47 protein-coding genes and 3 pseudogenes are annotated in these 42,655 nt (G+C 70.8%); 35 read left to right on the top strand and 15 right to left on the bottom strand.

Annotation, left to right across the window (positions count from 1 at the left end):
• Positions 1-693, bottom strand: a pseudogene (locus BUE44_RS33730) (transcriptional regulator); the annotation flags it as partial.
• A 1,209-nt stretch (positions 694-1,902) separates the two neighbouring features.
• Between BUE44_RS33730 and BUE44_RS33725 the strand changes: the two are divergent.
• The gene (locus BUE44_RS33725; RefSeq protein ID WP_073502833.1) at positions 1,903-2,553 is read left to right on the top strand and encodes an HAD family hydrolase; all 651 of its coding nucleotides are present in this window, start codon (positions 1,903-1,905) and stop codon (positions 2,551-2,553) included.
• A gap of 4 nt (positions 2,554-2,557) precedes the next feature.
• Positions 2,558-3,394, top strand: coding sequence for a DUF1932 domain-containing protein (locus tag BUE44_RS33720; protein WP_079190319.1), 837 nt, complete (start codon positions 2,558-2,560; stop codon positions 3,392-3,394).
• Between the two features lie 4 nt (positions 3,395-3,398).
• On the opposite strand, the gene BUE44_RS33715 is transcribed toward BUE44_RS33720, so the two are convergent.
• The 3 genes from BUE44_RS33715 to BUE44_RS33705 form a co-directional block, all read right to left on the bottom strand.
• Positions 3,399-3,968 (bottom strand): phosphotransferase-like protein, encoded by a 570-nt coding sequence (locus BUE44_RS33715; protein ID WP_073502831.1) that lies wholly within the window; start codon positions 3,966-3,968, stop codon positions 3,399-3,401.
• On the bottom strand, positions 3,965-5,002 hold the full coding sequence (locus BUE44_RS33710; protein ID WP_073502830.1) for an AAA family ATPase: 1,038 nt from the start codon (positions 5,000-5,002) through the stop codon (positions 3,965-3,967). Before BUE44_RS33710 ends, BUE44_RS33715 begins: the two co-directional genes overlap by 4 nt.
• A gap of 179 nt (positions 5,003-5,181) precedes the next feature.
• Positions 5,182-5,934, bottom strand: a complete 753-nt coding sequence (locus tag BUE44_RS33705; protein WP_073502829.1) for a GntR family transcriptional regulator — start codon at positions 5,932-5,934, stop codon at positions 5,182-5,184.
• 803 nt (positions 5,935-6,737) lie between these two features.
• On the opposite strand from BUE44_RS33705, the gene BUE44_RS33700 reads away from it, so the two are divergent.
• The 11 genes from BUE44_RS33700 (at position 6,738) to BUE44_RS33650 (ending at position 16,973) form a co-directional block, all read left to right on the top strand.
• Positions 6,738-7,229, top strand: coding sequence for an ATP-binding protein (locus tag BUE44_RS33700; protein WP_235002729.1), 492 nt, complete (start codon positions 6,738-6,740; stop codon positions 7,227-7,229).
• 127 nt (positions 7,230-7,356) lie between these two features.
• Positions 7,357-7,632 carry a WhiB family transcriptional regulator gene (locus BUE44_RS33695; protein WP_073502828.1) on the top strand — a complete coding sequence of 92 codons (276 nt, stop codon included), beginning with the start codon at positions 7,357-7,359 and terminating at the stop codon, positions 7,630-7,632.
• Complete coding sequence (locus BUE44_RS33690; RefSeq protein ID WP_073502827.1) at positions 7,629-7,856, top strand: hypothetical protein; 228 nt, start codon at positions 7,629-7,631, stop codon at positions 7,854-7,856. The genes BUE44_RS33695 and BUE44_RS33690 overlap by 4 nt, the downstream gene beginning before the upstream one ends.
• A 109-nt stretch (positions 7,857-7,965) precedes the next feature.
• Positions 7,966-8,352 carry a hypothetical protein gene (locus tag BUE44_RS33685; RefSeq protein ID WP_073502826.1) on the top strand — a complete coding sequence of 129 codons (387 nt, stop codon included), beginning with the start codon at positions 7,966-7,968 and terminating at the stop codon, positions 8,350-8,352.
• 134 nt (positions 8,353-8,486) lie between these two features.
• The gene (locus BUE44_RS33680) at positions 8,487-10,595 is read left to right on the top strand and encodes a DUF2637 domain-containing protein (RefSeq protein ID WP_073502825.1); all 2,109 of its coding nucleotides are present in this window, start codon (positions 8,487-8,489) and stop codon (positions 10,593-10,595) included.
• Between the two features lie 64 nt (positions 10,596-10,659).
• Positions 10,660-11,328: a hypothetical protein gene (locus BUE44_RS33675; RefSeq protein ID WP_143172647.1), complete on the top strand. Its 669-nt coding sequence runs from the start codon at positions 10,660-10,662 to the stop codon at positions 11,326-11,328.
• Entirely contained in the window at positions 11,328-11,537 is a 210-nt protein-coding gene (locus tag BUE44_RS33670) for a hypothetical protein (RefSeq protein ID WP_073502823.1), read from the top strand. Before BUE44_RS33675 ends, BUE44_RS33670 begins: the two co-directional genes overlap by 1 nt.
• A gap of 126 nt (positions 11,538-11,663) precedes the next feature.
• The gene (locus tag BUE44_RS33665) at positions 11,664-13,832 is read left to right on the top strand and encodes a hypothetical protein (RefSeq protein ID WP_073502822.1); all 2,169 of its coding nucleotides are present in this window, start codon (positions 11,664-11,666) and stop codon (positions 13,830-13,832) included.
• 10 nt (positions 13,833-13,842) lie between these two features.
• On the top strand, positions 13,843-14,253 hold the full coding sequence (locus BUE44_RS33660) for a conjugal transfer protein TraB (protein ID WP_073502821.1): 411 nt from the start codon (positions 13,843-13,845) through the stop codon (positions 14,251-14,253).
• Between the two features lie 90 nt (positions 14,254-14,343).
• Positions 14,344-16,686 (top strand): hypothetical protein, encoded by a 2,343-nt coding sequence (locus BUE44_RS33655; protein WP_073502820.1) that lies wholly within the window; start codon positions 14,344-14,346, stop codon positions 16,684-16,686.
• A 92-nt stretch (positions 16,687-16,778) separates the two neighbouring features.
• Complete coding sequence (locus BUE44_RS33650) at positions 16,779-16,973, top strand: hypothetical protein (protein WP_073502819.1); 195 nt, start codon at positions 16,779-16,781, stop codon at positions 16,971-16,973.
• Positions 16,974-16,987: 14 nt separating this feature from the next.
• Here BUE44_RS33650 and BUE44_RS33645 read toward each other — a convergent pair whose 3' ends face one another.
• Positions 16,988-17,239, bottom strand: a complete 252-nt coding sequence (locus tag BUE44_RS33645; RefSeq protein WP_073502818.1) for a hypothetical protein — start codon at positions 17,237-17,239, stop codon at positions 16,988-16,990.
• A gap of 230 nt (positions 17,240-17,469) precedes the next feature.
• Between BUE44_RS33645 and BUE44_RS33640 the strand changes: the two genes are divergently transcribed.
• The 15 genes from BUE44_RS33640 (at position 17,470) to BUE44_RS33575 (ending at position 25,994) form a co-directional block, all read left to right on the top strand.
• Positions 17,470-18,042 carry a hypothetical protein gene (locus BUE44_RS33640; RefSeq protein ID WP_073502817.1) on the top strand — a complete coding sequence of 191 codons (573 nt, stop codon included), beginning with the start codon at positions 17,470-17,472 and terminating at the stop codon, positions 18,040-18,042.
• Positions 18,043-18,132: 90 nt separating this feature from the next.
• Positions 18,133-18,519 (top strand): RapZ C-terminal domain-containing protein, encoded by a 387-nt coding sequence (locus BUE44_RS33635; protein WP_073502816.1) that lies wholly within the window; start codon positions 18,133-18,135, stop codon positions 18,517-18,519.
• 23 nt (positions 18,520-18,542) lie between these two features.
• Positions 18,543-18,686 (top strand): hypothetical protein, encoded by a 144-nt coding sequence (locus BUE44_RS37670; RefSeq protein ID WP_159450329.1) that lies wholly within the window; start codon positions 18,543-18,545, stop codon positions 18,684-18,686.
• A complete protein-coding gene (locus BUE44_RS33630) occupies positions 18,683-19,168 on the top strand; it encodes an RRQRL motif-containing zinc-binding protein (protein WP_235002727.1) in 486 nt (161 codons plus the stop codon). Before BUE44_RS37670 ends, BUE44_RS33630 begins: the two co-directional genes overlap by 4 nt.
• Before the next feature lie 23 nt (positions 19,169-19,191).
• Positions 19,192-19,392 (top strand): hypothetical protein, encoded by a 201-nt coding sequence (locus BUE44_RS33625; RefSeq protein WP_079190317.1) that lies wholly within the window; start codon positions 19,192-19,194, stop codon positions 19,390-19,392.
• Between the two features lie 63 nt (positions 19,393-19,455).
• A complete protein-coding gene (locus BUE44_RS33620; protein ID WP_079190316.1) occupies positions 19,456-20,265 on the top strand; it encodes an ATP-binding protein in 810 nt (269 codons plus the stop codon).
• 40 nt (positions 20,266-20,305) lie between these two features.
• Entirely contained in the window at positions 20,306-20,896 is a 591-nt protein-coding gene (locus BUE44_RS33615; RefSeq protein WP_073502813.1) for a hypothetical protein, read from the top strand.
• Entirely contained in the window at positions 20,893-21,276 is a 384-nt protein-coding gene (locus tag BUE44_RS33610; protein ID WP_235002725.1) for a hypothetical protein, read from the top strand. Before BUE44_RS33615 ends, BUE44_RS33610 begins: the two co-directional genes overlap by 4 nt.
• An 85-nt stretch (positions 21,277-21,361) precedes the next feature.
• The gene (locus BUE44_RS33605) at positions 21,362-21,622 is read left to right on the top strand and encodes a hypothetical protein (RefSeq protein WP_235002723.1); all 261 of its coding nucleotides are present in this window, start codon (positions 21,362-21,364) and stop codon (positions 21,620-21,622) included.
• 9 nt (positions 21,623-21,631) lie between these two features.
• Positions 21,632-22,597, top strand: a complete 966-nt coding sequence (locus BUE44_RS33600) for an Lsr2 family DNA-binding protein (RefSeq protein WP_079190315.1) — start codon at positions 21,632-21,634, stop codon at positions 22,595-22,597.
• 3 nt (positions 22,598-22,600) lie between these two features.
• On the top strand, positions 22,601-23,158 hold the full coding sequence (locus BUE44_RS33595) for a hypothetical protein (protein ID WP_073502812.1): 558 nt from the start codon (positions 22,601-22,603) through the stop codon (positions 23,156-23,158).
• A 15-nt stretch (positions 23,159-23,173) separates the two neighbouring features.
• The gene (locus BUE44_RS33590) at positions 23,174-23,419 is read left to right on the top strand and encodes a hypothetical protein (RefSeq protein ID WP_073502811.1); all 246 of its coding nucleotides are present in this window, start codon (positions 23,174-23,176) and stop codon (positions 23,417-23,419) included.
• 69 nt (positions 23,420-23,488) lie between these two features.
• Entirely contained in the window at positions 23,489-23,671 is a 183-nt protein-coding gene (locus tag BUE44_RS33585; protein WP_073502810.1) for a hypothetical protein, read from the top strand.
• 206 nt (positions 23,672-23,877) lie between these two features.
• The gene (locus BUE44_RS33580) at positions 23,878-25,083 is read left to right on the top strand and encodes a ParA family protein (RefSeq protein WP_073502838.1); all 1,206 of its coding nucleotides are present in this window, start codon (positions 23,878-23,880) and stop codon (positions 25,081-25,083) included.
• Entirely contained in the window at positions 25,080-25,994 is a 915-nt protein-coding gene (locus BUE44_RS33575; RefSeq protein WP_073502809.1) for a ParB/RepB/Spo0J family partition protein, read from the top strand. The genes BUE44_RS33580 and BUE44_RS33575 overlap by 4 nt, the downstream gene beginning before the upstream one ends.
• Positions 25,995-27,284: 1,290 nt before the next feature.
• Here BUE44_RS33575 and BUE44_RS33570 read toward each other — a convergent pair.
• The 5 genes from BUE44_RS33570 to BUE44_RS33550 all read right to left on the bottom strand — a co-directional run bounded on the left by BUE44_RS33570 (position 27,285) and on the right by BUE44_RS33550 (position 32,220).
• A complete protein-coding gene (locus BUE44_RS33570) occupies positions 27,285-27,974 on the bottom strand; it encodes a hypothetical protein (RefSeq protein WP_073502808.1) in 690 nt (229 codons plus the stop codon).
• Positions 27,975-28,048: 74 nt separating this feature from the next.
• On the bottom strand, positions 28,049-30,076 hold the full coding sequence (locus BUE44_RS33565; RefSeq protein ID WP_073502807.1) for a hypothetical protein: 2,028 nt from the start codon (positions 30,074-30,076) through the stop codon (positions 28,049-28,051).
• Positions 30,073-30,921 (bottom strand): hypothetical protein, encoded by an 849-nt coding sequence (locus BUE44_RS33560; RefSeq protein WP_235002721.1) that lies wholly within the window; start codon positions 30,919-30,921, stop codon positions 30,073-30,075. The genes BUE44_RS33565 and BUE44_RS33560 overlap by 4 nt, the downstream gene beginning before the upstream one ends.
• Before the next feature lie 81 nt (positions 30,922-31,002).
• Positions 31,003-31,662, bottom strand: coding sequence for a Crp/Fnr family transcriptional regulator (locus BUE44_RS33555; RefSeq protein ID WP_079190320.1), 660 nt, complete (start codon positions 31,660-31,662; stop codon positions 31,003-31,005).
• 39 nt (positions 31,663-31,701) lie between these two features.
• A complete protein-coding gene (locus BUE44_RS33550) occupies positions 31,702-32,220 on the bottom strand; it encodes a Pycsar system effector family protein (protein ID WP_073502806.1) in 519 nt (172 codons plus the stop codon).
• A gap of 487 nt (positions 32,221-32,707) precedes the next feature.
• Between BUE44_RS33550 and BUE44_RS33545 the strand changes: the two genes are divergently transcribed.
• Both BUE44_RS33545 and BUE44_RS33540 read left to right on the top strand, forming a co-directional pair.
• Positions 32,708-32,953: a hypothetical protein gene (locus tag BUE44_RS33545; protein ID WP_073502805.1), complete on the top strand. Its 246-nt coding sequence runs from the start codon at positions 32,708-32,710 to the stop codon at positions 32,951-32,953.
• A gap of 387 nt (positions 32,954-33,340) precedes the next feature.
• Positions 33,341-34,930, top strand: coding sequence for an ISL3 family transposase (locus BUE44_RS33540; protein ID WP_073502804.1), 1,590 nt, complete (start codon positions 33,341-33,343; stop codon positions 34,928-34,930).
• Between the two features lie 32 nt (positions 34,931-34,962).
• On the opposite strand, the gene BUE44_RS33535 is transcribed toward BUE44_RS33540, so the two are convergent.
• The 3 genes and pseudogenes from BUE44_RS33535 to BUE44_RS33525 form a co-directional block, all read right to left on the bottom strand.
• Positions 34,963-35,604 carry a hypothetical protein gene (locus BUE44_RS33535; protein ID WP_143172646.1) on the bottom strand — a complete coding sequence of 214 codons (642 nt, stop codon included), beginning with the start codon at positions 35,602-35,604 and terminating at the stop codon, positions 34,963-34,965.
• A gap of 220 nt (positions 35,605-35,824) precedes the next feature.
• A pseudogene (locus tag BUE44_RS33530) lies at positions 35,825-36,541 on the bottom strand (HNH endonuclease family protein).
• 205 nt (positions 36,542-36,746) lie between these two features.
• The gene (locus BUE44_RS33525; protein WP_073502802.1) at positions 36,747-37,190 is read right to left on the bottom strand and encodes a peptidase inhibitor family I36 protein; all 444 of its coding nucleotides are present in this window, start codon (positions 37,188-37,190) and stop codon (positions 36,747-36,749) included.
• 264 nt (positions 37,191-37,454) lie between these two features.
• Here BUE44_RS33525 and BUE44_RS37260 point away from each other — a divergent pair, with 264 nt between their 5' ends.
• On the top strand, positions 37,455-38,237 hold the full coding sequence (locus BUE44_RS37260; RefSeq protein ID WP_073502801.1) for a hypothetical protein: 783 nt from the start codon (positions 37,455-37,457) through the stop codon (positions 38,235-38,237).
• Positions 38,238-38,257: 20 nt separating this feature from the next.
• Here the strand turns inward: BUE44_RS37260 and BUE44_RS37665 are convergent, their stop codons facing one another.
• Together BUE44_RS37665 and BUE44_RS33515 are read right to left on the bottom strand one after the other, a co-directional pair.
• Positions 38,258-38,416, bottom strand: coding sequence for a DUF6233 domain-containing protein (locus BUE44_RS37665; protein WP_265737192.1), 159 nt, complete (start codon positions 38,414-38,416; stop codon positions 38,258-38,260).
• 136 nt (positions 38,417-38,552) lie between these two features.
• Positions 38,553-39,077 (bottom strand): hypothetical protein, encoded by a 525-nt coding sequence (locus BUE44_RS33515; RefSeq protein ID WP_235002720.1) that lies wholly within the window; start codon positions 39,075-39,077, stop codon positions 38,553-38,555.
• Between the two features lie 597 nt (positions 39,078-39,674).
• Here BUE44_RS33515 and BUE44_RS39680 point away from each other — a divergent pair.
• The 4 genes and pseudogenes from BUE44_RS39680 to BUE44_RS33495 form a co-directional block, all read left to right on the top strand.
• On the top strand, positions 39,675-40,043 hold the full coding sequence (locus BUE44_RS39680) for a hypothetical protein (RefSeq protein ID WP_322940990.1): 369 nt from the start codon (positions 39,675-39,677) through the stop codon (positions 40,041-40,043).
• Between the two features lie 175 nt (positions 40,044-40,218).
• Complete coding sequence (gene mobF / locus BUE44_RS33505) at positions 40,219-41,223, top strand: MobF family relaxase (RefSeq protein ID WP_107415929.1); 1,005 nt, start codon at positions 40,219-40,221, stop codon at positions 41,221-41,223.
• Positions 41,224-41,235: 12 nt separating this feature from the next.
• Positions 41,236-41,466, top strand: a pseudogene (tpg, locus tag BUE44_RS36880) (telomere-protecting terminal protein Tpg); the annotation flags it as partial.
• Between the two features lie 719 nt (positions 41,467-42,185).
• On the top strand, positions 42,186-42,655 hold a 470-nt coding region (locus tag BUE44_RS33495), incomplete at its 3' end, for a DUF6531 domain-containing protein (RefSeq protein WP_235002718.1).

The following is a 42,655-nucleotide window of genomic DNA, read 5'->3' as shown; positions in this document are numbered from 1 at the left end:
CGCCGCCGCCGCCGCCGCCGCCGCCGGCGAGGCCTTCGCCGACCGCCTCGAGGACGGCTTCTTCTTCGGCTTGCGGACCTTCCGGGCTGCCTTCTTCGCCAGCTTCGCCATCGTCTCCCGGCCCGCCTCGCCGATCCCGGCCACCGCCCGCGTGTAGTCCGGCGCCGCCTCGTGCCGCTGCACCGTGCGGATCCCCAGCGCAGCGTCGAACTCCGGCGGGACGACCAGCACGAACTCGCTCGCCTTCCGGTCCCCGCCCTTCTCCCGGGTCCCCTGGAACACCCACACCAGCAGGCCCGTCTCCCGCAGCATCCGTAGGTGGTTCTCCACCGACCGCTTGCACAGACCCGTGCGCGCCATCAGCAGCTCGATCCCGGGACGGCACTGGAGGAACTTCGCCAGCTCCTGGGCAACGCGCACCGTCGTGGCACCGAACGAGCGCGGCCCGGACTCGTGATGCCGGCGCGGCTTGTACAGGCCGCTGCCCGCCACCCAGTGCACCGCCTGCATCCAGCTGTAGCTGTCCATCGCCAACCGGCTCGCCGACGTCGACAGCCAGTGCGAGGCATCCGGTACGAACAACTCCGGCAGTACTGCCGGCTCCGGCAGCACATCGACCGCGCCGTCGACCGGCAGGCCGGGACGACGCGGCGACGGAACCCGCACAGCGGCCGTCGCCGCCGCGGTACTCATCGGCCCACCCGGGCCGGAGTCAGGACAGAAGTCATCCGGCGACCGTGGAACAGCTCGCCTGTGGATAGAGGACGCAGAGCGCGGGCCGCGAGGTGGCCGCCCCGCTTAATCGGCATCCGTGGGACGGCAGCGAGCAACGACTTTCGATCAGCTCCGCACGCTGGCCCGGGGACACCGCATCGTGTGATGTCCGCCACGGCATAACCGCGGCGAGGCCGCTCGGATGGCTGAATCAGGGATACGCGGGCACGCCAGAACTGGCGCACCGGCCGGTGCGCGTGCAAAATGGCAGACGCCTCCTCATGTTCGTGGGTGGCACTACGAAGCCCGGCCTCCGTGCTTCGTGATCTTGTGGAGAGATCGAACTGTTCGACCGGCTGCGAACCGGGCGAACCCTAGGAGGGCCTGCGAAACCCTCCAGTTGCAGGTGGGGCGCTCAGCACGAGATGACTGCGAATCGTCTCGGTGACCGAGCCCCCGGGGCGGCACCTGGCCGCCATCGACTTACGTCATCCCGGCCCCCTCAGCAGAGGTGCGGACCGGGATGACGTGCGTTTGGGCAGCACGAACAGCCCGGCGACGGATCAGCAACCCATGGCTGCTGACCCCACGGCGGGGTTCGGTCTTGGAACGCGAATGGGCGGGTACCCTGATCACGTCGCCATCCCTTCGTTGCAAGGGTGTGCGGCCGGCCGACCGGACCCCCATCACAAGGTCCATCGGCCCGGTGTTGGCCCCTCCCGGCTTCCCCAAGCCGGTCGACGGGGCCACACTCATTTTTCGATCAAGCTCGGTGGTCACTGTACCGCTCCGTCGCGACAGCGGGTGCACGGGGTAGTGACGTGTCGTCACCATGGGCGTGGTCATGCGTACCATCCTCGGTGCCGCATTCAGCCCGATGGGCCAAACACGCCCAACGATTTCCCCTGGTCCCGCCAGGCGCGCGCTGACCTTCCGCCAGAGCCTGCATGACAAGACGGCGTTGCCGAGCATGCCCACTACCTCCCTCTCGACCTCGGAGAATGCGACCGTACGTCGGTGGACACCGGCCAAACTACAAACCTGGAGGTGTACATCCGCTCGCAGGCCTGCGCCGTAGGCCACCCGAGCCGCCCTGCCTACAAGGCATTTACTTTGCAAACCCCTACCGATCGGCCCTCTGAGCAGGGACGATGCCCAGCGAAAAGATGCGATCGCTAGGGTCGCAGCGTGCAGAGACTTGCCCTCTTCGATCTGGACGGCACGCTGGTCGACCGCAGCGCGGCGTTCGGTGACGCCGTCACGGGCCTGTGCGCTCAGCACCGGTACGGAGCGGACATCCGGAACTGGCTGCTGACCGAACTGGCGGACCGGGCCTACGCCGACGACTTCGCGCGGCTTTGCAGCACCTTCACGCTGAGCGAGTCCGCAGGCCACCTCTGGCAGGACTACGTCGACCGGATGGCCGCCTCCGTCACCTGCCACCCGGGCGTGATCGAGGGCCTGACCTGCCTGCGCGCCGGTGGCTGGACGATCGGCATCGTCACCAACGGCGCTTCGGACATCCAACGCGCCAAGCTCGCGGCCACCGGCATCACCAAGCTGACCGATGGCATCGCAGTCTCCGGCGACCTGGACGTCCGCAAACCAGACGGCCGCCTGTTCCGCCTGGCCGCCACGCGCTGCCGAGTACGACTCGCCGACGGTGGCTGGATGATCGGCGACAACCCCAGCGCGGACATCGGCGGCGGCCATCAGGCCGGCCTGCGCACCATCTGGCTGCGCGGCCGCCCCTGGCCCCCCGAGATTCCCGCCCCACACCAGACCGTCGACGACATCACCGATGCCATCGACTTCCTGCTCACCACCAGGCCGGAGTAGCACCGTGGACCAGACCGTCGGCATCCTCCACCCCGGCAGCATGGGCGCCGCCGTCGCGGCGTGCGCCGCGACCAACGCCACCAGCGTCCTGTGGTGCGCAGCCGGGCGCAGCCCAGCCAGCGCCGCGCGCGCCGCCCGATTCGGCCTGGAACCGGTGGACACACTGCAGCAGATGCTGGAGCGGGCCGACACCGTGATCAGCCTGTGCCCGCCGGCGGCCGCCGAGGACCTTGCCCGCCAAGTTGCCGAACTCGGTTTTGCCGGCGTGTACGTGGAGGCCAACGCCATCAGCTCCGAGCGGGCGCAGCGCATCGCCGCGGTGCTCATCCGGGCCCGGGCCGTCGTCGACGGCGGCGTGGTCGGCTCGCCGCCGGTCGACGGGAAGACGCCGACGCTGTACCTGTCCGGCCCAGCCGCCGCAGCCGGACAGATCGAGGACCTCTTCGACGGCACCGCGGTGCGCACGAGGGTACTAGGTGACCAGGTGGGGCAGGCGTCCGCGCTCAAGCTCGCATACGCCAGCTTCCAGAAGGCCAGCCGGGTGCTAGTGGCGCTGTCGTACGCCCTGGCCCGTGAGTACGGCGTCGACCAGGAGTTGCGCGACATCGCGTCCCGGCGCTCCGACTCGTACCTCGCCGAACCGCAGTACGTTGCGAAGGCGGCGGCGCGGGCCTGGCGGTGGGGACCGGAGATGGAAGAGGTCGCGCACATGCTCGATTCCGCCGGCCTGCCGCCGGAGATGCTGCGCGCGGCCGCGGCCACGCTGGCTCGGTGGGACGACGCCAAGGACGACAGCGAGCTCACGCTCGACGACGCCCTGGACCAGCTCGCCCGCCCGTAGCCGTTCATGCCGCCCCCGCCCCCGCCCCCGCCCGCAGCCCCTCATCGATGAGCCGCGCGGCGGCGGCCGGCGACGTCTGCGCCGTCTCCACACGCAGGTCCCAGTGCATGTCCGGGTGCGCGTCGACGTCCTGCCGGGTCGCGTCCCACGCCGCCAGGCGCTGCGCGGTGTCGGCATCGCCGCGGCCTTGCGACCGCTGCTCGGTGACGTCCTTCGGGCACCACAGCAGTACCCGGACCCAGGCGGCCGGGTAGCCGTCGACCAGGGCACGGATACCGTCGACCTGTCCGAGGTGCACCACGGGTACCCCTGCCGCGAACGATTCGTCCAAGCCGGGCCTGTCAATGACGTAGGTGTTGCCGTACCTGCTGTTGGTGTAGACGACGTCGCCCACTGCCTCCAGTCCGTGCAGCTGCTCGGGCGTGCCCATGCGGTAGCCCGTGGTCTTGCCCGCGCCCACCTTCAGCCGGGCGAACTGGCGGTAGCGCGGCGCCAGCGCCACCAGCTCCCGCGTGACGGTGTCCTTCCCCGCCGCTGGCGGCCCGTAGAGGATCACGCCCTGCTGACCGTTCACGCGTGCACCGCCCCGATCGCATGCCGCGCCTGGTCAGCAAGCGAGATGGCCGTGCCAAGGCGGTTGTCGACCACCATGTGGGGCACCGCCGGCCGCAGCTCCAGGTCGACGGTGGCGATGTACTCCTCCCACCGCTGCAGCTTCCAGGCGTCCCGTGCCGCGGACCGGAAGTTGATGTACTCGCGCATCGAGTCGACGTCGCACTGCACCCAGATCGGCGCGACGTCCACGCCGACCGCCGCGCACTTGTTGACCAGGCGCTGCATCCACGCTTCATCGGTCATTTCCGCGATGAATGGCGCGGTGAGCACTGTGGAAATCCCGCAGTTGATGTTCGCCCACGCCGCCTGCATCAGGCAGTCGTACTCCACCGGCCGCACGCGCTCGCGGTACAGCTCGGTGTGCCGGTCGTTGGCGTCGCCCCCGAGCGCTATCAGCAGCTGCTCCACCAGTGGGCGGGTCAGCGGGTCCTTGTCCAGTAGAGGCCACCCCGTCAGCTGCGTGACGAACCGCGCGAACTCCGTCTTCCCGCTGCCGGCGTAGCCGCCGACCAGCACCACCGACGGGCGGTGCGGATCGCCGCCGGTGTGGCGGCGCCGCCATGCGTCGATGATCCGCTGCTGCAGCGCCATGTGGTGATCAGTCGCCCCATGGCCGGGCGCGATCCGGTGGACAGCCCGCTCCACCGCGAGGACGTGGGCGCCGTTGCGCTGGTCGTCCGTCGGCGTCAGCGGGTAACGGATGTCTTCGCCGGGCAGGCTGTTGCGGAACCCCAGCTCGGAGTCCGTCGCGCGATACAGCAGCGCGTACGCCCGACGGTAGTGCGGACCTGGGAACACCTCGCCCTGCTCGTGCTGCCACAGCGTCTGAGGATTGGCTGCCGGCACGCCCTTGAGGCCCGCTCGTTCGGCGACCTCCCGGAGTCGCTCGCCAGCCTGTTCCAGGGTCAGGCCGTGTGCCTCGCGGATCTCCCGCAGCCGTTCGGGCCGCCACCCAACGTGGTGCTTTCCCACCCTCTGAGCCTCCATCGACATGGTCGGGAGCCTAGGTCCAGGCGCCAAAAAGTCGTGTGTACGCGGATGTTGAAAACGTGTGAACGCGGACGTGGACGAGCTTCGACAGGCCGACGTGATGTTGATTTCGCAGACTGGCCACTGTGATTGCCCCCACAAGACCACCGGTCAGAGGGGGCGAGATGCATAAGTCCGAGTTCTTAGGCATCGAACTCATAGTCCAGGACGTACGCGGCAGAGTCCAAGGTCATGTCGTTGATCTCGACCACCCGACCCTCAGCGTCGAAGGCTGTTCGCACGAGCTTGAGCACGGTCCTGTCCGCAGGAATCGAAAGACGAGCAGCTTCCTCTCCCGTGGGCATGCGACTGCGGATCTCCTCTCGGAACCGGACGGGCTCGTGGCCAAGATCGGCGAGCCTTGCGTAGATCCCGCCTGGTCCCGTTTCGGCCTGCGTGATTGGGGAGCCAGCGACCAGCGTCTGAGGCAGATACGAGGTGGCAAGCATGACTGGCCGGCCGTCCATCGAGTAGCGGCGACCTCGGACGCAACTTGTCTCTTCGTCGGCCAGCCCCAGGACGCGAGCGATGTGTTCCGGCGGCGCGACGTCCTCGTGAACGTTGATCTGGTCGACGTCCGGCGAACGGTCATCGTCGGCCGACCAGATGGTTTGCCCAGAACCCCAGCCGTCGCGCCTCAAGCGGTGAATGCCACGACGCCTGATCGGCCGGAACGACTGGACGAACACGCCCGAGCCTTTGCGGGAGTCGACGAGCCCCTCAGCCCTCAGCAGCCCAAGAGCTTGCCTGACCGTGAGTGGGGCTACGCCGAAGTCAGCTGCCAGCGAGTTCTCGCCAGGCAGTCGATCACCGGGCTGATACTCCCCGCGGTCGATCGAGGCTCGCAGGTCGTCCGCGATGCGCTGGTACTTCGGCCGGGCCGGCTCGTGGCTCATGGATCTCCCTGTCTCTCTATAGAGCCGATCGTACGGGCGCCACGGTTCGTCGGCGGCACCACCCGAAGGTGTTGCGACTCTAGCCCATGTCTCTCTATAGAGCTATTGACCTCACTATAGAGATTTGCTTCACTGGGGTCATCGCCAGATCGCGCAGAGCGGCCAGGTGATTACCAGTCGCACCGGACGCCGTCTCACGGCGAGCGGAAGGAAGCGCCCGTTGTTTGAGAACTCCATAGCGTGATCCACCACCGTTCGAGGGCAGTGACCATGCCGGCCCGAGGTGAGTGGAAACCCGTCGTAAGGCGCCATTACTGCTGGTGATGGCAGCTCGGCACGAGTGTTGACCCGTCAGGTGCTCATTACTGGCGGAGAGCTCGGAGGGCCGGCAGCCCACGACGTTAAAGAACGACGCGGCACACCTTGATCGCCTAGCGCACGTCCGGATGGATCCCCCGGACAGTGCCCGCGGTCCGCGTCAGTAGGAGATCCGGCACCTGCACTTCTGGGTGCCGCGCAGCTTTCGCAGCCCGTTCCTGTGCTGCCCGTCTTCGCCGCCCGCACCACACGGGGCGGCGCTGGCGGGGGATGCAGGACCGACACGCAACATGCGAAGGCCCCGGGGGGCAACCCGGGGCCTTTGTCGTCGGCCACTCCACCCCAGCCCATCAGCAGAGTCGAGTAGGAGTGCGACCTTGACGTACATCATGATATCCCCCCCCGCCGATCGTGCGCGGGGACAGCGACACGGACATGGACGAAGCCCTGCGCCGTGTCCGGCAGGACAAGAAGGGCGGAGCACGGTGAACGCGCCGGCCGCCGCCACGACGTACGGCACGGGAACGATGACCGAGCAGGGGCCGGAGCTTCCGGCCTCGATCCCCGGCCTGTACCTGCGCCGCCGGCCGGGCGGATTCACCGCGCACCTCACCGCCAGCGAGCACAGCCTGGCCACGGTCCGGCACCTGACCGCAGACGTCCTCCAGTTCCACGGCGCCGACCGCGAGTCGACCGGCGCCGCGCAACTGGTGCTGTCCGAACTGGTCGGCAACGCGGTTCGCGCCTGCGGGACTGACGTTCCGCTGGTCGTCGACGTCTACCGCAACCGCGACGGCATCACGGTGGCCGTGCACGACCCGGCCCCGGACCAGCTGCCGCACCGCACCGCCGCCGGCGACCTGGCGGAGTCCGGGCGCGGCCTGGTCCTGCTGGACCTGCTCGCCCCCGGCTGGACCGTCGACCGCTCGCCGATCGGCAAGCAGATCCGCTGCCGCCTGGTCGCGGACACGAAGTAGCGCACCGGCCGGGGCGGCCGGGAGGTCAGCTCGTTGATGGCGTGCACGTCGCGCCGGAGGGCCGCGATCACCGCCGCCCCGGCTCCGCCGAACATTCCTGACGCACGATCACGACTGAGGAGACGCCATGGATTGGCGACACCAGGCACAGTGCACGGACGAAGACCCCGAGCTGTTCTTCCCGGTCGGCAACGCGGGCCCCGCGCTGCTGCAGATCGAGGAGGCCAAGAGCGTGTGCCGGCGCTGCCCGGTGATGGACCACTGCCTGCAGTGGGCGCTGGAGAGCGGCCAGGAGCACGGCGTGTGGGGCGGCCTGTCGGAGGACGAACGCCGCAGCATGCGGCGCCGCGCCGCCCGCAACCGCGCCGCCAACCGTTCGAAGAACACGGAGGTGTCGGCATGAGGATCAGCCTTCGCCGCCGCGCCCCGTACCGGGACTGGACCGCCGCCGACTACGACTCCTTCGAGGTCCTCGTCGCCGCCGGCGTCCGCCGCCCCGCGGCCCGCGTCTCCCGCGCCCGGGCCTCCCGCCCGGTTCGCCGGGCGGTGCGCGCCGCTCTGCGCAGCGCCCGCGGCCGGGTCGGCCGCCACACGCGGCCGGCCACCGAGCCGCTGCACATCAACTGACCCGCTTCGTCTGTCGGTTGCCTCCCCCGCCCGTCCCGCTACCACGCGGGGACGGACGGGGCAGAGGGGAGCCGGACAGCCCGGACAACCGCAACCCGAAGGAGGCGCCGTGGCCGACCAGTCGCGCCAGCAGCGCACCGAGGACACCGCCCCGCGCACCCGTTACAGGGCGGGCGACATCGTCCTGTACCGCGACGCGGAGAAGTTCTGGACCGGCCGGAGCGGCCACACCACGGTCTGCAAGGTGGAGCGGTCCTGGACCAACGTCAACTCCGGTGCCCGGATGTACGACCTGATCGACGTGACGACCAAGCACCACTTGACCGGCCACCCCGACTACATGCGGCTGCTGCCGCCGGTCGACGCGATGCACGACATCGACACCGCGCCGCTGAGCGAGCCCGACGTCGGCGCGATGTCCGCGGCCGCCGTCGCCTGGCTGCGTCAGGCCCTGCGGACCGACACCGGCCAGCCCAAGGTTCCCGCCGCGGACTGACGCGGGAACGCCCGCCCTCGGCAATTGGAGTGCCGAGGCCGGGCGCACCGCTCAGCCTGCCACCCGCCCGCCTTTGCCACCAGCGCCCCCGGCCATGTCGCCGGGGGCGCTGCGCGTTCCAGGAAGGACATTCGGTGACCAAGACCGCCACCACCAACCGCCGCCGGAAGGCCGCGGCCGCGCCGCCGCGCCAGCGCCGCGCGACCCCGCCGCCGGCACCGGCGGCTCCCGACACCACCGACAAGCCCGCCGTCGCCGAACTCCCGGCCCTGCCGGAGGCCGATCCGGCCCTGGCCGACGCCAACGACCGCGCCGCAGACCTCGCGGACGCCCTGCGCGAGCAGGCCGCCGCCGACGCGCAGCGCATCCTGTCCGACGGCCAGGCGCGCGCCGAGCAGCTGCTCGAGGCGGCGCGCGGCGAGGCCGACACCCTCACCGCCGCGGCGGCCGCCGACCGCGACCGCATCCTGGCCGGCGCGCAGGCCGCGGTCGACCAGGTCCGCGCGCAGGCCGCCATCAACGCCGCGGACGCTGCCGCCGACGTCGACCACGCACTCGCCGATGCGCACACCCGGGCCGGCGCCATCACCGCCGACGCCCGCGCCGTGGCCGACCAGATCGTGGCCGACGCCCGGCGCGACGCCGACCGGATCACCACGGCGGCCACCGCACAGGCGGACCAGGTGCTGGCCGACGCGCGCCGCCAGGAGCAGGAGCTCCGGGCCCGCGCCACGGCAGCGGCCGACCAGGTAGTGCAGCAGGCCCGCACCGCGGCCACCGACACCCGTACTGCCGCCGACCGCACCAGGACGGCGGCCGACGCGCACGCCGCGCAGGTCCGCAGCTCTGCTGAGCAGGCGGCCAAGGGCATCCGGCAGGACGCAGACCGCGCCCTGGCCGACGCCCGCACGGACGCCGGCAACGTGAGGACGCTGGCGGAGCGGGACGCCGCCCGGATGCAGGACCTCGCCGCCGACGACCGGCTCGCCGCCGGGCAGGCCCGCGCCGATGCCGAGTTGGCAGCGGCGGCAGCGGCGGAAGAGCGGATCGCCGCCCGGCGAGACCGGGAGGAAGCCGAGCGGATCCTCGCCGCGGCGACCGAGCGGACCGTGCAGCGCGCCCGGCGCAAGGAGATCCGCCGCAAGGCAAGGGAAGAGGCCGCCGCCGGCACCGGTGTTCCGGCGCTGTCCGGCCGGGAGCTGGTCTTGGTCCTGGTCGTCGTCGTGGCGGCCGCGACCGTGTCCACGCTCGGCCTGCTGTCCTCCTACACCGCTCTGGAGACCGCAGCGCGCGGGTGGGGCTGGGACTGGCCGTGGCTGCTGCCGGTCGGCATCGACGTCAGCATCCCGGCGTTCACCGGCGCGGGACTGCTGCTGATCCGGATGGACATGGAGCTGCGGTGGGTCCGGTGGGTGCCTCGGGTGCTGACCGCCGCGACGGTCTACCTCAACTGGTCGGCCTCGCACAGCACCGCCGGCCGGATCGGGCACGCCGCGCTGACGCTGCTGTGGGTGGTGTTCTCCGAGATCGCCTCCCACATCTACGCCACGCGGATCGGCGCGGTCACCGGCAAGGTCCGCATGGAGTCGGTCCGCCGTTCCCGCTGGGTGCTGGCGCCGGTCTCCACCGCGCGGCTGCGTCGGCGGATGATCCTGTGGGAGATCACCTCCTACGACGAAGGCCTGACCCGCCTCCAGGAGCGCACCGTGCTGCGCGCTCAGCTGCGCGAGAAGTACGGCTGGCGGTGGCGCAGCAAGGCTCCGCTCGATCTGCGGATGGCGCTCAAGTTGGGGTCCGCCCCGGCGGCCCTGGCCGACACGCTCGCCCCCGCGACCGACTCGGCCGGGCCGGATGAGGGCGCGGACACGCTCACGATCGAGCGGGCCGACACGAACACGTTGGACGCTCACGGCGACGTGAGCGCGAGCGCGCCCGCGCTCAACTCCGGCCGCGCTCACGGTGAGCGTGAGCGCAGGGCGCTCACCGCAGGCGCTCACGAGGGTGAGCGCGAGTCGGCGAGCGCGAGCGCCGGGCGAGCGGATGCCGGACGCTCACGCACCGAGGCCGCCGCGCTTACCGAGCGCCGGGTGACCGCCGTCCGCGTCCTGCGCGCTGAGCTCCAGCGGCGCCCAGAGTGGACGGAGATCGTCAGCGCGCTCGTCAAGGCCGGGCTCGCCGAGCCGGACATGTCCCGCCCGACCGCTCAGCGGCTGCGCGCTCAGGCGGAGAACGACGCCGCCTGACGCTCACCGAGCGCCCGCCGCCGGTGAGCGCGAGCGCTCACCGCACCCGATCATCCTGCCGCTCATGGTCGCCACCGGACCGCGCTCGCAGCCAGCGGGCGCGGCCGGTGACGGCCACGGCCGGCAGACCGGTCACCGCGTACCCACGCACCCCGATATCAGGAAGGACCCCATGGACATCAACGCGCTGTTCACCGATGCGGGGCTGCGGGCGTTCACCGACGCCCAGCGCGACCAGCATCTGACCGACGCCACCCAGTACGCCCAGCTCTCCGACATCGTCCGGCGCCGCCTGGAGCAGACCCCGATCGACGGAGACCGCGCCGTCGGGAACTGGAGTATTTCCGCACGTCACAGGGCCCGCAAGGTGTCCCGGAAGCTCAAGCGGATGGAGCGCGCCTCCCGCCGGGCCGCCTCCAGCAGCGAGGCCCTGTACGCGGCGTACGTCAACCACGTCCTGGAGCTCCCGGACCGGCGGGAGCGGGCCGCGCTGCGCAAGGCGGAGCGCAAGGGCCGGCAGTTGCAGTCCGGCGCCGGCGACAGAGTCGCCAAGTCCCTGCACAAGTCCGCAGGCGTGTTCGGCGGGCAGCTCCCCGGCGCTTCGCAGCAGACCCAGACGGGCCCGCAGTTCCTGCCCTCCCAGTCGTTCCCGTACCCGGTGGCGGCCGGCGGCGAGACCCAGCAGCAGAGCATCGCCGACTTCATCCCGAAGGCCCCGAAGGAGGGCCGCTGATGGCCGCTGATCCGAACCGCAGCAGGCAGAACCAGGCGAACTTCTGGAACCAGAAAGTGGCCGACGCGAGGACCCCGGAGGCGGTCGTCGCGGTCTGGTACGACGCCTGCCGAACCGTCGCCAAGAAGGCCAAGCGGCTCGGCAAGCCGGAGGTCGAAAGCGAACTGGCGAACCTGCTGCACGACTTCTTCCGCCGCCACACAGGGTGACGGCTCTTCCTCATCATCATCACCCCGGCAGGCCGGGTGGAGACACCCCAAGACGCGCGCGCGTTGCGCGCGCGTGAGGGTGCCCCATGCGGTGACTGCCTGTCAACTCAGGAAAGGAGGTGCGGTATGGCCGATGACGGCGACAACAACGTGATCGACTTCCCGCGGATCGGGTTCACCCCGCCCGGCGGGGCGGGGTCCGGACCGGCATTCCCGGGGCCGTCCGACGACGCCCTGGAGGCCCCCGCACAGTACGAAGCGGAATCCGCCGGACCCCCGGTCCGGCGGTCCCCGCTGGACACTCTCGCGGGACTTCCGGCACCGGTTCCGCCGCTGCCGACCGGCGCCCCGATGCCCCCCGCCGACACCCCGGAAGGGGCCGGAAGCGGGGGCATGCTGCAGCCCGGGTTCGTACCCGAAGCCCTGGGCGGCCCGGCCTCCGCAGACGCCTCGGAGAGGGAATCCGCAGGAATCGGGGCGCTGTCCATGGCCGCGGTCCTGGCCGTCGCGGTGGCCGCCCTGCGGGGCATCCACACCGCCGTCAGCAACCGGCGCGCCACCCGCGAGCAGCGCCAGGCCGTCTCCGACGCCACCCGCCGGGGCAGCCGCACCAACAACGGGTCTGCCGGCACCGGCGGAACCGGAACCGGTGGTGGCCGCGGCGGCGGTGGCGGTGGGCGCAGGAACATCCCGTCCAGCCAGGACTGGGCGCGGCGCACCCTGGGCCGCACCGGCCCGGGCGGCGGCCGCAGCGGAAACGGCGGCGGCACCTCGCCGAACCGCCGCAACAACACCAGCGGACCGGACCGCAAGTCCACGGGCAACCGCAACGACCCGCCCGGCCGCCGGCGGAACACCGGGCCCAACAGCCCGAAGAAGCCCGGCGGCCTGTTCTCCCGCAACACCTCCAGCAAGGACTCCCCCGGCGGCGGCCGCAGCGACCGCAAGGACCGCGATCGCGCCCGGCGCGAGCGCATCAACGGTGTGCACAAGCCCACACAGTCCGGGGACACCGGCAGCCGCGTGCGGCTTCGGCGGCGCAACAAGACCAGCCCGGACACCACCGACGCCTCCACACGCGGCGCTGGCGGGAAGGGCCGCGGCGGCCGCACGAAGTCCCCCACCGGGACGTCGAGGCCCAAGGGCACCCTGCGGCCGCCGAAGAACAGCCCCCACCGCAACAGCAGGAAGAATCCCGGCGGCCCGAAGAGCAAGGCCACCGGGACCGGCAAGCCCACCAAGTTCACCAAGGCCGGGAAGAGCGGCGGCCCGCAGCAGCGGGTCGGGCTTGGTGAGGCGATCAGCGCAGAGGCCGAACGGCGGCTGCGTAAGCGGCGCAAGCACATGACGCCTGCGGTGTCGGTGGCGAAGAAGCACAAGAGGAAGGACAAGAGCCGACCGGGCAAGACGGGCACGACGTCCTCGAGCGCGCCGACGTCGACCGGGCCCACGACACCGAAGGCCGGGAAGATGAAGTGGAAGCGAGGCAGGAAGGGACCGGCCGCACCGGGCAGGCCCACCAGCCCGTGGGCCGGCGCCCGCCGCAGGATCCGCGTCCGCTGGACCAAGCGCCGGGCGGCCTGGACCGGCGGCGGCACGTACAGCGCCGGTCCGTCCGGCGGCCGGCGACACAGCCCGTTCGAAGCCGCCGGGATGGCCGCCGAAGCCGCGTACGGCACGACGTACACGGTGGAGCGGGCCGACAACCCCGGGGACCAGGAACGCCGCTGGGAGGCCAAGCCCCCCAGGGCGCGCCCGGCCGCCGCCGCGATTCCGCCGCCCCGCCCGGCCGCTGCCGCCCCGCCCGAAGCGGGCCCGGCAGCGGCGGCCCCTACCAGCACGAAGGGAGCGGGCATGTCGCTGCCTGCCAACACCACGCCGGGCTTCAACCTGGCGCCGTCGATGTCGGCCGAGCACACCACCGAAGTCACGCTGGACGACACCCTGGACGTCCTGGAAAAGCTCACCGGGCAGTCCTTCGGTGCCCACGACGAATCGGTGCGGCTGGCCGCCAAGGCCCGGCAGCTCCGGGGCGCCCTGGAGGACCTGGCCATCGACCTTCTGTCGCGGCACAACATCCTCGGTCAGCTGACCGGCGCCGCGATGGCGCGGCTGGCGGAGTCCATGGAAGTGCTGTCCCGCAAGGCCGACGAGATGGCGGTCAGCTCGCTGGCCGCCGCTGAGCTGAGCGAGGCCGCCGAACAGGCGATGTTCGACGCCTACAAGCCCGTCCAGCAGGCAACCGCCGACGCCGGCCTGGCCGTGCCGTCCGCGCGGGTCCACAACGAGGGCTGAGGAGGCTCCAGTGAGCGATCTCGTTCACCTCCCGTCCGGTGCCGGCGACGGCTCCGACAACGGGTTCCTGTCCCTGGCCCGGCGGGTCACCACCCTCGCCGCGGCCGCCCTGATGCTGAAGGAGGGCCTGTTCGTCCTCAAGGCCCGCATGGAGCGCAACTCCGGTACGGCCCGCCGCCTGTCGGAGATGTGCGGCGTCGCCGAAGTCGAACCGAAGTACACCGCGCAGATCCTCGAGGTCTCCGGGGCCCTGCAGCGGGTCGCGCAGGCATCCGGGGACCTCGCGGCGACCGCCGACGACATGCAGATCAAGGCGCAGGGCTTCAACAGCGCCCACCAGAGCGAGTACCGCGGGATCTACGAGGCCGTGAACGCCTCCGGGGTCCGCCAGGCCAAGCCCGGCTTCTACCGCGTCCGGTAGCAGCCGCACGCACTGCCGCACGAACCGCAAGCAAGGGGCCGCACCCGCCGGGTGCGGCCCCTCCCCTTTGCCTCCAGGAGGAACACCACCGTGAGCGCCACCGAAGCGACCGTCCCGGACCTCGACATCACCAAGGCCCCGCAGCCGGCCAAGGCGGCCACCAAGACCCCGGCGCCGGGCAAGGCGAGCCCGGCCGCCCGCGTGCGGCGCCGGGCCATGACCGAGCGGATCGCGTACGGCGCGACCGCGCTGGGCATGGCCATCGGCCCCCAGCTCGACTCCGGCCCCGCCTCCCTGCTCAGCTCCATCGGCGTCACCGCACTGACCGGCGCGGTCATCTACGAAGCGTCCAAGCCCGACAATGACGGCCGGATCGACGGTCACCGGCTGCTGCGCGCCTGCCAGGCCGGCCTGCCCGTCCTGACCGGCGGCGGCATCTACGCCGCGAGCGTCATCCACACCGGCACCTCCTGGTGGGAGCTGGTCGCCCCGGCCGCGTGGGGCGCGGTGATGGCGCTGCTCGCCCCGATCACCCGCCGCCGCGGCATCACCCCCGAGGCCACCGAGCTGCCCACCGACGCCGCGAGGGACACGGCCAAGGACGGCGAGAAGGGGCCGCAGCCCACCGGCTACGGCCCCTATGCCGACTGGCTCGCCCGCCAGTGGCACGACGCCGGCGTGGCTCCCGACACCCAGCTCACCGCGTTCGAGCAGTACCGGCCCGACCGCCCCGACTTCCGGTGCATCGTGGTCGCGCAGCGCGGCAAGGCGGTGCCGGCGCTGTCCGAGCGGCAGCTCGCCGCGGCGTTCGACATGCCGGAGGGCACCGTCACCCTGGAGCCGCTGCTCGGCTCCGGACCCGGCCGGATGGTCCTGACCGCCCTGCCGACCCTCCAGGAGCAGGCCCGCCAGGCCGACACCCTGGACGCGATGTGGGCGTCGAACGTCGCCGCGCAGGGCGGCGCGGCACCCGGGGTGGCGCTGCTGCGCTACCGCACCGAGAACGACCGCCTGGTCCTCCAGGTCGCCGCCCCAGCCAGCAAGACGATCCACCTGGACCACTCCAAGCTCTGCTCCGCCCTCGGCATCGACGACCCGTCCCGGCTGGTCATCGAGACCGACGGGATCCGGCAGGCCCTGATCAGCGTCTACCGCACCAACCCGCTGATGAACGTCCGCAAGGCCGTCCCCGACGACCTGGTCATGGACGACAAGGGCCGCATCAGCATCGGCGTGCGGCACGACGGCAAGCCGTCGAAGGTGCGGCTGTGGGACCCCGACCAGGGCGCGCTGCGCGGCATCACCGCCGGCGCCACCGGTGCCGGCAAGTCCGTGCTGCAACTGCTGCTCCTGCTCGGGGAGAAGCGCTCCGGCGTCGTGTCCTGGGTCGGCGACCTCCAGGGCGGCAAGAGCCTGCCCGAAGCGGACGGGAACACCGACTGGTTCGCCAAGGACGAGGGCCAGGTGCTCGGCATGCTCCTGGCCGCGCACGCGGTCATGAAGTACCGCGAGCGGATGTCCGCTGACCGCGCGGACTTCGCCCTGAACGACCCGTGGCCGCTGCTGAACATCACCCTGGATGAGATCAACCGTCTGCTGTCCCACCCCACCGAGCCGGTCAAGCGCACCGCGGCGATCCTGATCGCCGACATCCAGAAGACCGGCCGCAAGGTCGGCATCGGCATCCGCCTGGCCGTCCAGTCCCTGCACCTCAAGGACTTGGGTGATGAGGAGGCGATCCGGCAGCAGGGCAAGGCCGGCATGGTCGTGCTGATGCGCACCCTGTCCTCCAGCACCGCCGGGATGGGCCTGGACGGCATCGCGCCGCCCGGATTCGCCATGGAGAACATCCCCGCCCGGATCTACGAGTCCGGGCAGATCGAGGCCCTGTTCAACGGTGAGGACGACGAAGACGGCGTCAGCACCGCGGGCATGGCCTACGTATTCACCGACGGCCGGGCGGAGTTCATGCGCACCTTCTACGCGCACAAGACCAACGGCCGCTACACCGACCTGGCCGAACTCTTCGGCGACGAACCCCCGGTCACCCTCACCCCCGAGGAGATCGCGGTCGCCGGCGAGGCCTACGCGCAGCGCGACAACCCCGGCTACTTCGAGGGTCTGCTGCTCCAGGTCGCCTCCACCGAGGACGGCGGATTCACCATTCCGTCGATGCTCGCCACCACCGTCTCTTCCGGCAGTGGCAGCGGCAGCGGCGGGGGTGCGAGCGCGCCGGCGCCGAAGGCGGCCACGATCCGGGACAAGATCCTGGATCTGCTCGCCGAAGGGCCCAAGAGCCTCAAGGAGGCCCGCGCCGCGCTGCCCGACTTCGCGCACAACAGCATCAGCAACACGATGACGGCGCTGCGCGAGGAAGGGCTTGTCGAGCCGGTCAGCCGCGGCGTCTACCAGCTCGCCGACACCGACGACTGACCGCACACCGCACAGCACACGAGTGGGCGCCCCGCCCGGGGCGCCCCCTCGCAACCGTTCACCGACCCGACCACCCAACCGGGAGTTTCCCCGTGGCCCTGACCGTCTCCGGCGTCATCCTGTTCGCCGTCATCTGCCTTCTGCTGCTCCGAGGCGGCTACCTGCGCGTCCTGCCCGCCATCGCTGCTGTGCTGTTCGGGTTCCTGCTGGCCTCCACCGGCATGGCGCCCACGATCCAGTCCGGCCTTGACGGCGTCTCCCACGCCATCGCCAGCATCCACACCTGACCGGCAGCCGCCAGTCAGTCGTCGTAGACCTCGTATTCCTCGAACTCGTCTTCGTCGTCGTCTTCGATCAGCCAGACCCGGCCGTCCTCATCGGCGTACGCGGGCCAGATCTCATCGCCGATGACCACCCCGTCGATGATCACCTCGATGTCCTCATCGACGTCCAGGAACGCCACGCCGTGCTTGTCGGTGAACGCCGGGTAGATCGTCCCCCCGGCGACCACGGCATCCCACACGATCGGCTTGTCCGGCCAGAACCACCCCACAGCCGATCCCCCTTCCCTGCTCGCTCCGCATCAGCCTGACGCACAGCCAGGCCCCGCAACAGGGGGCCCGCTCCGGTCCACCCGCCCGGCCGCCGGCCGCCGCCCCCATGCGGCGCCCGGCGGCGGGACAGGCCGACCGGCCACCGCACGACAACGCGCACCCCCGCCCCGCCCGGCCCGATGGCCCGGCGGGGTTTCCCATGCCCGCCCCGGCACCCAAGGAGCCTCCCGTGGACTACCGCAACGCGCGCCAGACCCCCGCGCCCTACATCCCGCCGCAGCGGCCCCAGCAGGTCTGGGACGTGCTTCCCGGCACCGTCGACCAGGAAGTCACCGTCGTCTCCGACGCGGGCATGGCCAGCGTCCACGACCTGGTCCGCTACGACGCCCCCGCCGCGAACGGCCAGGTCGTCCCCGTCGACCAGCACCAGCCGATGGTGTGGGTCCCCGCCGGCGCCAACAACTTCGTGGCCGTGCCGAAGGACTCGCTGCCGGCCGGCTACCTCCACACCACCGTCATCCCCGCGCCCCAGCCGCTGCCCGCGCCCGGCCCGCTGATCGACCCCCGCGCTCAGATCCTCGCCGCCGGCGGCATCACCGCCGCGGGCATCGGGTGGGGCGCAGCCCAGATCCTCTCCAGCCTCGCCGGCCTGTCGGGTGGCGCACTGATGGGGCTGGCCGTGCTGCTGGTCGCCCTGCGGATGCCCGCCAGCCGCAGTGGCGGCGGTGACACCTACAACGTCACCAACACGACCCACAACACGAACAAGTGGTTCGGCAAGTCCACCTCGCACAACGGCTGACGGCCCCGTGGTCCCTCCCCGTACCGCCCCCCGCGGGCCGGGGGCGGGCCACGGAGCCGGACAGCCCGGCCCCACGCTGAGGAGGACCACATGTCCCAGCCCGAACGGCGCCTGTGCGTCATCAGCTTCGGCTTCCTGCACGCCGAACCGCCCATCGAGGCCGACATGATCATCGACCTGCGCCCGCTGCGGGACCCGCACATCGACCCGGCCCTGCGCGAGATGACCGCCCGCGACCAGGCGGTGGTCGACACCGTGCTGCGCACCCCCGGCATCCCCGAGCACATCACCGGCGCGGCATTCCACGCCCACCGGGAGCTCACCGAGGGCTTCGACGTGACGACCGCGGTCGGCTGCTCCGGCGGCCGGCACCGCGCCCCCGTCGTCGCCGAACACGTCGCGGCCGCCGTGCGCGAGTACGGCTGGCCCGTCGACGTGATCCACCGCGACCTCGACAAGCCCGTCGTCAACCGCTGACCACACCCTGGGGGAACTTCGTGATGCCCTTCCGCACCCGCCGCGCCAAGGACGGCCGGCCCCGCCCGCGGATCCTGCGCGTGCAGCTGCACCGCGGCAAGGCCGCCGCAGCCCTCACCGACCGCCCGGGCCGCACCCCGGCGCCCTGGCCCCGCCGCTTACGGTGACCGCGCCCGCAGCCACCCCGGCCGGGAAGGCCGGCGACGTCGCGGACGGCCTGGTCGACGTCGACCCGTACGACGACGGCACCCCTGGCGGGATCCCGACGTACGACTGGAACACGGCACCGAAGGCGGAATTTGCCACGCGCCGCCAGTTGCGGGCGATGGGTCTGCGCCCCGGGGGCCACGGGCCGGCTGCGGAGCTGAAGTGCCGGAAGTGCTCGTTCAAGCCGCTCACCGAGTGCCGGCACAAGGCGCTGCTGTTCCGCATCGACCTCGCCAAGAAGGTCCGGCCGATGACGTGGGCGAAGGAAGTCGCGCTGGACAAGGCGATGGCCGCGCGGCAGACCTGCCCGAGCTGCGGCCGCAGGTACTACTACTGCCTACCGCTGAAAACCCTCGGAATGTGCGTGCCCTGTCACGACGACGTCCCCGCGGACCCCACCCACTACACGCTCCCGCGCACCGGCCACCACCTGGCCGCATGACCGAATCCGAAGGAGACCGTGCTGTGTTCACCGCAGGCGACGAAGTGCTGATCACCTCGTGCGCGGACGACCCCCGCGCGACGGGACGGACCGGCGTCATCGTCGACGACGTCGCGCCCGGGCCGCTCACCGGCGGCCGCTGGACCGTCAAGGGCATCGGCCCGCTGATCGCCCCGGTCCTGTGCCACCCGCAGGAGCTGCAGAAGACCGGCCGCACCCGCTGACGCACCGCCCCGCACGGCCCGCCGATTCCGGCGGGCCGTTTCTCGTTCCCGAAGGAGACCCACGTGCACATCCCCGAACCGGCGCTGATCGCCATGGTCGGCGCCGCCAGCAGCGGCAAGTCCACCGTCGCCGCGGCGTTCCCGACCGGCTGGCGGCTGGAGCTTGACACCCTGCGCGCCATGGCGGCCGACTCCCCCGGTGACCAGTCCGCGACCCCGGCCGCCGTCTCGGTGTTCCGCACCCTGCTGGACGCACGCCTCGAGCGCCACCTGCCGGTCCTGGTGGACTCCACCAACACCGACCAGGCGGTGCGGGCGCACCTGCTGCAACGCGCCCGCACCTTCGGTGTGCCCAGCATCGCGATCCTCGTGCCCGCCGACCTGACCACGTGCCTGACTCGGCAGATCAACCGGTCGCCGGACACGCGGGTGCCCGACCACGTCGTGGCCGCGCAGCACTCCGCGGTGCCCACCGGCGAGCAGCTGCTCGCCGAAGGCTGGGACGCCGTGCACGAAGCCGCCCGCGTCGACCTGCTGGACATGGCCCTGGCGCAGGCCGCAGCCGCGGACCCCGACCCGCTGGACGACGTCCGCGCCACCTTCGGCGAGGACCTGAGCCGGCTGTTCGCGTTCGACGGCAGCGACTACGAGCGCGGCCGCTTCACCGTCGCCGGCCGCGACCTCGAGCTGCGCTACGTGCGCGCCGAGCCGTACGACGACCCCTGGCAGGTCCGCATCGGCAGCACCTGTGACTGCGGCGGCAGCCTCTGGGTTCCCGCCACCAGCCCGGCCGACCTGCTCGCCGCCTACCGCGACGAACCGGCCGACGAAGCCGTCTGCGACCGCTGCGACGACCTGCTGTTCGCCGGCTGACCGACCCGCTCACCACCCCACCGGAAGGAACCCGCACCTCATGACCACCCCCAACCGCAGCGAACACCTCGCGCTGTTCGCCGCACTGAACACCACGTTCGCGGGCCTGCACGGCCTCGGAGACCACTGGGTCCAGAACTCCCGCGACGCGTCCGGCAAGGGCGCCCGCGGCACGCACCTGGTGTACGCCGCCGACGGGAAGCCCGTCGCCGACGACCCCTGGCGCCACGGCAAGGAAGGCCGCACCTGCACCGCCAGCGCCTACGGCCGTTTCTGCGTCACCCGGCACGTCGCCTCCTACAGCGCCGTGCAGCTGCTCGCCTCGGTCGCGGTCACGCGCGCGTTCGGCATGCACGTCCCGGTCCGGGCGCTGCTTGCTGGCGCCGCCGTCAACGGTTTGACCCATGCCGCCCTGGACCGCAGGGAGCCGTTGCTGTGGCTCGCCGCCCGGGCCGGGAAGGCCGGCTACATCCAGCACGCCACCGCCGTGCGCAAGCCCGGCGACGCGGCCCCGGAGCTCTCCGGACCCGGCAAGGCGCTGATGGAGCTCGATGAGGCCGCGCACCGCGCGATCGGCGTCGGCACCGCACTCGTCACCACCTGGCTCGCCACCCGCCGGACCGTCCGGTGACCGCCACCGACACCGACGCCGCAGCGGAGGACCCGCGGATCGAACGCGCCCGGGCATCGGTCGGCATCGCCCTGATGGCGCTGCAGCAGATCGAGGACGACCTGGCGGACCTGGCCGACCCGGAGACGCTGGCGGAGATCCTGCGCGAGCTGTTCCGCGAAGAGGACCCGCAGGCCGGAGTGTTCGGCAGCCTCGCGCAGCTCTTGGCCGTCGCCGGCAAAGCCGTCGACCGCTGCCGGTTCGAGCAGGAGAACGGCATCGACCTCGACGGCGACGTGGTCTGTCAGTTGGAAGAAGCGGCCGCGTTCGTCATCGACTCCGCCGGCCTGCGCCTGCACTACGCCACCCGCACCCTGCACCCCGCAGGGGAGCGGCCCTAGCTACGCCCCGGGACAGCCGCTGTGCTTGGCGGCTTCGACGGCTGTCCCGGGCTCCACACCTCACCTAAGAGGAGGGACGCCCAGTATGACCACCGCCGGTCTGCCCGGCACCACCCCGACACGCCCGCCCGCAACCGCCCCGCCCCCCGTCTCGCTGGACTGGCACGACGGCTGGCACTTCACCGGAGGCGGGCGCTGCGTCCTTTGCAACCGCCACACGGTCCTGCGATCTCACGCGGGCGAGGACGTCCACAAGGTCTGCGCCGAACGCTGGCTTGCCCGCAACCCCGGCAAGGACCGCTTCGTGTCCGACCTGCCCCGCGGCCGCCGCCGCGGCACGGCATAGGAGGCGGCCATGTTCGACGAACTCAGCGCCGCCGACGAAGCCCTGGCCCTCGGAACATCCGAGCCGCCCGCCGGCGCGGTCACCCTCGCGTCCCGGACCACGGCACGCCACGCCCGCGACAAGGACGACCTCCTGGTCCTCCTGGACGCCCTCGGGCTGCCGACCGACCCGGACGCGACGACTCCCCTGCTCCCCCTCATTCCCACGCCCGATCCGGCCGCCGACGCGGTCGACCCTGAACTGTCAGGAGACCAGCCCGTCATGCCCCACTCCCCCGCGCAGAGCGCCGACGACGTACCGGCCGTCGACGCCTTCGAGGCGGTCGCCGTCTCGATGCACCACAGCGGCTACCCGACGGCCGCGATCACCGAGGCCACCGGCCTGACCGAAGAGGAGATCACCGCCGTGGTTGCCGTCGCCGACGGCACGGACCCCGCGACCACCGAGCCCGCGCCGGCCGCCGCGGCGCCGGAGTCGGAGATCACCCCCGGCACCGTGACCGCCGAAGACACCGCTGCGGACGATACGGCCACTTCCGTCCCCGACCACACCGTGCCGGACATCGTCGACACCAACGTGCTGCTGCCGTGGGCGGAGCAGCACCCGCTCGCCAGCGTCCGCGCCAAAGCCGCCCGCATACGGCAGGACCTCGCCGACCTCACCCAGCGCCTCGCCACCGAGCAGGCCACCGCTGAAGCCGAGGCGCGCATCGTCCAACTGCGGGCCGACTTGAAGGCCGAAGAGGAGCGCCTGCGGCAGCTCAAGGCCGGCGGCCCCCGTGCCGCCGCAGTGATCGAGGCGCCCACGCCGATCCGCCCCGCCAGCGGGAAGCGCTCGCGGGAGGAACTCGCTGCGATCCGCACGTGGGCCCGCGAGAACGGCCACCAGGTCGGCGCCGCCGGAGTCATCAAGGCCTCGATCATGGAGGCCTACGACGCCGCCCACCAGCCGGCCACGCTGGCGAAGGCGGGCTGAGCGATGACCGACGGCATAGTCCTGGACGGCTACCTGGACGAAGAGGTCGCCGCCGACGACACGGTGGGCACCCGCGCACGGTTCCGCCTGATCGTCTCCCCCACCGACGAGCTCGTCGACGAGATGGTGCTGCCGTGCAGCGTCGCCGACTCCGAACTGACCAACGCCGTGCTTAACGAGCTGCGCCCCGGCGACCACGTCCGCGTCACCGGCTACCTCGGGCTCCCCCGCATCAGCGGGCACCCGATGTGGCTCCAGGTGCTCACCCTCGAACTACTGGGCACCCTGCCCCTGGACCCCGCGGACGACGACGCCGACAACCAGGCCGACGCCGGCGACACCACGGCGGCCGACGCCGGTCCGGTGACGCCCTCGAGCGACACCCTGTCCGACGTCGGGAGGCTGGAGCGCTACGGCCAGTACATCGTCTGGTCCGACCCCGACCTGTGCGCCGACACCGTCTGGACCAAGTCCGGCGAACTGCTCGGCACCGCCGTCTACCCCGACACCTGCACCGACCTCATCGACACCCACCAGCGCCGCGCCTACGGCGACGCCTGACCCGAAAGGAACGCCGTGGCACGCATCACCGCCACCATCCGGCCCGTCCACGACGACGCCGAGCAGACCGTCTGCACCCACCCGGTCACCAGCACCGGCAAGCCCCGCGACCCCGAATCCGGGTGCACAGGCCGCGCGGCGTACACCGCGACATGTTCGGTCGGGGACTGGACCGTAACCCGCCCCACCCGGGCGGAGCTGGAGTACCTGCGCGACATCCACTTCGGCACCCACCTCGCCAAGCCCACCACCCGCACCTGACACCGAACGGGGGTGCGCGCCCCGCCTGGACAGCCGGCACGCACCCCCACCCACACGGAGTGCACTCCCATGATCCTCATCCAACGCGCCGCCGACGACCCCTCGGACAGCGCCCCCGCCCCCTCCACCGGCCTGGCCGTCAACATCCCGCGACAGGCCGACCCCGCACGCCCGGACGCGATCAACGTCGGAATCATCGCCCGCAAGCCGCGGGCTGTCGCCAACGCCCTGCAGAAGCTCTACGGCATCTGACCCACAGAACTGACGAGGCCCCGGACCGCAGCAACTTCTGTTGCGGGCCGGGGCCTCTTTGCGTTCGGTCGGGCGCTTACGCCGTAAGCCCCACAGGTAGGTGCTTACGGCGTAAGCGCTCCATCAGTAGGAGCTAACGCCAAGAAGAGTGAATGCCAAGGTCTGTCCGACTGGTTTCAGTCATCGGCGGCAGTATGCTGCCGCGCATGGCATCTCCGACCTCGGGAGGTGAGCGGGAGAAGCTCGTATCGAAGCTACCCGCTTCCCTCCGGCAAGCCCTCAAAGTCCGGGCGGCACAGCTCAGCACCGACCTACAAGACGCTGTCGCTGACGGCATCCAGGCGTGGCGCTCTCATCCGGAGCCGCTTCCCGCTCTCGATACGGCAGGAGCCGAGTCGTTCGGGACCTGGCTGCCGGAAGGCCTCTACGACGCCTTCAAACTGGACTGCGCCGACCGGGGCGTTTCCTACATCCAGGGTCTCGCCCAGGCCGTGGCCCTGTGGCTTGAGCAGAATCCGGCAGGCGACGAACCGACGCTCACGCGGCGCATGATCGTCTGCAACCAGAAAGGCGGTGTCGGGAAGACCGCCGTCGCCGCTGGCCTCGCCCAGGCCCTCGCGGAAGATCCCCATGCACTGTCAGGCAGGACGAGCGATTCCTCCGCGCTCGTCCCCGCTGTCGCACGACTCGGGCTTCGCGTCCTCTTGGTCGACTACGACCCGCAAGGGCACCTCTCCCACCAGCTGGGACTCAAGGCCATTCCCGCCGGCGCGGAAAGCCTCATCACCCACATGATCAACAGGGAGCAGGCGCGAACCCCTCTGCTTGACCTCACTGTCGTCATAGACGAAGAGCGCTTCGGCGACCGGCTACGCATCCTGCCCGCAGCATTCGACGCCTTCCTGCTCGACTCCGGTCTCACCATGTTTCGCGGCCCGCGACACGCAGCGCTCGAACGGGCCTTGGCACCGTTGGAAGAGCACTTCGACGCCATCGTCATCGACTCGCCGCCCAGCCTCGGACTGGCTATGGACGCCGCCATCTTCTACGGCCGCCGCCGTGACGGTGAACGGCCCGGCTCCTCCGGCCTGGTCATCCCCGTCGAAGCCGAGGACACCTCCGCGCAGGCTTACGGCATGCTCATCAACCAAGTCGCATCCCTCACCAGCGACTACGACATCGAGGTTGAGCAACTCGGACTAGTGGTCAACAAGTACGACTCGCGCCGCGGCTACATCGCCACATCCTCCCTGGACAAGTGGAAGAGCATCGGCACACCCCCTGTCCTCGCAGTCATTGGCGACCTCAAGGAACAACGCGAAGCCGTGCGGGTCCAACGCGCGCTCCTTGCCTACGCACCCGACTCCGACCAGGCCCACCACATGCGAGAGATCGCCCGGAGACTGACATGAAGAAATCCGACGCTCTCGGCGGATCCGCCACCTTCGACGCAGTAGCCCAGCCGATGAGCAGCCGCGCTGCCAGTTTCGCTGCCTTCGCCGGACAGGCCAGCACACAGCCTTCAAACCCCACAACAGCTCACAACGAAACCCCCCGAGTCCCAATCGACCGCTTGGCGCACAACCCCTACAACCCCCGCGCCACCCTTGCCGCCATAGAGGAGATGGCCGACAGCCTCACGGGAAAGGGCATCATCCAGCCCATCACCGTCGTCACCCGGGACGCATTTCTCTCGGCTCACCCCGAGCACGCCTCAGACCTCGCGGCCGCGGACTACGTCGTCGTCGACGGCAACCGGCGGCTCGCCGGCGCGAAACTCGCAGGCCTCGATGACCTTCCCATCCACGTCGACGACTCCCTCGCTCAAGACGCGGACACCCTTCTGGAGACCGCGCTCACCGCGGCCGTCCAGCACGAGGACCTCGAACCCCTCGACGAAGCACGCGCCCTGCAGCGCCTGGTGGAAGTGCACGGCTCTCAGCGAGCAGTTGCCCGATCACTCGGCAAGTCCAGCGGATGGGTCACCCAAAGACTCGCTCTTCTCAACCTCACTCCTGAACTCAAGCAGGCCGTCTCGGAGAAGGCGGTCCCCCTCGATGTTGCTCGCGCTGTCGGACAGCTACCGGAACAGCAGCAGCACAAAGCGGCCGAACAGGCACTGGAGCAGCGCGCCGCCAAGAAGCGCGAACGAACGACGAAGGCGAAGCAACCCGCCTCACTCCACGGGACAGCTGACGCGGCAGAGAAGCAGGCCGCACCCGGCGCGCCCGATACCGACGACCTGCAGGCCTTGGCGCAGGAACTCCGCAACCGGCTGACGGCGGGACAAGTAGCGGAGCTGATCGAGCTGCTCAAGGCGTGATCCCAGGGTGCTTACGCCGTAAGCACCCCATCGCCCAAACCCACGGCAGAATTCCGGGACGGTGGCCTTTTGGAGCCGTTCGCCTGCTGGAGTGCGGTCCGGATGCTCCGTGGGCAGCCACGGTGTCTGCTGTCGACGTTTGGCCGTCGCGGAAGCTGGGTGCGGCGAAGCTTTGGTACACCCCGCGCCACGTCAACCGGCTCGCCAACGCCTCATCCCGCTGTACGGGAACGGGACGGTCCGAGAAGTCTTCGGGCCGTCCCTTCCGTCTGCCGGGACCTGGTGCCGGCCGTGCCCTTCTGCCTGCCCGGGGCGGGGTGTGGTGGCTGGGTGACGATGCCAATTGCGCGTGTGTCGTCGGGGTCGGCGTACTGGTACTACCTGAAGTGTGTGGCGGTGGGCGACCGTGGCCAGGACCGCTGCAGGGGGCGGCTGCCGGTTGGCCAGGTGCTGGCGGGGGAGTGGATTGAGCTCGGCGCGCCGCTATTGGGGCTGACCGGCACGGTGACCGAGGCGGAGATGAAGGCGCTGTTCGACAGGGCGTGCACCCACATCCCGAGCTGCTGGCCCCCTGCGTCCCGGCTGGAGGCGCCGCTGACGCGGGTCGGACGGAAGTACATCCGCCCGGCCTACGAGGCCGACCAGGATCAGTACCGGGGAGCCGGAGGACTTCGTGCCGGACGACGACGGGGGCACGGCGGCGTCGGCGCGGCGGTGGGCGGGGTCTGGGCACTGTGCTCTATCTGGTGCCGCGGCCGCCGGCGCCGGTGTCGCGCTGGAGGACGAAGCGGTCGTGGCTTACTCGGGCTCGGCGGCATCGAGGCACCTTGCCGATCGAGATCGTTCTTACGAGATCCGCAGCTCAATTCGTTCGGGAACGATCAGTGAGGGTGTTCGCGGGTTCGTGACCAATGTGTGGCGTCGCATGCTGTTGGTCGGGAGGGAATGGCGGGCGGCCCCAGTCCAGGACGTGGAGGCCTGTGCTGTGGATGAGACCGGCATCGAGTTGGAGGAGCTGGATGGGGGAGTGCCCTCGTCTGCGCAGCCACCTGAGGCGGCGTTGTTGTTCGGCTTGGCTCAGTGCGTGCCAGTGGTCGTAGTGGATGCCAGGGGCAGCGCCGGGGTTCTCTCGGGCCCAGGCACGCACGAGGAGGGTTTCGGCTGGTGCGCTGTACAGGGTGATCAGGGCCCAGGCGGTCTCGTACGACAGTGTCGGCCCGTGCCGGGCTATGAGTCGGCGGGTGCGCAGCTGACGCACGGGGGCCAGGAGCCAGCGTGCGGTCCGGAGTTTCATGCCGGCGTGCTCCCTGGGTCGTGAGGACGGTGTTGGAGGACGGCAGCCGTGGTCAGGTGGTGGTGGCCGAGGGCGGTGAGGGTTTGGACGAGGGCCTGGAGGAAGACCTCGCGCTGCTGCGGGGTGTGCAGGGCGGTGACGAGGCCGTCGGTCAGACGCCGGACGTCACCGCGCAGGTCGTCGTCTTGCGCCTCCTGCGGAGCAGGCAGACCCCCCAGCACCTCTGCCAGGCTGCCGAGGTCGTTGAAGCGGTCGGGGAACTGGGCCATCCACCACACGCGGCGTAGGTCGGGGTCAGCGAGCACCTGCTGCAACTGGGCCAGGCGGTGCAGCTCCTCACCGTGTTCGAGGTCTGCCGCTTGCTGACGGCGGTCATGTTCCTCGGCCAAGGCGCGGTCCGCTGCCGCGACGCTCAGCTCCGCCATGCCGCTGACCTCCAGCCCAGGCATGGCGCAACCGATCCGGGAAAGGCCCGAGTTGATGGCGTCGTGGGCCGCGGCGAGATCCAGAACGGAGTGCCGGCACAGGATTCCCGCGGCCTGTCGGCGTAGGTGCTCACGCGCCGGCAGCGCCAGATCTCCCTGGCGGCCCGTGTCATCGGGATGCGTCCACTGCCAGCTCCCGGTGATGCGGACGGTGAAGCGCACACTGCTGATGCAGCTGGCCATCCGCTCGTCGCTCAGCACGAGCGGATGAGCCGTGCTCCCACTTGCCGCATCGGCTGCGAGCTGGGACCGTCTGCTGCGCCGGCGTAGCAGACTCACGCCGTCACGGCGGCGCGCTCACCGCCGGGCCGCGCCATGCCACTGGCGCTGGCCGCGGAAGCCACGTCGGAGAGCAGCTGGGCGAGCAGCTGTGCGCGTCGGGCCCGTCCAAGGTCGGAGCTGTCGGGCGAGCCCACCAGCAGCCCGGAGGGGCCTTCCTGGCCCAGATTGCCGCGCAGCACTTGCGCGGCCAGCGGCAGGACCTGGTCGTCCTGGAGCTGGGGCGAGTCCAGCCAGGACGCGAGATCCCGGTACGCCGCCTGGGCTGTCGTAGGCTCCTGCAGGGCGGCTCGCCAGCCGCGGACGAACAGCTGACCGGCCAGCACATCAGGAGCGTCGACGGCCTCTCTGGAGCGCTCCTGGTTCGTGGGCAGCGGCAGGAGAATGTCGCTGGTGATGTCGGTCAGGGCCAGAAAGGTTGCCGCTCCGGCCTTACGGATGGTGCTGCTGTCGGATTCGGCCCACTGCACGATCTCCGACAGCACCAGGATGCGTTGCTCGGGAGTGCTCACCAGTGTGCGCACCGCGTCGGCGACGGCGTCCCCGGCCCGGTCGCCATCGCGGGACGCCAGCAACCGCAGCCTGGTCAGGGCGACCCGGGGGTACCGCTGGCCCAGCTCGCCCGCGCAGACCGCAGCGATCGCGGCGATCAGCTTTTCACTGGTTGTCCTCTGGTAGGCCCAGCCGTACAACTGCTTGCGTACACCGACGCCGACGACCGGATCGAGCGCCATGGTCTCCACGATGCTGATCGCCAGCTGACGGTGCGCCCCACTGCTGGTCTCAATCCACCCCCTGGCCACCTCCAGCACGGTCGAGCCGCCGGGCAGCAACGACAGTGGCACCAGGCGGTCGGCGACGCGCTGCAGATGACGGTCGGCGATCTTATTGGGTGCGCTGATCTGGGAGGCCCACTCCAGCAGCACGGGCCGCAGCTGAGGCCGTTGCCGCCACACGTACTTCAGCGCAGCCCCGGCAAGACCCCGCTGCTTCTTCTCCAAGGAGATGCCCTCGTCATCCGTCTGCGAGGCGCAGATCTCGTGCAGCCGCTTGTCCAGGTCACGGCCAGACAGCGCACCTCCACGCGGCAGCTCACCACCGACTTGCGTGAACAGCTGGTCCGCGGCCCCCAGCACGACGGCGGCCGGAGCTCCATCCAACAGGGCGGCCGCGATCAGCAACGCGCGCTCCTGCAGGTCAGCCGGCGCGGCGTGCTCCTCGAACCAGGTTTCCAGATGCTTCTGCCAGTCGGTGAACTGCTTGCCGACTTCGAACCGGCCGTCGTCCTCGGCCTCGGCAACGAGCCGGGCCAGCCGGGCACCATCGGACGCCGGCGCCTCAGGGGCGAGCAGATCGTTGAGCGGATCGCGGGTCAGCCAATCCACCCGGTCGGCAGCCAGGTACCGCAGATGAGCCTCGGCGACCTGTGCGGCCGAGGGACGCGCGAGGTGCACAGTCGGCACGGTCGCGAGGGCATTGGGATTCCAGCTGTTCGGGTCGGCCAGGATGACCAGAAAGGCGTCGGAGGCGTGGGCCTGCTTTTGATAATGGGCAAGTCCGGTGTAGAAGTCCTCCTGCAGAGCGCGGTAGCCCGTCAGGTCCAGAATGCAGGCGCGCCCCTGTGCGTGAGGGATCTGCTCGGTGCGCGGCTCCTCCCAGTCCAGGATCAGCCAGTCGATCTGCTTCCTGGGCACCCCCGCCTTGCGCAGCGCATGCAGCGCTGCCGTGCGCCGTCCCGTGCCGGCCTCGCCGCACAGCACCAGGACGTGGCCCTTGCCATAGGGGCGGCCGAGCATACTGACGGCCTGCGCCACCTGGCCGGATCCTTGCGGCCCGCGAGGATCAACGAACGCGTGTTCCACGAGGTCTAGTTCGTCGTCGTCGACACTGACGCTGCGCAGGTACTGCCAGCCCCGGACGTATTGGTGGTGCACCGTGTAGTCGCGGCCGACCTGCGTCACCTGCGCCTGGCCGGACGCTTCGATCTGCTGCTGTACCGCTACGGTGTCCTCGGCATCGATCATGACTGCTCCTTGCCGGGGATGTAGTCGCGGCCGACCTGGATCAGCCGGGCCTTGCCGCTGGCCTTGCCCTTCTGCCGTACGGTGCGGCTGTCTCCGCTCGCGGTGGTGCCCTTTGTGCTGTGCTGAGCTGCCTGGCTGGGGCGGCCGTCAGGTACGAGGCCGCTGTCCTGTGTCAGATAGCGGGCGAGGACCGAAGGGACCAACCCAGGGACGAACAGCCAGCAGGTCTGCTCGAAGTCCGGCTTGTCCGCGACGCGGGCGGTAGCCCGGTGGAAGTGTTGCTCCCTAAGAGCAGACGTGCGGCCCGCGGCGACCGTGCGGCCAAAGACGGTGTCCGACACCACGGCAGCCAGCAGCACCCCGTGATCCACGGCGGCGGTCATAGCCCGGCGGGCCGCGTCGCTGTCGACGAGCCGGCAGGCGTCGTTGGCGGCGTCCCCCCGGTGCTTCGGCGGCGCCAGGGGACCGACGTGCACACTCGCCCGCAGCCGGATCGTTGGCGCACTGGCCAGCCGGGTCTGCTCGCGCCGCTCGAGTGCCTGAGCGAGATGAATGAGCAGTGGGTCGATCAGGCGGGCTGCGTGCCGGGCCGGCAGCACGAAGATGGCACCGTCTCCGCGGTCCGCGCCGAGCAGCGTTGTGTCGTCGATCCCGCACTGAGCGAAGACCGTCGTCAGCATGCTGTCCAGATCGGCCCGCGCGGGCGCCATCTTCGCTTCGGGGAGCTTGCTGTACTCCTTCATGTCAACGGTCAACAGAGCGTGTTCCGGCGGCACATCCGCGACGTCGGACGGGACGAGAGAGGGCATGGGGCAGCAAGCCTTTCCATCGAATTGCGGGGTCACCCGAGTGGGTGTGCTGCCTCATGCTGGACGCACCCGAACGACGGCGGTGCCCAGTGCTGGGCACCGCGCCGGTGCGGTCGGTCACGTCTGGGCGTGGGCGTGTGACTGGATCGAGGTGATGTCGCGGATGACAAGTCCGCCGGCGGCCTCCGTGGTAAGCCATCCGCGTTCGCGCCAGGGCTTCAAAGCCGTACCCACAGCGTTACGGGACGCACCGATCAGCTGTGACAGCTCCAGTTGGGTCAGCCGTACGATATATTCCGCGCTGCCCGCTGACGCGGCCTGGAGCAAGCGTCCAAGCGCCGAGGCCAGGCGCACCGGCACGGCCGAAGTGGCCATTTCCAGGCGTACGGTCTCCGCTTCACGTACACGCGCGATGGCGTGACGCAGCAGCGCAGCCTGCAGATCGTGGCGGTCGACGAAGGCCAAGAAGTCAGAGGCAGGAATGATGTGTACCCGGCAGTCCTCCGCGGCGATGACCGAGGCAGTGCGTGGCTGAGCGTCCAGAACCGCAAGCTCCCCCAGCAGCTCACCTGCGCCGCGTACCGCCAGCAGCGTCCGTTCGCCATGTGATCCGGTGAGCGTGATCAAGGTCGATCCAGAGACCAGCAGGATGACGTGGGTGCCCGGATCCCCCTGCCGTAACAGCACGCTCCTGGCCGGGCGCACGCGGACCGGAGCCAGCTGACGCAACTGCGCCCACAGACCAGCGCCGATAACCGAGACATGCGGCTGATACATACACCCCCCGAGTGTGGTGCCCGTCACGCCACGATGTTCTCAACGGGTGATGTATACGCTCAATAGGCCGATTCCAGCCACTCCTAGGGCAGTTGCCGTAAGATCGACTGCCCACTTCACCGCACGGAACTTCCGCTGCGCCAGGCCGGAGTACAACGCCAGTCGCTCCGCCTCCACCCGCGCACGCTCACTGGAGTTCGTCACTCCGAACGCGGCCAAGGTATGGCCGGGCCGCTCCTCTTCTTGACCAGCACCCGCGAAGCTCCTGAACTCACCGCCACGCGGCACGACTGGGCGGATTGCAGACAAGGCCGTGACGAGCGCCGCTCCCAGTAGGACCGCGGCACACGCCAGAACCGCGACCGCCACCCAACCAGACCTCGCCACACTCGACAGAGCAGCGGCACCCACCGCGAGCAGGCCGCCGGCCACGCCGCACAACGTCGTTGCCTTCGTATCTGCCCGCTGTACTTCCACGAACATCGCCGCGGCTGCATCCCCGAGCTGCCTATGATCCGGGAAGGCGGCTGGAGTGAAGTGCTCCACGGTGTCAGGCACGTTGTCCTCCTACGAATCTCGGCTTTGTATCGCCGTTGCGTGCTTCCCACCGTGCAGGAACCACGTCAGTCCCGGGGCCCACCACAGGGCATCACCGGTGCCGAACCCGTCACAGCTGCACAGCATCGGGCCCCAGCCACAACGCGGCAGCCTCTCAGGTGCCGTGATCCCGAGGACCCTTGGACGGTCGCGGGTCCGCTCTGCGCGACCTCCGCAGCGCGCGATGTCCTGCCGGCTGCTCTCAGCCGATGCGGCTACGAGGCGACGGCGCAGCACGCTCCCGCTGCGGAGCAGTCCAGCGTCGGGGTCCCGTCCTACGGGGCGGTCCGAGAAGTCTTCGGGCCGTTCCTTCCGTCTGCCGGGATCTGGTGCCGGCCGCACCGTTCTGCCCGGCCCAGGGCGGGGTGTGGTGGCGGGGTGACGATGTCGATAGCGTGTGTCGCCGGGTCGGCGTACCCGTACTGCTTCACGAGCGTGACTGTGGGCGATGGCGGCCCGGGACCGCCGCGGGGCGCCGCTGCCGGTGGGCCAGGAGCTGGCGGGGGAGTGGACCGGGCGCGGGGCGCGGCTGCTGGGGCTGTCCGGGGTGGTGACGGAGGCGGAGGGGAAGGCGCTGTTTGGGTGGGGTCTGCACCCGCACCCGGAGCTGTGGGTTCCGGGCGTCCCGGCCGGGGAGGCGCCGGCGGTGCGGCTGGGGCGGAGGTTCATCCGCCCGACCTACGCGGACGACTAGGAGCAGGGGCCGGGGAGTCGGAAGTCGTCGTGCTGGACGAGGACGGCAAGGTGTCGCCGGCCAGGCGTCGGATGCTGCCGGGCCCGGTGGCGGCGTTCGATCTGGTGCCGCGGCCGCCGGCGACCCTGTCGCTGCTATGGGCGCTGGGGGACGATGCGACTCGGGCCGCGATCGAGGCCGGCCACGACGTCGCGGTCGTGTACGTGCTCACGCGGCTGGAGGACGCGGACGTGCTGGAGGACCAATTGGCTTTGTTCACGAGAACGGGTTCTGGTCCAACTTCTGTAGTGTGGCTACTCCCTGTGACTGACGGCCTTGCTGGTGGGTCTCGCGAGATCGTCCGGAAACTGCCGGTGCCGACCTCGTTCGGGCTGATGGTTCTGGGCTGTGCGCGAGGTACTGCTCCGATTGGAAGAGCTGCTCTTCCTGACGGATCCGGGGATCAGGGTGGAGTCGGTCCAGGACGATGGCGAGGTGATCCGAGTCGGTGTCAGATGCCGGACGGCTGGGGCTCGGTGCCCGGGCTGCGGGAGCTGGTCGGGGCAGTTACACGGCTCTTACCTGCGGTTTCCTGCTGACCTCCCCGTGGCCGGACGGCGGGTGGTGCTGCGACTTCGCGTCCGGCGCTTCACGTGCGAAGACGTCTCCTGCGGACGGCGGACGTTCGTTGAGCAGGTTGCGGGTCTGACCCGGCGGTACAGCCAACGGACCGAACGACTCCGATCGGTGCTGGCTGAGGTCGGCCTCGCCCTGGCTGGTCGCGCCGGTGCCCGGCTGGCCGACGTCCTCGGCGCGAAGGCCAGCCGGAACACGGTCCTGCGGCTGGTCGACGCCCTCCCGGAGCCCCAGCTGCAGGTCCCGCGTGTGGTCGGCGTCGACGAGTACGCGATGCGCAAGGGTCGTGTCTACGGGACCGTGCTGGTCGACGTCGAGACCCGCAGGCCGGTGGACCTGCTGCCGGATCGCGAGGCAGGCACTGTTGCGGCCTGGCTGGCCGAGCGCCCAGGGATCGAGGTCGTCTGCCGCGATCGCCCCCCGTTCTTCGCCGAGGGCGCCAGAATTGGGGCACCCACCGCGGTCCAGGTCGCCGACCGGTTCCACCTCTGGCGCAACCTCGGCGAAGCGGCCGAGCGGTGCGTCTCCCGCCACCGCTCGTGCCTCCGCGCAACCTTCGCCGAGTCGGTGCCGGAGAAAGCTCCGGCACTGTCCGAGAGCGGGTCGCCGTGGCCCACCGGGCACCGGTTCGCTGACCGCACCCGCGCCAAGCACGCCACCGTCCACGCACTACTGGCCGCCGGCCACAGCCGACGCTCCATCCAGCGCCAGCTCGGCATGACCTACCGCACCGTCCAGCAGCTGGCCGACGCCACGAAGCCGGAAGACCTGTTCCAGGGGCAGTGGCAGAACCGCAGGACCAAGCTCGACGACTTCAAGGCCCACTTGCACGAGCGATGGGCCGAAGGCTGCACGAACGCCTGGACCCTCTGGGAAGAGACCAACGCACACGGCTACACGGGCGGCTACGGACCCGTCCGCGCCTACCTCCGGCCGTTCCGGACATCCCCGACCGCGCCGGCGGCCCGTCCGCCGTCCCCCCGCACGGTCACCGGCTGGATCCTGACCCACCCCGACACCCTTCAGGAGAGCGAACGCCTCAAGCTCAAGTCCGTCCTCGCCGACTGCCCCGAACTGGAGGCCCTCACCGGGCACGTCCGCGCGTTCGGGACGATGCTCACCCAACTCCAGGGCGACCAACTCCCGCTGTGGATCAAGGCAGTCCGCGCCGACAACCTGCCCAGCCTCCAGGCTTTCGTCAACGGCCTCGAACGCGATCTCGCCGCCGTCACCGCCGGCCTCACACTGCCCTGGAGCTCCGGCGTCGTCGAAGGCCACGTCAACCGGATCAAAATGATCAAGCGCCAGATGTACGGCCGGGCCGGCTTCGACCTGCTGCGGAAGCGAGTCCTGCTGGCCTGACCGCAGCTCTGTTGCCCAACGAGCGGGTGCATTCAGCTGATCACGAGTGGCACAGGATCCAGGCCCAGCTTGCTCCGGCATGAGTCGACGGCCCGGGCGACCCAGGCAGTCACGGCGTCGGGATCTGGCGCCATCGCGTGAAGCTCACCTGCCTTCCCCTGGGCTTCGACCATCCACGGGGCCAGCGGGTCCTCTCGAAGGACCCGCTCGAAGTGATCGCGGGCCGTGTCCGGATCCCCGACCAGGGCGGCCGCGATCCCGGCGTCGAAGCAGTCCCAGAGGAATCCCCGCCGTACCGGCCTGGACGTCAGGTATCGGGCGACGTCCGGCAGAGCCGAGAACTTCTCCCTCAACACGGTCACGTTCGCAGCCGCCTGTCGGCTGAGTTCGAGTGCCAGCGGCGTGAACCGATCCTCGGTGCGGAACGGCTCGGAGCCGACCCGGACTGCGTCCACGTGGAAGGCCAGGTGGTCCACGTCGTGCCACAGCCACATCGCACCGACGTGCAGACCACTGCCGGCAGTCCGTGGTGGGGTGAACTCCACAACCCCCAGCCACCACCCGTGATCATCAATCCACAGCCGCGACCGCCCACGCTGGGCCAGGCCGAGCGGCTCCAGAGACTCCCGCGCCGCCGAGGTGATGATCCGGAGAACCGGACTGCGATCTGCCATGACCGGCATTATCGACCGTCCTACCGACGCCCCCGTCGGTACTGCGCGTCACCGTTCCACAGAAGTTGGACCAGAACCGGAACTCGTGAACAAAACCAACCAATCGTGGGTGCTCGCTCCCGGCCATCTCGATACCCTCGCCACTCATAGTGCCCTCGCCCACTGGAGACGTCGGAGCGACGAGGGTGGGGGGACACCGGACTGACCGCGCCTCGCCGACTCACTGAGCCGTGGTGACGGTGATGGGGGAGTTGGGGCAGTCGGCGAGGTCCTGCTCGAGGGCGGTCTGCTCGGCTACGTCGATGCTCAGGCCCCAGCGGGTCTTGTCTGCGATCCAGTCGGTGACGTAGGCGCACTGGTAGCCGGCCGCCGGCGGCAGCCAGGTGCTGGGGTCCTGGTCGGCCTTGGAGCGGTTGGACCTGGCGGAGACCGCGATCAGGTCGCGCGGGTCGCCGAGGTCGTTGGCGTAGGCCGCCCGCTCCTTCGCCGTCCACGTCGACGCGCCGGAGTCCCAAGCCTCGGCCAATGGGACCAGGTGGTCGATGTCGAGCTTGCCCGGATCGGTGAAGTAGGTGTCGTCATACGCGCTGTACCACTCACCGCCGGTCAGGACGCAGCCTGGGCCCTGCGCGGGTGCGATGACGGCTTCGGCCTTGAGGACCTCCTTGCGGGTGTCGCAGCCGTCGCCGTCGGCGTCGATCCAGTGGCGGAAGGCGGTGCGCTAGTAGCCGGTGCGGTCCTCTGCGGCGACGGGCAGCTGCGCGAGGGCATCGCGCACGGGCAGGGTGATGGTCTGCCCGGCGGCGCGCACCGCGCTCGGCGCAGCCGGTGCCACGGCGGCGGCGGCGGGAGAGAGGATGCCGGCGCAGGCGGCCAGGGCGACGGACAGCGCGGTAGCGGCAACGCCGCGGCGCAGCACACGCAGGGACGTAGTCATGCTCGCCAGGTCTACTCGCCGACAGTGCTCGCTCCTGGGACCGTCACCCTGACGTGGGCCACGCCGGGCTAGTGCTGACCGCAGGGACTCGCGCCGGCCTGCTCGGTGGGGCGTCTGCGCGGTGCGGTTCGGCGAGGTGCCGCCCGCGCAGCAGGCGGCCGCGGTCGCGCAACCGGGGGCCTTCTGCCGGCGATGCCGGGGGTGGTTACGCGCCGCAGAGGGTGTTGTTGTTCTTCAGCGAGTGGGTGGTGTCGTTCATGCCGTAGGAGCGCAGGTCGCTGATGGTCCCGCCGTCGCGTGAGACGCAGACGTGGGCCCCGAAGTAGTTGTCCTTGGTGTAGACGCGGGCGGTGCGGTCGGAGTTGTTGATGATGGAGCTGCCGGCGCCGCGGATGTAGTCGGGCAGGTGCCGCACCGAGCCGTCGGTGGCGCGTTTGACGTAGGGCTGGCCGACGAAGTCGATGTCGGGGTAGATGCACACGAACCCGCGGGGGCACGCGATCTTGTCCTGGGCCGCGGTGGGGGAGAGCGTGGTGGCGGCGTGGGCGGGCGCCAGGCCGGTCAGCGTGGCGGCCAGGACGGTCGGGATCGTGGCGGCGAGCAGCGCGGCCGCACCAGGGGACCGTCGCCGAGTGCGCAAAAGGTTCATGGCGGGTTGCCTGTCCTGGCGGAACGGTTCGGCAATCCACCGGCAGCCGAAGTTCCCCCGGGCGGCCGCATCAGATGCCTCGCCACCATGAAGCTGCGCGGCCCAGTGGCCGGTCGGGCCGCCAGCGCGGGCGTCCCGGACAGTCGTCCTGGCTTCGCCGCCGCGCCCGCACTGACCACCCGCACATGCGCTGACCTGTGGCCGGGGCGCCCGCGGGGGCGCCGCCGGGTCGCCGTGCGCAGGCGTGGGGGTGAGGGTGTGGGTGTGGAGGTGCCTGACGAGCCGATGCTGGCCGCGCCTGTGGAGGATTGGGTGTTGCCGCCCGACGGCTCTGTGGCTGCCGAGCCGAAGTGGGACGGCTGGCGGGCGCTGGCCGGGCGGGGGGATGACGGTACGGCGGTGATCCGCTCACGCCGGGGTACGGATGTGGTGGCGGCGTTCCCGGAGATCGCCGCGGCGCTTGAAGTCCAGTTGCCGGCCGCCTCGGGGACGGCGCGGCCGCCGTTGAACCTGTGCCCGTCGACGGTGGAGGCGGCAACCGCGCGGTCGTGGCTGGACCAGTGGGCGCCGGACCATATCGAGGGCCTGGTCCTCAAGCCCGCGGCAGCTGCCTACCGGCCCGGCCGGCGCGGCGGCCGGGCCGGGTCGAGGAAGTGGCGGGTCCGCGATTCGCGCGAGGCTGTGGTCGGGGCGGTCACCGGGACACCGCACCGTCCGGGGACGGCGCTGCTGGGCCGGTGGGACGCCGAAGGGCGGCTGCGCTACCTCGGTCGTACCGCACCGCTGACGGCAGGCCAAGCGCGCGACCTTGCCGCAGAGCTGACGCCTGCCTTGCCCGGTCACCCGTGGGAGGGCCGGCGTTTCTCGGCAAGCTGGGGTTCACAGGACCCGCTGGCCGTTGTCCTCATGGAGCCCGGGGTGGTCGGGGAGGTCAGCGTGGATGTCTCCCGGGTCGCCGGAGGCGGGTGGCGGCACAGCGTCCGCTGGATCAGGCTCCGCCCGGACTTCGTCCCCGGGGGCCTGCCGCTGCACAGCGAGGAAGCCTGAGAGCCGGCCCGGGCAGTCACCTACGCCGCGGTGCGCAGCGGCCGGTCCGGGCGGCAGATGTCGCATGGTGCGGCGTCGTCGCGCATCAGGACGGCGCGGGCCTGCTCGGCGCTGGTGGGCAGGGCGAGGCCGAGGGCTGCGCGGCAGTCGCCGCGGTGCACGGTGCGGGCCGGGTCTATGTCGCCGGTGGACCGGGCGGCCGCGACCGCGCGCTGTACGAGCAGCTGGCGTCGGTGACCGCACCTGGTACTGCCCGGTTCAGCCAGGCCAACAGTGAGGGCCTGACTGAACCGGGCGGGACGACGCCGCTCTGGGTCAGCCGATGCCGGTGACCGATAGTGCGGTGGTCCAGTTGTTCTTGATGGCGGTGCGGGCTGCGGTCAGGGTGATGGTGCCCTTGCAGACGGCGTTCTTCAGCTTGGTCTCCACGCCGTCTTTGGTGGTGGAGTTCTTGGTGCCGGCGTGCGGCTCGGGCCACAGGTTGCCGGGGTCGCGGGGCGCGCCGCCGAGTTCGAGGGGGATCTGGTGGTCCTCTTCGTAGGAGGACAGGTTCTTGTCGGCGTAGCCGTAGTCGGCGATGCCCTGCGTTTTCAGTGCGTTGGTGTAGGAGGTGGGCGGGCGGACGGTGGCCGTCCAGCCGGACACACAGATGGTGGAGCCGATCGTGGACTGGGTGACGCTCGGGTTGTAGACACCGGGCGTGCAGGACGGGTCGGGCAGCGGCAGGTAGGACTGGGAGCAGCTCGCGGCGTGGGCGGTGCCGGTCGCGGCGGCGATGAGGCTGGCGGCTGCGAGCGCGGTGGCGCTGAGGCTGGCGGTGAGGCGGCGTGCAGGGCGCATCAGGGGTCTCCCGCGGGTCGTTGCCCAGCGTGGCGGCCGGGCTGCCTGACGGTATGACACCACCTGCGGGATCTATGCGGGTAGACCGCCTGCGTGAACATCCCGTGTCCAGGGCCTACGCTCACGTGCCGCTGCCGACTTCCCCTGGAACTCCCTTCTCTCCCGCTCTCGCAGTGGGAGAGGGGAGCGCCCAGTAGCGTGTGCGCTTCTTTCGCTGTGGCGCGGCTGGAGTGGCGCTCCGAGCAGTGGGGCAGCATGTCGGCGGGCCTATTGCCTCCGGTGAGGAGCTATCAGTTGCGTACCGCCGTCGGTCCTGCATCCGCTGTCGTGTTGGCGTCCCTGTTGCTAGCGGGCTGCAATTCCCACACCGTCGCTGGTGGGCCGCCCACGGGTCGGCCGGCGCCGCCGGCCGGGACGTCGGGCGCTTCGCGGGCGGGATCCGTTCCGCAGGCGGGACCTATCCCTCTGGGTCCCGGTCCGCAGGCCCACTACTCGGTGCAGCCTCAGCCTCCCGCGGGCACCTGCCACTACCGGACCACGGCTGGCGGTGAACCGCTTCCCGATTCCAAGTGCACGCCGGGTGCGCGGAATCCGGCGGTGACGCAGGCCACGATCCACTCGACGATCTGCAAGTCCGGCTACACCGCGACGATCCGGCCCCCGGCGTCCGTCACCGGTGCCGAGAAGAAGCTCAGCGAGAAGTCCTACGGGACCACGAGCAGCCCGAACGTCACCGAATATGATCACCTGCTGTCCCTTGAGGACGGCGGGGATCCCAACGACCCGAAAAATTTGTGGCCGGAGCCCCCGGACCCGGGTCACACCCACGGCATCAACAACGCCAAGGACCCGGTGGAGACGCGGTTGAAGCAGGCTGTGTGCTCGGGGAAGGTGACGCTGGCGGCGGCGCAGCAGGCCCTGGTGTCCGACTGGACGACGGCTCTGGCCCGGCTCGGTCTGAAGTAGCCGCACACCTGCCGCCGCGTAGGACTCAGCGGCTCAGACGTCGACACAGGGAGCTTTGGGCAGGCCGCGTAGTCGAGTCGTGGTTCCGTCCTACGGGACTGTCCCGAAAAATTTCGGGCCGTCCCTTCCGTCTGCCGGGACCTGGTGCAGGCCGCGCTGTTGTGGCTGGGTGACGATGTCGATAGCGCGTGTGTCGCCGGGTTCGGCGTACCGGTACTACGTCAAGAGCGTGGCGGTGGGCGATGGCGGCCGGGACCGCCGTACGGTGCCGCTGCCGGTCGGCCAAGAGGCGGCCGGGGTGCCGGCGGGGGAGTGGACCGGACGCGGGGCGCCGCTCCTGGGACTGTCCGGGGTGGTGACCGAGGCGGAGATGGAGGCGCTGTTCGGGCAGGGCCTGCACCCGCACCCGGAACTCCTGGACCCCGGCGTCCCGGCAGGGAAGGTTCCGGCGGTGCGGCTGGGGCGGGCGTTCATCCGCCCGACGTACGACGACGACCAGGAGCCGGAAGCGGTGGTGCCGGACGACGACGGCAAAGTGCGGCCGGGGCGGCGGCGGGGGCCGGTGGCGGTGTTCGATCTGGTGCCGCGGCCGCCGGTGTCGGTGTCGCTGCTGCGGGCGCTGGGGGACGATGCGACTGTCGCGGTGATCGACGCCAGTCACGATGTCGCGGTCGCGGACGTGCTGGCGTGGCTGGAGGGCGAAGCGGTCGTGGTGTACTCCGGGCCGGGCGGCATCCGGTGGGAGCGGCCGGTGGGCGGTCTGGTCGTCGCCCGGTTCCGGCACCACGATTCCCGGCACCGGATGCCGCTGCTGCACGACCACCTGGTGGTGTCGGTGAAGGTGCTGCGCGCCGATGGCAAGTGGGGCCACCTCGACTCGCGGCGGCTGTACGCGCATGTGGTGGCGGCTGGCGCGCTGTACAACCAGCGGGTGCTGGAAGAGGTTTGCGCGAGGTTGGGGCTGGCGACCGAGCCGCGCACGCCCACGCAGGGCCTGCGGCCGGTCATGGAGATCGCGGGGGTGCCGCCGGAGTTGATCGACTGGACGGCCACCCGGCAGCGCGACACCGCCGTACTGCTGGAGCAGGCGGAAGCGGAGTACACCGCCGACCATGGCTACCCGCCGACCGCGCGGGTGCGCAGCCGGCTGATGAAGCGAAGAAGACGCCGCTGCCGCTGAGCGAGCTGCGGCGCCGCTGGCGGGCCGACGGACGACGGGCGGATGCGGCGGATCACCCAGCACCTGCCACCGGCCTACGCGGGCCGGTTGTTCGACGCGCAGGCCGCCGGCGCCACCGAGCAGCAGCTCCAGCGCATCGCGGCGGAGGGTTGGCAGGAGATCTACTTCAAAGACCGCGGCCGCCGCGCGGCCGACCTGGAGGTGGAGTTCACCGATATCGACTACATCGAGCTGGACTTCTAGCAGCCGCACGGCGGGTCGGCCAGCACTCAAGGGGGGCGGGCCGTCGGCATCATCTCCCTCCAGGAAGCGCACTGCCTGTGTCAGGGGGCGCTGTGCGTGGGCGGGTACTGCCGTGGCCGTGCCGGGGCGGGGGCGGGGGCGGACGGAGTCTTTGGTTCCTGGGGCGGTTTTGGGTCGCATGGTTGCCCCGGTGGTGGCCAGCAGATTTTGCGGTCCGCTGACCGTGCGGCTGTTCGCCGGTCTTGGTAGGGCGGCAAACGGAGGGGACGCCTCTGGCGGGATCTTGCCGACATGGCATGCGCATTCGGGGGAAACGGCCTCGCGTTTCGTGGTGGCGAGGTGACAGGTTGTGGGCCTTCCGGGGCCATTGGGGCTGCCGGGATCTCTTTCCTGGGGGGAAGATGACCAACTTGCAGGGGCCGCTTTCGCGTGCCCGCCACCGCTTACGCATGACCGTCGCCGCGGCTGGGACGGTGCTTGCTGTCGCTGCGGCCGGGGTGCCACTAGGCGCCGGTGTCGCCGCCGCTGCGCCGGACCCGGCCGGTTCGGCTTGGGGCCGGCACGCTGTGGCGAAGGTGTCGCCGGTGGAGGTGGGCAGGAACCGGCCGGTGGCCTCGGTGACCACCGTCACCACATCTACGGTAAGGCCGCGCGCTTCAGCGGGGGCGTCGGCGGACGGCGTGTCGCCACTGGTGGCGCCGCCGACCGGTCAGGGGCAGGTGCCCTGGCATCAGTTCTCCGACACCCGGCTGACCGACGCCCTGGTGGGCCGGGTGGACCTGTCCAGTGGGGACTTCCTGCTGGCGGGTACCGACTTCGACATCGCGGGGGCCGGCGACCGGTTGCAGCTGGCCCAGACCTACAGCTCGTTCACGGGCGTCGGGGGTACCGTCGGGGACCGGTGGTGGTTGACCTACGACCGCCGCCTGCAGGTCTCGGGCTCGGACGTGTACCTGGTCGACTCCACCGGCGCGACGGTGCACTTCACCGCCGGCTCCGGGTCGGCGTATGTCACCCCGGCCGGGTACTCGCAGGACCTGGTCAAGAACGGCGACGGCACGTACACGATCACGGACCGCAAAACCGGCAGCAAGGACGCCTACACCTCCGCCGGGGTCCTGGCGAAGGTCACCGACCACAACGGCGCCACGATCACCGTCACGCAGCATTCCGGCGGCGGGTACAAGCT

The sequence above is a fragment of the Actinacidiphila paucisporea genome (assembly GCF_900142575.1).
GTDB classification, from domain to species: domain Bacteria; phylum Actinomycetota; class Actinomycetes; order Streptomycetales; family Streptomycetaceae; genus Actinacidiphila; species Actinacidiphila paucisporea.
The sequence above is the reverse complement of the archived record's forward strand: the minus strand, read 5'-3'. Positions and strand labels throughout refer to the sequence as shown.

What these genes read in the sequence shown, in the direction of transcription:
- BUE44_RS33710 (WP_073502830.1), bottom strand. Translation starts at nt 5,002, where the DNA reads ATGTCGATGGAGGCTCAGAGGGTGGGAAAGCACCACGTTGGGTGGCGG.
- BUE44_RS33705 (WP_073502829.1), bottom strand. Translation starts at nt 5,934, where the DNA reads ATGAGCCACGAGCCGGCCCGGCCGAAGTACCAGCGCATCGCGGACGAC.
- BUE44_RS33695 (WP_073502828.1), top strand. Translation starts at nt 7,357, where the DNA reads ATGGATTGGCGACACCAGGCACAGTGCACGGACGAAGACCCCGAGCTG.
- BUE44_RS33690 (WP_073502827.1), top strand. Translation starts at nt 7,629, where the DNA reads ATGAGGATCAGCCTTCGCCGCCGCGCCCCGTACCGGGACTGGACCGCC.
- BUE44_RS33675 (WP_143172647.1), top strand. Translation starts at nt 10,660, where the DNA reads ATGGTCGCCACCGGACCGCGCTCGCAGCCAGCGGGCGCGGCCGGTGAC.
- BUE44_RS33670 (WP_073502823.1), top strand. Translation starts at nt 11,328, where the DNA reads ATGGCCGCTGATCCGAACCGCAGCAGGCAGAACCAGGCGAACTTCTGG.
- BUE44_RS33665 (WP_073502822.1), top strand. Translation starts at nt 11,664, where the DNA reads ATGGCCGATGACGGCGACAACAACGTGATCGACTTCCCGCGGATCGGG.
- BUE44_RS33635 (WP_073502816.1), top strand. Translation starts at nt 18,133, where the DNA reads ATGTCCCAGCCCGAACGGCGCCTGTGCGTCATCAGCTTCGGCTTCCTG.
- BUE44_RS37670 (WP_159450329.1), top strand. Translation starts at nt 18,543, where the DNA reads ATGCCCTTCCGCACCCGCCGCGCCAAGGACGGCCGGCCCCGCCCGCGG.
- BUE44_RS33615 (WP_073502813.1), top strand. Translation starts at nt 20,306, where the DNA reads ATGACCACCCCCAACCGCAGCGAACACCTCGCGCTGTTCGCCGCACTG.
- BUE44_RS33605 (WP_235002723.1), top strand. Translation starts at nt 21,362, where the DNA reads ATGACCACCGCCGGTCTGCCCGGCACCACCCCGACACGCCCGCCCGCA.
- BUE44_RS33600 (WP_079190315.1), top strand. Translation starts at nt 21,632, where the DNA reads ATGTTCGACGAACTCAGCGCCGCCGACGAAGCCCTGGCCCTCGGAACA.
- BUE44_RS33595 (WP_073502812.1), top strand. Translation starts at nt 22,601, where the DNA reads ATGACCGACGGCATAGTCCTGGACGGCTACCTGGACGAAGAGGTCGCC.
- BUE44_RS33585 (WP_073502810.1), top strand. Translation starts at nt 23,489, where the DNA reads ATGATCCTCATCCAACGCGCCGCCGACGACCCCTCGGACAGCGCCCCC.
- BUE44_RS33580 (WP_073502838.1), top strand. Translation starts at nt 23,878, where the DNA reads ATGGCATCTCCGACCTCGGGAGGTGAGCGGGAGAAGCTCGTATCGAAG.
- BUE44_RS33575 (WP_073502809.1), top strand. Translation starts at nt 25,080, where the DNA reads ATGAAGAAATCCGACGCTCTCGGCGGATCCGCCACCTTCGACGCAGTA.
- BUE44_RS33565 (WP_073502807.1), bottom strand. Translation starts at nt 30,076, where the DNA reads ATGATCGATGCCGAGGACACCGTAGCGGTACAGCAGCAGATCGAAGCG.
- BUE44_RS33555 (WP_079190320.1), bottom strand. Translation starts at nt 31,662, where the DNA reads ATGTATCAGCCGCATGTCTCGGTTATCGGCGCTGGTCTGTGGGCGCAG.
- BUE44_RS33545 (WP_073502805.1), top strand. Translation starts at nt 32,708, where the DNA reads ATGGCGGCCCGGGACCGCCGCGGGGCGCCGCTGCCGGTGGGCCAGGAG.
- BUE44_RS33535 (WP_143172646.1), bottom strand. Translation starts at nt 35,604, where the DNA reads ATGGCAGATCGCAGTCCGGTTCTCCGGATCATCACCTCGGCGGCGCGG.
- BUE44_RS33525 (WP_073502802.1), bottom strand. Translation starts at nt 37,190, where the DNA reads ATGAACCTTTTGCGCACTCGGCGACGGTCCCCTGGTGCGGCCGCGCTG.
- BUE44_RS33515 (WP_235002720.1), bottom strand. Translation starts at nt 39,077, where the DNA reads ATGCGCCCTGCACGCCGCCTCACCGCCAGCCTCAGCGCCACCGCGCTC.
- mobF (WP_107415929.1), top strand. Translation starts at nt 40,219, where the DNA reads ATGTCGATAGCGCGTGTGTCGCCGGGTTCGGCGTACCGGTACTACGTC.